Annotated in this window: 27 protein-coding genes; 17 read left to right on the top strand and 10 right to left on the bottom strand. The window is 44.0% G+C overall.

What is annotated here, in order from left to right; translation table 11 throughout:
* A partial coding sequence (locus RDO37_RS03035; RefSeq protein ID WP_308498056.1) for a hypothetical protein occupies positions 1-777 on the top strand: 777 nt, incomplete at its 5' end.
* 591 nt (positions 778-1,368) lie between these two features.
* Here the strand turns inward: RDO37_RS03035 and RDO37_RS03030 are convergent.
* On the bottom strand, positions 1,369-2,532 hold the full coding sequence (locus RDO37_RS03030; RefSeq protein ID WP_308498055.1) for an iron-containing alcohol dehydrogenase: 1,164 nt from the start codon (positions 2,530-2,532) through the stop codon (positions 1,369-1,371).
* Between the two features lie 1,357 nt (positions 2,533-3,889).
* Here RDO37_RS03030 and RDO37_RS03025 point away from each other — a divergent pair.
* The 5 genes from RDO37_RS03025 (at position 3,890) to RDO37_RS03005 (ending at position 12,661) form a co-directional block, all read left to right on the top strand.
* Positions 3,890-5,188 carry a dicarboxylate/amino acid:cation symporter gene (locus tag RDO37_RS03025; protein ID WP_308498054.1) on the top strand — a complete coding sequence of 433 codons (1,299 nt, stop codon included), beginning with the start codon at positions 3,890-3,892 and terminating at the stop codon, positions 5,186-5,188.
* 533 nt (positions 5,189-5,721) lie between these two features.
* Positions 5,722-6,900: an MFS transporter gene (locus tag RDO37_RS03020; RefSeq protein WP_273319590.1), complete on the top strand. Its 1,179-nt coding sequence runs from the start codon at positions 5,722-5,724 to the stop codon at positions 6,898-6,900.
* A 279-nt stretch (positions 6,901-7,179) separates the two neighbouring features.
* On the top strand, positions 7,180-9,945 hold the full coding sequence (locus tag RDO37_RS03015) for a DEAD/DEAH box helicase family protein (protein WP_308498053.1): 2,766 nt from the start codon (positions 7,180-7,182) through the stop codon (positions 9,943-9,945).
* A 3-nt stretch (positions 9,946-9,948) separates the two neighbouring features.
* Positions 9,949-11,376, top strand: coding sequence for an N-6 DNA methylase (locus RDO37_RS03010; RefSeq protein ID WP_308498052.1), 1,428 nt, complete (start codon positions 9,949-9,951; stop codon positions 11,374-11,376).
* Positions 11,366-12,661 carry a restriction endonuclease subunit S gene (locus RDO37_RS03005; RefSeq protein WP_308498051.1) on the top strand — a complete coding sequence of 432 codons (1,296 nt, stop codon included), beginning with the start codon at positions 11,366-11,368 and terminating at the stop codon, positions 12,659-12,661. The genes RDO37_RS03010 and RDO37_RS03005 overlap by 11 nt, the downstream gene beginning before the upstream one ends.
* Before the next feature lie 92 nt (positions 12,662-12,753).
* On the opposite strand, the gene RDO37_RS03000 is transcribed toward RDO37_RS03005, so the two are convergent.
* Positions 12,754-13,887, bottom strand: a complete 1,134-nt coding sequence (locus RDO37_RS03000; RefSeq protein WP_308498050.1) for a ParA family protein — start codon at positions 13,885-13,887, stop codon at positions 12,754-12,756.
* Between the two features lie 1,770 nt (positions 13,888-15,657).
* Between RDO37_RS03000 and RDO37_RS02995 the strand changes: the two genes are divergently transcribed.
* The 3 genes from RDO37_RS02995 to RDO37_RS02985 all read left to right on the top strand — a co-directional run bounded on the left by RDO37_RS02995 (position 15,658) and on the right by RDO37_RS02985 (position 23,235).
* A complete protein-coding gene (locus RDO37_RS02995; protein WP_308498049.1) occupies positions 15,658-19,794 on the top strand; it encodes an ATP-binding protein in 4,137 nt (1,378 codons plus the stop codon).
* A gap of 669 nt (positions 19,795-20,463) precedes the next feature.
* Complete coding sequence (locus RDO37_RS02990) at positions 20,464-20,814, top strand: Hpt domain-containing protein (protein ID WP_027940422.1); 351 nt, start codon at positions 20,464-20,466, stop codon at positions 20,812-20,814.
* Positions 20,815-22,131: 1,317 nt separating this feature from the next.
* On the top strand, positions 22,132-23,235 hold the full coding sequence (locus RDO37_RS02985) for an HD domain-containing phosphohydrolase (protein ID WP_052339103.1): 1,104 nt from the start codon (positions 22,132-22,134) through the stop codon (positions 23,233-23,235).
* Here RDO37_RS02985 and RDO37_RS02980 read toward each other — a convergent pair.
* The gene (locus tag RDO37_RS02980) at positions 23,189-23,707 is read right to left on the bottom strand and encodes a hypothetical protein (RefSeq protein WP_308498048.1); all 519 of its coding nucleotides are present in this window, start codon (positions 23,705-23,707) and stop codon (positions 23,189-23,191) included. The two genes, RDO37_RS02985 and RDO37_RS02980, sit on opposite strands and share 47 nt — an antisense overlap.
* A gap of 515 nt (positions 23,708-24,222) precedes the next feature.
* On the opposite strand from RDO37_RS02980, the gene RDO37_RS02975 reads away from it, so the two are divergent.
* Entirely contained in the window at positions 24,223-25,365 is a 1,143-nt protein-coding gene (locus tag RDO37_RS02975; RefSeq protein ID WP_308498047.1) for a polyamine ABC transporter substrate-binding protein, read from the top strand.
* Positions 25,366-26,348: 983 nt separating this feature from the next.
* A complete protein-coding gene (locus RDO37_RS02970) occupies positions 26,349-30,773 on the top strand; it encodes a hypothetical protein (RefSeq protein WP_308498046.1) in 4,425 nt (1,474 codons plus the stop codon).
* Positions 30,774-31,092: 319 nt separating this feature from the next.
* Here the strand turns inward: RDO37_RS02970 and RDO37_RS02965 are convergent, their stop codons facing one another.
* From RDO37_RS02965 to RDO37_RS02935, 7 genes are all read right to left on the bottom strand, one after another.
* Entirely contained in the window at positions 31,093-31,311 is a 219-nt protein-coding gene (locus RDO37_RS02965; protein WP_308498045.1) for a hypothetical protein, read from the bottom strand.
* Positions 31,312-31,653: 342 nt separating this feature from the next.
* Positions 31,654-32,982, bottom strand: a complete 1,329-nt coding sequence (locus tag RDO37_RS02960; RefSeq protein WP_027940425.1) for a hypothetical protein — start codon at positions 32,980-32,982, stop codon at positions 31,654-31,656.
* Between the two features lie 1,612 nt (positions 32,983-34,594).
* Positions 34,595-36,238, bottom strand: a complete 1,644-nt coding sequence (locus RDO37_RS02955) for an NAD(P)/FAD-dependent oxidoreductase (RefSeq protein WP_308498044.1) — start codon at positions 36,236-36,238, stop codon at positions 34,595-34,597.
* Between the two features lie 930 nt (positions 36,239-37,168).
* Entirely contained in the window at positions 37,169-41,965 is a 4,797-nt protein-coding gene (locus RDO37_RS02950) for a hypothetical protein (protein WP_308498043.1), read from the bottom strand.
* A gap of 17 nt (positions 41,966-41,982) precedes the next feature.
* Positions 41,983-43,140, bottom strand: coding sequence for a DNA polymerase III subunit gamma/tau (gene dnaX, locus RDO37_RS02945; RefSeq protein WP_308498042.1), 1,158 nt, complete (start codon positions 43,138-43,140; stop codon positions 41,983-41,985).
* 192 nt (positions 43,141-43,332) lie between these two features.
* Positions 43,333-43,905 (bottom strand): adenine phosphoribosyltransferase, encoded by a 573-nt coding sequence (gene apt, locus RDO37_RS02940; RefSeq protein WP_044122468.1) that lies wholly within the window; start codon positions 43,903-43,905, stop codon positions 43,333-43,335.
* Between the two features lie 533 nt (positions 43,906-44,438).
* Positions 44,439-46,325, bottom strand: a complete 1,887-nt coding sequence (locus RDO37_RS02935) for an autotransporter domain-containing protein (RefSeq protein ID WP_308498041.1) — start codon at positions 46,323-46,325, stop codon at positions 44,439-44,441.
* A gap of 989 nt (positions 46,326-47,314) precedes the next feature.
* Here RDO37_RS02935 and speA point away from each other — a divergent pair.
* The 6 genes from speA to RDO37_RS02905 all read left to right on the top strand — a co-directional run bounded on the left by speA (position 47,315) and on the right by RDO37_RS02905 (position 54,630).
* Entirely contained in the window at positions 47,315-49,195 is a 1,881-nt protein-coding gene (gene speA / locus RDO37_RS02930) for a biosynthetic arginine decarboxylase (protein ID WP_044122470.1), read from the top strand.
* Positions 49,195-50,163: an agmatinase gene (gene speB, locus RDO37_RS02925; RefSeq protein WP_273320346.1), complete on the top strand. Its 969-nt coding sequence runs from the start codon at positions 49,195-49,197 to the stop codon at positions 50,161-50,163. Before speA ends, speB begins: the two co-directional genes overlap by 1 nt.
* Positions 50,164-50,446: 283 nt before the next feature.
* The gene (locus RDO37_RS02920) at positions 50,447-51,136 is read left to right on the top strand and encodes an HAD family hydrolase (protein ID WP_027940430.1); all 690 of its coding nucleotides are present in this window, start codon (positions 50,447-50,449) and stop codon (positions 51,134-51,136) included.
* Positions 51,137-51,970: 834 nt separating this feature from the next.
* Positions 51,971-53,155, top strand: coding sequence for a porin (locus tag RDO37_RS02915; RefSeq protein WP_308498040.1), 1,185 nt, complete (start codon positions 51,971-51,973; stop codon positions 53,153-53,155).
* A gap of 55 nt (positions 53,156-53,210) precedes the next feature.
* Positions 53,211-53,999, top strand: a complete 789-nt coding sequence (locus RDO37_RS02910; protein WP_308498039.1) for a DUF2057 family protein — start codon at positions 53,211-53,213, stop codon at positions 53,997-53,999.
* Positions 54,000-54,507: 508 nt separating this feature from the next.
* Positions 54,508-54,630 carry a hypothetical protein gene (locus RDO37_RS02905; RefSeq protein ID WP_308498038.1) on the top strand — a complete coding sequence of 41 codons (123 nt, stop codon included), beginning with the start codon at positions 54,508-54,510 and terminating at the stop codon, positions 54,628-54,630.
* The last annotated feature ends 98 nt before the right edge of the window (positions 54,631-54,728 follow it).

Genomic DNA, 54,728 nt, shown 5'->3' with positions numbered 1-54,728 from the left:
CCTGAGCAACTGCACTCCAACGTAAGCTTGATAAAGACAAGATTACATAGCCTCTACATTGATCATAGTTGTATTAAGGAGCCAAGTTTAGACAACGCTGTAGCCATTTTGTTCCAAGGTGGATACTTAAGCATTAAAAAGGTTAAAGGCACCCAAGCATACTTAGGTTTAGCCAATCATGAAGTTGCTTATTCTTTAGCCACTTTCTTAATTGGCGAGCTCAGAAATGAGCGACCAGCACTTGCTGATATCAATCATAAGCTCTTTAGCCTGCTTAGTGAGAATGAAGAAGTATTTGAACGCCTGCATCAAGGTCCTCAGAGAATTGCAGATCTACTGAATCTCATCCTCAATTGCCTTGATGAAAAGCTCTTCCAAGAGTCAAATTACGATGACGTGCTTACCTCGGCTATAACCATGTCCCTGATATTTACTGGCTATGCAGAACAGCGTGACGTTCAATCCCTTTTTGGCCCAGCAGATTTAGTGATTTATAAGCAAGAGATTGGGGTCAAAGTACCTGACTTGTTAATTGAGTTTAAGCTAGCACGCTGCAGCGATGATGTCATCAAGAAGCTTGATGAAGGCTCTAAGCAAATGGTCGATCGCAAGTATGGCTTTAGCTTGCTTAACTCCGATCCGCACCGCTATTGCATTGTCATTAGCAATGCTCTTAAGCAAGTTGCAGCTGTCTCTAGGATTAACCGTGACGGCACTTATGTCCTTGAGTATCAACACCCTGATATCAATGCCAATGGTATAGCCCAGACAAAATAGCACTATACAGCCTGCTAAGACGCCGTTTGTCATACTATACATAAGTTATGGCGACGAAAGGCAAGCGTCTTTGGTATGTTGCGCACAGGCTTTCGCAATGACTATGGAGCATGTTTACTGTTTTTGGTCATGCTCAATTTCTAGGCAAAAGATCACTATGTTGCTGATAGCTGATAGATAGCTGAAAGTTGCATGATTGGTAAGGTGAGGGGATTTTTAGAGGGGAATTAGTAATGAGCATAGGCATAAGAATAAATTGCTCTTGCCTATGCTCATATGATCTTGCAAGCTTGTGTGCAAGATCTTAGATGGATTGCCCATCAGCAGCCCTCTTGGACTTAAGAGCCTAAGAGGGTAGCTATTATGCTAAATGATTGCTCATTTCTAAGCAGCTTATGATGCCAATCTCTTACGCTGCAAAGATCTGATGCTTTGCGTGATCTTGTATATTCTTAACAACAAGTGCTGATGGTGCAATAGTGCAGCACTCTAGTGAGTGCTCGAGCACTTAGTTAGATGCTGCGGCTCTTAGGTTTGAGCTTGGCAATTTCTTTGAGTGCTCGGCACTTGTTTAAGTGCATGGGCACTTGATTAGAGGGCGTTACGATAAATCTGCTTGATGTCCTCGAGGTACAGAGGGCGTGGGCACTTGTCGAAGCCAGGGTTAAAAGCTAAGGCATGCTCGGCCATCTCATCAATGTGCTTGTCATCGATATTGAGAGCAGATAAGTTGTTTGGAATACCAATAGAACTAAAGAATGCCTCAGTCTTATTGATAGCCTCATTAGCCATAGCATAGCGATCTTCTTGATCTTGCATGAAGAATACGGCCTTACCATAATGGCAGAAGCGCTCAACAGTATCGTCGTTAAGGGCATAGCGCATTAAGTGAGGAGTTAAGATCGCCAGACCAACACCATGGGTGATGTCGTAAATAGCAGAAAGCTCATGTTCCATAGCATGGCATGGCCATGGACGCTCGCCATTGCCTAAGGAGCAGATGCCATTGCAAGCTAAAGAAGAAGCCCACATCATCTGAGCACGGGCATCGTAGTCCTCTGGGTTTTCCATAAGCTTTGGAGCACAATCAATGATGGTACGTAAGATAGTCTCACAAATGCCATCAGAGATTAAGTTAGTCTCTAAACAGATGTACTGCTCAAAGATATGGGACATGATGTCAGCTGCGCCAGCTGCGATCTGATACTTAGGCACACTGAAGGTGTACTGAGGATCTAAGATAGAAACCTTTGGGAAGAGCGCATCGTGGCAGATAGCTAACTTCTCATTAGTCTCAAGATTTGAAATCACTGCACCAGCGTCATACTCAGAACCAGTAGCAGATAAAGTGAGCACAGTGATTAAAGGCAGAGCACCCTTAACCTTGCGCCAATCCAGAACCAGCTCCCAAGCATCACCCTCGTAGCAAGCACCAGCACAAATAGCCTTAGCACAGTCTAAAACAGAGCCACCGCCTACAGCTAACACGAGCTCAATACCGTGCTCTTTGCACTTAGCTACACCATCACGTACAGAGTCGATACGTGGATTTGGCTCAACACCTGCAACTTCGTAAATGGTGCAGTCACTTAAACGTGCTAATACGTCATCATACAGACCAGAGCGCTTAATGGAGTTGCCACCATATACGAGTAAGATCTTCTTACCGACAGCTACGACTTCATCGTGGAGCTTCTCAATCTGACCCTTGCCAAAATGAACCTTAGTTGGTGTGCAGTAAGTAAAGTTATACATAAAACCTCTTTGTTCCTAAACCTCAATTCAGCTCAAGGAGCAGCGTATCGCCACGCACGACAGACACATACAACTGCAGCACTACAACAGCCACTCAAAGCATGAGCGATGCAGTTCATAGCAAAGCTATCTAATGGAGCCAATCGCTATGCTGTACCGTGCTTTGCAATAATGCTACGTGCACTGAAGCTATGATCAACTAAGCTCAGCTCAGCAGTGTGCCGCTTACTTCATGGCAGTGCTTTCACGTGCAACCTTTTTGCTATGACAAGATCATAGCAAAACATACCTAGCCTAAGGACAGGATCGATTAACTATGCCCTTATGCTCAAATTTTCAGCTCAAAACATCACTATTCTTTGTGCACAATTTCATCATATGACTGCAAATATTTGCAAAATCGCTGCAAGCCTTTTGAAGGTGCCATTTATACGGGATAGAGCTTTACTCATCTTTGAAATAGATTGAAATCGTTGCATATGCCTAAAAGGCGCTTACATATGACAGGCTATGAACTTACAACATCAGTAGATCACAGCCATAAAAAGCTGTAGGCACATCCATTTCTCTAACTCATTTAGCCCATTAACTAAAGGGGCTAAGCATAGATGGCAATTAAGCAGATTACGTACTTAAGTGATGTAGCCTCACTATGATTTTCTTTGCTCTTCACTTAATTAATTTGACTAAGAGGGTACTTTTGGGGCGATTGTTCCGTTTTGGCCTCTCATGGCCTCGATGTGGTGCACTCATTTAATGTGAATGCGTGGAGCCGATATTTTTGCCATTGCAGATGAGTTGGCATGAGCGTTTATGGATAAAGGTTTGAGTAACTTTGATAAAAAGTGTCGGCTCAGTAGGAATTTGATCCAACTCACACTTGATTCGTTTATGATTGTGGCTATCATTAATCGTCCTCGCAAGTGCAGATCAGTTTCATTTGCAACTTGTCAGGACAATAGTCTGATGCCAGTTCAGTACGATGCAGCTGCACCGCTGAACAGCTAATGAGAGCTCATGACTAGATGAGCCTAGCCATCTTGAGTACTACTTAAGACTCTTTTTAGTACTGCTCAAATCGCTATCACTCTTAGCGGCATTGTTAGAGGCAGCGCTACTGCACTTGTAAGTTTACTGAAAACTGATGTATCACTCTGGCATGCAAAAGCTAAAAGCTTATGCAAAACCCAGTAGGCTGCAGCAGCACTTAAGCAAACACAAGCGCGTGAAGTAAAACGCTGTCAAAGGTTAATTCAAACAGGAGACGATATCCCTTCTTGAAGATCACGGGCCTAGTTGAAAGTAACTATTTACTGTCAGTTTCAGGCATGCTCTAAGAGAATATATCGGTTACTACATGTCAAAAGAAAACTTATCAAACGTTGATGCCATTCGTTCCAGCATGTCGCCGCAAGAGCAAAAGCGCCGCTTTGTTAACGCTGCTTTCTATGCTGTGTGTTTGATCGCAGGCATTGGCTTTGGTTTTCTGAACAACGAGTCTGTCAATCAGCTGATGGGCTTCATTGCCACTGTCTTCACTCGACTGTTCTCATTTATCGCAGTCCCAATCATTGCTTTAGCTTTAATCTCCACCTTAGCTAAGCTTGGTAAGGACAGCTCTTCTGGTCGTATCTTTAAGCACACCATCTTCTACACCTTAGCTACCACCATCGCTGCTGCTGTAGTGGGTGCTGCTTTATATGTCATCATTGCTCCTGGCAATGTACCTGCAGAGATCGCCGGTACCGCCACCGTTGGTGACATTAAGAATGTATCTTACTTAGACCACATCTTAAGCATTATTCCTAACAACATTCTGCAACCATTTGTTTCTGGTAACGTACTTTCAGTACTGATCATTGCTGCAGCTTTTGGTATGGCTTTAGCTTTAATGCCAGCAAATGCTCACCGCGATGGCCTGTTAAACACCATCTTAGGTCTGCAAGATGTTTTATTCATGCTCATCAAGTGGATCATTGCTATCCTGCCTATCGGTATCATGGGCTTTACTGCACAGCTCATCACCGAACTTGAGCATGGTGTAGCTTTAGGTTCTGTAGGCACTTACTTTGGTGTTGTAGTTGGCGCAAACTTAATTCAGGCATTCATTATCCTGCCTTTATTCTTAATGATGCGCGGCTTAAACCCATTCAAAGTAATCCGTGGCATGATGCCAGCCGTTGCAGTTGCTTTCTTCTCTAAGTCATCTGCCGGTACCCTGCCAGTTACCATGAACTCAGCTGAGAACAACCTCAATATTAATCCAAAGGTATCTCGCTTTGTACTGCCAATCTGCACCACCATCAATATGAATGGTTGCGCAGGCTTCATTCTCATCACCTCTTTATTCTTAATGCAGAATGCAGGTATTGAGATCACTACTGGCACCATCATCGCTTGGATCTTCATTGCTACCGTCGCTGCAGTTGGTAATGCTGGCGTGCCAATGGGCTGCTACTTCCTGACCATCTCCTTAATGTCATCCATGGGCGTTCCTGTATTACTCATGGGTATCATTCTCCCTGTTTACGCTGTTATCGACATGATCGAGACCGCTGTTAACGTATGGTCAGACTCAACTGTAGTTAACATGGTTAACAAAGACTTAGATGGCAAGTTAGACGAGGATGAGGCTAAGCACAGCGTTGCAGCCTAATTCCCAAACTTACCTAAGCTAAGAGCCACAACAGCCTCTTAGCTAATGCCAAAAAGGCGGTGTTTAACAACACCGCCTTTTGCATTTTTACAAAGCTACGCGCAGCACTATGCGTGTCCAACCTTTAGCAGCACTATGGAGTCTCCAGCCACTAGCAACACCAGAGCCTCTATAAGCACTTACAGCACCATGCGTTTCGATGCAATCGTCTACGCAAAGCAGCGATCACCTCTTTTCATTGCCAATCTTTCAAGGCCTATCTTTGCCAGACCGATCTTTGCAAGGTCAAAATTTGGGCAGGATTGAGTAGCTCTACTATGCCTTTGTTGTGAGACAATCGGCCACTATAGTACAATGCGCGCAACTTAATAGTCTTTCTTAGGTCTGTTTGTACTTACGTCTTTTTAGACCTGAAAGCGCCATAGTTATAGCTGAACATTGGTCGCTTATCATAAGAGTACTCTTTACTACACTAGCTACTCATGATCTTATGAGTAAGCCTAGCTTTTCCGTTTATCTCGAGGTTAGTCAGTATGCGTAAGATGTCAGTACGCCAGCAGGTGTACGTAGCTCGCATCGGTTATTTCCTATCAGGTTTTGCTGTAGCATGCTGGGCACCTCTGATCCCGATCTTGCAGCATAATCTGCAGCTCTCTACTGAAGCTGTGAGCGTCATGGTAGTAACCTTTGGTGTGGGTGCAGTCGTTGGCATGCTCTTAAGCGGCCCCATCATGCGCTACTTTGGCTTTAAGATTACCTACGCCTCGTGCTGTTTTTTAATCTCTACTACTATCTGTATTATCGCGTGGATGCCAAGTTACGAGATTGTACTTGGAGCTTTGGTGCTGTTTGGTATCTCGCTTGGCTGTATTGATGTGGCCATCAATGTCTTTGCGGCCTATCTTGAAAAGCGCTATCGCCTACTGCTCATGTCAGTGCTGTATGCCTACTACTCCATGGGCGAGGTAATTGGCGCGATCTTAATGATGTTCTTGCTCACTATCGCTATGTCTCCATCACTGGCGATCTTGATGCTCATCTCCATGATCTACATTGCTTCGGCTTACTACACTCCAGTTATCATCAACATTAAGTCTGAGAACAAGCAAGATAACCGCAGCTTTGTTATGCCTGTACAACCGGTGATCTCGCTTGCCTTAATCATTGCTTTTACTTACGTAGTTGGTGGAGCAATCTTAGACTGGTCTGGACTGTACCTAACCATGGAGGCAGGTATTCCGCTTAACTATGCAACTCTGGGCTACGGTATTGTTTCAGCCTGTATGCTGGTATTGCGTATTTGGTCACGGCCAATTATCAATGTCATTGGCACCTTCAACTTTGCTTTCTTTGGTGCCCTCATTATGATTGCAGGTTTAGTTGCAATGGTGCTATTTCCAAACATCATCGTCATTATCATTAGCTTCTTTGCTATTGGTATTGGCATGTCTAACATTAGCCCGCTCGTTACCTCAGCCACAGGTAAGCAAGATAAGATGCCTCTCGTACCTGCCATCTCATTTTTATCAGTGTGCGGCTACACAGGACTGTTATTAGGCCCTGCAGCCTTAGGCGGCATTGCCTCCTTCATTAGCCTTGGCGGCATTTTCCTCTTCCTTGCCGCTCTCACTGCAGTTAGCGCCGTCCTCATCTACACTGTCCGTCGTGAGCTCAATGCCATCGATCCACGCCTCAACAGCAACGTCGACTAACCACACTCCAGCCACTCCTGGCCATAACAGCTCTTGCTATCTAGCAAGAACTCTATGCTCAGCTGAAACTTATCAGCCTCAGCTACCACTCATTTTTGGGCAGAACCAAACCTCAAAATCTCTTATCTTTGAGCATGTACTATCACATATACCAGTAGCCATTGGTACTATGTTTGCGTATCTATGGCATAATAATCATATGTGTTTTGCTCAGTAGCAGCGCCCGCACACTTAGTTGGTTTTTCGGGGCTAGTAATCTTAAAGAAAGAGGAGTGCATCATGACAGATCTGAAACCTGAAGAGCGTGCTCGTCAATGGATTGATAGAAAGCTTAAAGATGCTGGCTGGGAAGTTATCAACCGCAATGACTTTGCGCCTAGCATGAATGCTGTTGCTATACGAGAGACTTTAATGTCAGGTGGACTTGAGGCTGACTATGTTTTGTTTCTTAATGGCAAAGCAGCTGCAGTTATTGAGGCAAAACGTGAAGAGATTTCGCTTGATAATCCACAACTAATTGCACAGGCTGAGAACTACACAACAAAGGCATTAGAATATATGCCACGGTGGAAAGATCCTATTCCATTTGTCTTCCTCTCCAATGGAAAAGAGATAGCTTTTAAAGATTGCCGTAAGACAGATGCCAAATACGAAAAACTTAATAGTTTTAAGCGTCCTTGGGATATAGCTAGATATCTTCGTCTTAATGAATTTGCTGGACTACCTTATCTTTCGAGAACAGATCTTCGTGCATGTCAGTATGAGGCTATTACAAATCTTGAAGCATCATTTAAAAATGGACAGCGTCGTGCTTTAATGGTTTTAGCCACTGGATCAGGCAAGACCTTTACTGCATGCATGATGATCTACCGTATGCTCGCTTTTACTCCAATGAGGCGTGTACTTTTCTTGGTAGACCGTACTAATCTTGGAAATGATGCTGCTACTGCATTAAAAACCTTTAAGCTCACCGAAAATAAGAATGCTATGGCTCAGATTTTTGGTATTGAGCAGCTGAACTCAAAGCTAATTAATGAGCTTAGCAAAGAGAAGCATACAACTCGCTCGTTAGTAGCTATAAGCACCATTCAGCGCCTTTATGCAGCGCTCTCAGGCAAAGACGATACATCTACTGAAAAGGATGAGGATACTCCTTTCTATCAAACAGAAGATGCTATCTTCTACGGCACTCCTGAACGGACTGTAGAACTACCAGAGACCCCATGTCTGCCGCCTGATTTCTTTGATCTTATTATCATTGATGAGTGCCATCGCTCTATCTATAGCAATTGGCAGAAAGTACTGACCTACTTTAAAACAGCTAGACTTGTAGGACTGACTGCTACACCAATTCCTGAAACTGTTGCTTTCTTTAATAACAATATAGTTGCTAACTATAGTTACGAAGACTCGGTAAAAGATAATGTTAATGTGGATTTCCGCATTTACCGCATTAAAACCCAATTAAGCGAAGAAGGCGGCGAAATCCAAGCTGGCGACACCATTATCTCCACCATTCGCGGCGAAGATAAATCAAAAGAACAAACAGCAATTTGCGATCGCGAATTTGAGAAAAACAAGCTAAATCGCAGTATTGTTGTTCCAGACCAGATTCGCAAGATACTACAAGAATACAAAGATGTGGTCTACACACAAATGTATCCTAATCGCGAACCTAACTATGACTATCTACCTAAGACTCTTATCTTTGCCGTCAATGAGGGACACGCTAAGGCCATCGTTGAGATCGCTAAAGAGGTGTTTGAGCGTAAAGCTGATGATGACAAGTTTGTACAAAGAATTACTTACTCTTGCGATGATACAAAGAAGCTAATTCAGCAATTCCGTTATGACGTCGATTTTCGTATTGCAGTTACTGTTACTTTAGTGGCTACAGGCACTGATGTACGTCCATTAGAAGTGCTCCTCTTCCTTAATGACATTCGTTCTGAAACTCTCTATGCGCAAATGAAAGGACGAGGATGTCGAGTAATTAAACCGTCAGAACTTAGAAGCGTAACTCCTAACGCCACTAGTAAAGAGCTGTTTTATATTATTGATGCTGTTGGCGTCACTGAGAGTGAAAAAGTAATGCCGAGCATAATAGTACCTGGTGATGACAAAATCCCAAACCAAACGCTAGCTCAGATACTTGAAAAGATGGCGATGAATAATCTATCTGATGATTTGTTTATCTTATTAGCCAATAAGCTCAGCGCAATCGGAGGAAGGGCCACCCCAGAAGATCTTGCTGACTATACAAATCTTTGTAAAATCAAACCGTCTGTCTGGGCACAAATTATCTTCGCGAGAATTGACAAAGGTGATTTGCCGCCATTTGTATCAAATTTAGAGGACAATACTGAACGATATAATGTTATTCGAGAACTTCTTGAGAATATACCAGCACGTCACAAGCTCATCGAAATGGCCCGTGGCTATATAAAAGAGCTACCAGATAAAACAGATACGGTTATATACTCAGGCTTCTCAACTGAGGAGGCCAAGTCGTACACCCAAGCTTTCAAAGAATATATACAAACTCATAAAGATGAGATTGAGGCGCTACGTCTCATTTACAATCACGATGTAGGCAAGCTCACTCGCGATCATATTGATGAGTTAAAAAGCAAGCTTGAATTATCTATCTCTGGCTTTACAATTGACCGCCTGTGGAATGACTATGCTTTATTAGACCAAGATAAAGTAAAACCACTAAAGAGCGATCAACAAGCCATTACTAACCTTATTCAACTAGTTAGATACGCATATAACATGATCTCTGAGCTATATCCGCTTACAGGTCTTTGCGCTAAGAGATTTGAGCTCTGGTGCGGACAAGCTCAGCGTGATGTATCAGATGAGCAAAAGGAGCTTTTTAGAAAAATTGCCTTGTATATATCTGTAAATGGCAGTAGTGATTTTAAAAAAATCATTAGTGTCATGCCTGATACAGCAGGTAGCCTATTACGTAACATAAAAGATAGAGCAAAGATCGAGCAAGAGCTCTCATCGCTCAACGAATTCATACTTAAGGTAGCCTAAACCATGTCCGATACTAAATTAACAGAAGCGTCCATCACTAAGAACGTTTGGCAATTAGCAGATATTATGGCAAGTGCCGGTGTGGGCTTTACTGACTACCTCACTCAGCTAACTTACTTGCTCTTTTTGAAGATGGATAGTGAGCGAGTTGAGTTCTTTTTAGAAGAATCCAACGTTCCTGAAGGCTACCGCTGGCCTGACCTTTTAAACGAAAAGGGTATGGATCTAATCAATCACTACGAGCAGACCTTAGATATCCTGAGTCGCGAAAACGGTATTGTAGGCACCATCTTTACTAAAGCTACCAATCGTATTGATAACGCAGTAAGCCTAGAAAAGCTCATTGCATTCATTAATGAGAATCAGTGGCTGCTAATGGATGGCGACGTTAAAGGCACCTTATACGAAAGCATCCTGCAAAAGAATGGTCAAGACAAGAAGAGTGGAGCTGGACAGTACTTTACACCGCGCCCTCTTATCGACGCCATTGTGGATGTGGTGAAGCCACAGATCACTGAGACAGTAACTGATCCGGCATGTGGTACTGGAGGCTTTTTACTCTCAGCCTTTGCGTACATGAAAGATCAGTCAAATGATGAAAAGAAGCTGAAATTCTTGCGAAATGAGGCACTACATGGATCTGACATTACACCATTAGTGGTGACTATGGGCTCAATGAACATGTACCTGCATGGCGTTGGTATCTCCGATAGCCCAATCAAGTGCGAAGACTCTCTTTTAAAAGAACCAGAGAACCTTAGTAAGGTGGTATTAGCCAATCCTCCGTTTGGCGCAAGACCAGCAGGTTCTATCGGTATTAAGAGACCTGACTTTATCACCGAGACTAAAAATAACCAGCTTAACTTTGTGCAGCACATTATGTCTCTATTAGAGCGCGGTGGACGTGCCGGTGTTGTTCTTCCTGACAACGTGCTGTTTGAACGTGAAGGTGCAGCTATTCGTGAGAAGCTATTAAAAGACTTTAACCTTCACACTATCTTACGTTTACCAACCGGCATCTTCTACGCTAATGGTGTTCAAACTAACGTGCTCTTCTTTACCAAAGGAGAGCCAACCAAGGAAGTTTGGTACTACGACTATCGTACTGATGTTAAGCACACTCTAGTTGCTAATCCGCTAACTCGCAAGCATTTAGATGACTTTGTAAAGTGCTACTGTGCAGATAACCTCTCCAATCGCACTGAGACATATGATAAAGACAACAATCCAAATGGCCGCTGGCGAAAGTACTCTGCTGAAGACCTCCTAGCTCGTGATCAGGTTAATTTGGACATCACTTGGATGAGCGAGGCCAAAAGCGAGGAAGAGACACTTTCAATGGAAGAAGTATTTACTCGCATGTCAGAAAAGGTAACCACCATACAAAATGCCTTTGCAAAACTGCAAAAGGAGCTTGGCAATGATCTTTAAACGTATGCGTGAGCAGATTCTAGACAAGGCAATTAGAGGCCAGCTAGTACCTCAACTCCAAGAAGAAGGTGTCGTTGACAAGATTGGTAACGCTCCATCTGAAGTACCTTTTGATATCCCTGGCTCATGGAAATGGATCAAGATATCGGACGTTGTCGATGTTCGTGATGGAACACATGACTCCCCCAAATATGTAGAGAACGGCGTGCCATTTGTTACAAGCAAAAACCTTAAAGACGGGACAATTGATTTCTCCACAGTCAAGTTCATAAGTCAAAAAGATCACGAATCTTTCATTCAGAGATCAAACGTAGAGCCAGGTGATATTCTTATGGCCATGATTGGTTCAATTGGTAACGCAGTTATGGTTCCAAATAACGTACCTGATTTCTCAATAAAGAACGTTGCATTGTTTAAACATAAAGAACACAAATTAATATCCTTTGACTTCCTTCTTGTACTATTAAAAAGTCTAGAAAGCATAATGAGCAGTCAATCATCAGGCAGTGTTCAAAAGTTTGTCCCTCTAAAATATCTTAGGAACATGGCTATCCCTCTACCACCCATTGCAGAGCAAAAGAGAATTGCAGCCAAGATTGAATCACTATTTGGCGAGATCGACCGTGCTGAAAAGGCATATGAAGAATTGCAGTCCTTAGCAAACGTACTAAGAGGCCAAATTCTTCAAAAGGCAATCCAAGGCAAGCTAGTTCCTCAGCTACCTGAAGACGGTGTAGTTGAGCAGATTGGCGAAGCTCCAGCCGAAGTGCCTTTTGAGATCCCTGATTCATGGAAGTGGGTTTCAGCTAGACACTGCTTTGAGTTAATATCGGGCCGTGATTTAACAAAAAATGATATTTCTGAACAGCTCACTAGTACCAGCAAAATACCTTATATCACTGGAGCCAGTCAGATTAAAAATGGTGAAATCATAATTAATCGATGGACTTCAAAACCTGTTGTATGTAGTGAACTTAATGATCTACTACTAACGTGTAAAGGAACTGTGGGAGAGACTGCCATAAACAAAATAGGAAATGTGCACATAGCTAGACAAATTATGGCATTAAGAGCACATAAACATGTAATTCTCGGCGAATATCTAACAATATACATTAATTGCATATCTAAGCAGTTAAGCAAAGAAGCCAAAAGTATGATCCCTGGAATCAGTCGTACAACTATTCTAAACAAATTTCTGCCAATACCTCCACTAGCAGAACAAAAGCGCATAGTTGCAAAGGTCGAGACTCTTCTAGAGCAAGTAGACTTGATGACCAAATAGCTTATTTTAGGCACGACATGGTTGTCCCAGCTTAGAGCTGGGGCGCTTAGTGGAGTACAGGCTTTTAGTGCAGCTTTGTGAATGGCTGCACTCTATTGTGGAAGGTTGTTATTGGCAACGGCTTCGGTGGCAGCAGCAACGTCTGCTGGTGGCGGTGCAGTTGGCGCATCGGTTGGGACGGCGCTAGCTGCCTCTTGTGGCGCTGCTATGGCTGCTTTTTGTGGACGGTTGCCAATTAAGCTGTTAGTGCGTGGCTCTGCATAATCAGGCAGGTCATCGTCGCTTAGGTAGTCATCCTCACTGTCTACTGCTGTTGACTGGTCATGAGCGGGCGCTTGGGCTTGATGGGCCTCTGTGGCCTGATTTGCATCGTGCTCTTGAGCAGCAGGGGCGGCTTGAGCGGAGTTTGCATCATTAGCATCTGCTTCTGCTGGTGCTTGGGTGAGGCGGTTTTGCTCCATGCGCTTGAGGATTTCGCCGGCAAGAGAAAGGTAAGCGCGGGAGCCTAGGCAGCTGCGGTCATATAAGATGACTGGGCGGCCCATGGATGGAGCCTCAGAGATGAGCGAGGTGTATGGGATGATGGTGTTGAAGAGCAAGGTGCCAAGATTGGACTTTAAGTCCTCGGAAATCTTCTTGGCAAGTGGTTCGCCTAAGCTATAGAGTGTTCTGACAATACCCATAAGACGCACATTACTCATGCCATCGGTCTTGAGCTTCTCAAAGAGACGCAGAAGTGAGCTTAAGCCATCTACCGCAAAGTAATCGCAAGTAGTTGGGATGATGAGATCATCAGAGGCACACAGGGCATTAATGGTGAGTAAATTGAGTGCTGGTGGGCAATCAATGATTATGAGGTCGTAGATAAGGCGTAAGGAGCTTAAAGCATTTCTGAGCCTAAACTCTTTACCCTCTTCATTGATGCAGGAGACGCAAAAGGCAGTTAAGTCATCATTAGCCGGAACTAAATCAAACTTAGCTAAGTTATACGGCTTGATGCATGGAACTAAGGATGCCTCACTCATCAGGGCATTGCCAGATGAGATAAGTCCTGTAGGACGCTTACGCAAAATCGATACAGTAGCAGAGCCCTGAGGATCGAGATCGATAAGCAAGACGCGACGACGCGTACCAGCAAAGGCACACGCAAGGTTAATCGCAGTGGAGGTTTTACCCACACCGCCCTTGTGATTGGCAACAGATAGAACTATACATTCTGAGCGCATATCTATGCCTTAGCGATAGCACTACATCGCAAGATTGAAACAAAAAGCCTAAAAGCATACTAAAGACTGCAAATCAGCTTGCACTGTGCATGTACTGCCAATACGGTTATGGCTACACATGCGCCTGTCTTTTAGTTATGTACTTTCAGGTTTAACCTACTTTAACGGACACACCAAGCATCATTGCCTGTTAGCTTATATTAACCATAAGAGCTGTTAAAAGCTACTAAGCTTGGCTTCCTTTTGAAATGTAAATCGTCTTTGCTACCAAAAGCTAGTGCCTCTTGAGGCCATAGCATGCAAGCTTGCATTGTGCTTTGGTAGTGAAAAAGACTTTAGCTATACGCATTAATACGCACAGCGAGCACCGTTATTAGTACAAGAGCTTGTACTTAGGAGCTAAGGTTCATTGTATTAGCAATTGTACAAAAGTTGAACTTACTTAACAGCTAATCTAGGAACCGCTCACAAAGTAATGCTTATGCCCGATTCATGCCACATGATGGTGCCATCCTTCTGACGCTTATCTTGAGCATGCAAAAACGCTTTATTTATCGCCTTTGCTCTGCACAACATTCGTCTTACTGCAGCTCAGATCAAGGAGCTGAGCCTGATTACTGATGTTGTATGTACTTGTGCCCAAATTCTGTCGTTGACGCTATGGTGAGGTGGTGCTTTTGGGTGCTCATTAGGCCTAGCTTTATGGAGAATCAGAGTAAGCGCTTGTGCCTTGTCGTAGGCTGAGCGTTTATAGCTATTAATCGATAGTTGGAGGGACTCTGCTTTAGTCGCCCATCGCCTGCGCTTTATTGTTTGGCAGTACTCTCTGGCTTGTTATTGTTTAGCAGTACTAGCTGGCTCTTTATTGTTTGGCTGAACATGGGTGACTATTTTAGGTTTTGCCGTGATGGTATGCCTGTGGTGGTCTGAACTTGAGGGTGGTTGCGTGCGGTTTTGTTTGATGGCAAGTGAAGTGCGGGTGAAGATAGTATGCTCAAAGACGATATTTGTCAGAAAAATCTGGGGTAGTTCTCAAATTTTGCAATCTAGATACAACCTTTTCACAATTGCAGCCTAGTTTATGTTCTTGCTGACGCTGCCTAATGATATAATTCAAGCTTTGTTAAGGTTTAGTCATCAACTCTCGATGTATCTTGGGATACGTCTCAACACAATCTTTGCAAAAGACATTTAGCTGCACTCATATGCTGTTTTTTTTTATCAAGAGGGCATAAGAGATACAAAGCAAATAGTTGCTCAGGTGCGCTTGTTATTCGTAATGTACACTCATTGGTACATTTGCCCTTTTGCTTGTATTACATCCTTTGCTCATAACATGCTTTTATGTGTAGCTACAGTCAGTTTGATGCACAGATTGTTACTTAGATAAAGTTCTTATTTGGTGTTATCCAGCGTTTAAATGGCCTTCTCATCGTTAAGAGTGTAGATGTGCATATGCAGCGATAGCTTAGTAGCCTCATGCGATAAGAGCTTGTGGGCTTGTCTGTGGGCTTTTGGCTTGAAGAGCTTATGGGGCAAGGCCTTGGGCTTTAAGTGTTAAGAGCTTGTGAGGCATGGCTTGGGGCTTTTGGCGTTAAGAGCTTGTGGGCTTGGCTGTTGGCTTAAGGCGTTGAACTTATCTAAGTAAATTTAGGTAGGCAGTGTAGAGCTGGCTCTTAGCTGCTATCCATTGGCAGATGGCGGCACTTTTGTTGTTTGCATCTGCACTATGGCGTTGACGAAAGATTCTTTGTTTGGGCAGGTACTACCATGTTCAATTTCCAATCTCGATCCGAAGCATATTCTTTATTTCGCAGTCGTACCCGCAAAGCAAAGAAGATCTTTTTGTCTTATGGCACCATTTTATTCTTCGTCTTCTCTATCTTCTTAGTGGCATCTTTATACATGATGCGCGAGAACATCATTGCTAGCTCTAACTCTGCTGGTAATGAAACTGCGCAGCGTTTAGATGTAGCCTTAAAGTACGAGTTTGTTAAAGAAAAGCAGTTTATCGAATTTATTGCCCACTATGCAGATGTCTTCTTAAAAAGCCACCGTTCTGATGCTGATGGCGGTAAACGTGCCTTTGAGCTGTGGCTTAAGAAAACCAAAGATGAGTTGCAAGAAAGACAGCGTGACTTCATTATCGATATCTACTCCTCTATCAACGGCCAAATCGTTGCCCCAACCTATTGGGATGGCGATCCTTTCTTAATTCCTGAGGCCCGTCCATGGTATCAAGAGGCCATGAAGGCAGAAATTGGTCACGCCACCGTGCTTGATCCATATGTCGATATCTTTACTAACACTGTTATCACCACTATTGCAGCACGCATTGGCAATACCAAGGACGTTATTGCCATCGACTTATATTTAGAAAAGTCAGCTCAGGCCCACTCCTTTGCCAATATGGTGCCGGAGAACTTTAGCTTCTATTTAGTCGATTCAGCCGGCACTGTGATCCTCTACTATGACGATGATGCTTCTGACTATTTTGCTGTGCAGGATTTTGTCTATAGTTTCTTTGACAGTCATGTAAAAAATCATGCTGAGGAAAACCACGAGCCTATCATCGATCCTACGGGAGCTAAACGTAACGTCTTTACCTCGTTTAACCCGATCACGGGCTGGTATACCATCACAACGAGCTTGTACTCGGACGTGCTCTTTAGTTATCACACCATCTCAAACCTCTTCTTACTTTTAGTAGTGGTATTTATCATTATTGAAGTATGGATGGTATGGCGCGAGTATCACCTCTCCTCACAAATTGAGACCTCAAATGAGGCCCTCAAGGTATTAGGCAACTCTTATCAAATCATCTTGCGTGTTAACTTCAAGATGGGTACTTTCACGACCTTGAAAGCACCTGATCAAATGCGTCTGCGCTTAGTTACACGCAATAGCTATGATGATCTCTTATCTGCCCTGTCAGATATGGTGCTCCCAGAGAGTTGGAATAATTTTTACAAGACTTTCTCCATAAACCACTTACGTAACTTAGCCTCACTGTCCATTCGCGACTTTGGTCATGACTATCAGCTTAAGCTTGATAATGACGATCGCTACAAGTGGTTCAATGCCCGTATTCTCTTTGACGAGTCTTTAGATCTCGATGAGTCAATCTTGTGCTTTAAGCTCATTGATGAAGAAAAGATCACCGAGATTGAAGAGCACAAGCTCTTAGCTGACGCTTTAGAGAACGCCAAGCAAAACGAAGAGTCAAAGAACGTCTTCTTTGCCAACATGTCTCACGACATGCGTACACCTTTAAACGGCATCATCGGCTTATGTCAGATTGGTATCAATCATATGAATATGAACGATACCGACTCCTTACCTGATATCTTCCGCAAGATGACTACAGCCTCTAAGCAGCTGTTAGCATTAGTGGATGACATTCTTGAGGTGGCTCGTCCTCAAATGGAGAACCGCCAAAACCTCGAGCCTTTTGACATTATCAAGGCTGTTGAGGAAAACATTGATGTATTCAAGGTCAATGCTGCTCAGCAAGGCAAGGTAGTTAATCTTAGTTTCGATATTAAGCACAATGTAGTTATTGGTGATGCGGCAAAGCTCCGTCAGATCTTAAATAACTTAGTCTCTAACTCACTTAAGTACTCAAACAAGGGCTGCGTGGTCAACGTATCGATTCGCGAAGTGCTGCATCTGCACAAGCCATCCTTCATGATCGAAGTGTCAGATACCGGTATCGGCATGGATCGTAAGTTCCTCTCTAAGCTCTTTGATGCCTACTCTCGTGAGCACCGTCTTAACTCTGTACAGGGCACTGGCCTTGGTATGTCCATTGTTAAGAACGTAGTGACCATCATGGGTGGTGACATTAAGGTTAAGTCTGCAGTGGATGTAGGTACTACCTTTACCATCAACATTCCATTCCGCCTTGCTGATGACGATACTGCAAATAAGATTCGTCAAATTGCTAGCAGTGGTGCGGCTGACTTTAGCAATGGCGTTAATGCAGCATTAGAGCAAGCTGCCCTGCTACCTAGCGTTAACCAGAGTGATAACGCACCAACAGAGCAGCACAGCGAGATAAGCACTAATGAACAAGCCACTGCTGAAGCTAATAGTGCTGATAACACTGCCCGTAATAGCACTGATGCGGCAGCTAACTTCAAGCTTGAAGGTCTGCATATTCTCGTGGTTGAAGATAATGAGCTCAACATGGAGATTGCCTGCGACATTCTGCAGATGAAGGGTGTTAAGGTAAGTTGCGCCTGGGATGGTACTGAGGCTGTTAAGGTCTTCAAAGAAGCCGATGAGTACACCTTTGATGCCATCTTAATGGATATGCGCATGCCAAATATGAATGGCTGCGAGGCATCAGCTGCTATTCGTGCTTTAGGACGAGCTGACTCTCTGACCGTACCAATCATTGCATGTACCGCTAATGCCTTTACCGAGGATATTACTGCTACTCAAAACGCTGGTATGAATGCCCACGTCTCCAAGCCTTTAGACTTTACTGTCTTAGAGCGTGTACTGCAAAAGCTCGTAGCTACACGTAGAGATCTTGATGTTATGCAGGCCCTGCGTGCTCCTGCAGGAAGCACCGCCAACACTGCAGATGAAACAAGCCACAGCCAAGATAGCTCTACTAGCATTGCCGCTGCAGCACCTGAGCTTAATAAAGCTCAAGAGAGTGTTGAGGTAGCTAGCGCCCCTGCGAGTGTAGCTAGTGTAGATCATGAATTAGATACTGATCTTGCTAATAGCCATACAGCTGACGAGAGCTCTGTTGTAGCTGCTGTAGATGTCAGCAAGAGCGTAAGTGCTACTGATGCTGATTACAAGAGCTCAGCGATGGCAAATGTTGCAGGTAATGCTGCAGGCAATGCAGCGGACAATGTAGCTGTTGCTGCTCATGCTGATGCCGCAGATCTAGCAAATGATAGCGACGCTCACGAAGACACAAGTGACAAGGCTGATAATGTAAGCGAGACAGTAACATCCCACGAGCATCAGCTTACTGATGCTAGCGCTGCTGATAGTGCTGCAAATCAGGATGATAATAGCAAGAGTGCTGCTAAGAGCGATGAGCTTGATACTAGTGCTGATACGGCTCAGAGTGCAGCTGTTGCTAATGTAGATACTAACAGTGCTGCTCCTAACGAGGCATCTTTAGAACAAGCTCAGAGCGCTAAAAACGAGCAAGACTCAGAATGTAGCATTGTTAAGACACTCTCAGAGCAACAAGTGCATCAGGAAAGCGATGAGAAGTCTCAGGCTACTAGTGCTGATACCGTTCTGGTTAATGAGGCTATTAAGAAACTTGCTGACCTAGATAGCATCAACCGAAGCGCTACAGTAAATGCTATGAAAGATGCCAAGAGCATGACACATGATGTTGCTAGCAATGGTGAGATTCTTAACAAGAATGAAGCATTAGTTAGAGCACAATCTAACGAACCTATTTTAGATGCTACTCATCGTAGCCATGACCTCGATGATAAAGTTAAGAAGTCGGTCTCAAATGCTAAGTACTATGAGATTGAGATCAAGGCATCCAATGAAGATGCAACGCCAAGCTTAATCCCTGTGGATAAGCTCTCAAGCTCCTTTAAGATTAATAAGCCTGAGATTAATAAGCCTGATACTAATGACTCTAAGTCCAATCAGCTCAGCAGCGATCACGACTCAGCGCAGCACAATACCTTTATTAATCTCTTAAAGTTTAAAAAGGCAAGCGCAAAGCCAGAGTCGCAGCCACAAGAAGTTGACAAGAAAGACATATCACAGGCTGTTAACTACAGCCAAGATGAGCACATGGTGCCTGAGAGAAAAGCTCCTCCACCTAAGATTGCTCACGAAAAGTCTTCTAAGACCACCGTAAGTCTGCGCTCTCAGCTAACTAGAAACGACGATAACGACGACTTTAGCTAATAGGCTAGATATTGCAACCTGCACGAGTAAATTACGCTCGTGCAAGATCTATCCAAGGCGCTAACTTGCATCTATCACAGCTTGTAAGCTCATGGCAGTGACCTTGCATTTGATGGCATATGATAAATAAGGCTTTTGCCTACTGTTTATGCTCGATGCTTGTTGCTAGCTAAACTGTGCTTGCTAGCTATTCTTAGCTTTATGGCTAAGCTTAGCTTGCTTGATAACAATAGCTTGTTAGGCTTGCACAAGAGCTTTAAGGCTTCTTAGCTTCATACTCACAAGTGCTTTGTGAGCTTGCCACATTGGCTCTCTTGCTAACTTGGCCCTGCTTGCCTCCTTAGCTCTGCGTACGGTTGTGTGAGTAGGCTTGGGTCTAGAAAAGCCCATGCAGCCTAGGCTATTAAGATTTATCCGCATGCTAAGGTGAGGCTATGTATTTTAGGCGTAGACTATATAGTGCGCTTGATGCATTGAGCACAGTGCTCGATGCTTAAATAGATTTTTTGCTCGCTACGAGATATCTAAAAGAGCAGGGTGTTTAAGTGCTTTACGCTAGGCGTGTGCACTGCCTATGCTTTAGCTACAAGAGAAGTTATTTTCATTTATGAGCAAGTCGTTGCTTAATTCGCAACATTGCTCCTACTCAAGTTTGACGAAGGTTTAAAAATGAATTTACAAGAACTCGGTACTGTTGTCGACATCGATGTTAAGGGCTCACTCGAGCGTTTTTCTAACTTTGAGCCAATGTACATCAAGTACCTTAAGAGATTCTTAACTGAGCCAACCTACGCTGCTTTAAAAGAAGCTATCGCAGCTCAGGACTTTAAAGGCATCGAGACTCAGGCCCACACCCTTAAGGGCATTTGTGGCAACTTAGGCTTTACCACCTTATTCGACATGTTCAATAAGGTAGTTCAGGCTGTACGCGCTGGCGACAATGACTTAGCCTTAAAGCTGTGCGCTGAAGCCGAGCCAGAGGTACAAAAGGTCTGTGACGCTATCGCTCAGCTCGACTAATCTTTGTCCAGAGCTAAGACCAACGTCTAACTACAGCATGCTTATTCAAACTAACAGCTCTCTATGTAGCACTCACGGGCACTAGCTTTAAAAGCTAGTGTTTTACAGCTAGTTGTGTGCAAGATACACAATGCATGTCTGTGCTGTGTACTAGAGAGCTCCTTTGTTCTTAGAGGCATTGCTTAAGCGCCAGAAGCACTTTAGTTTGTTGAGTGCTAGATGTGGCTATTCAAGCAACTAGAAAGCTTGATGCGACTTAATGTTATCTAAGGGCAATGCTTTTTCTTATGCTCAATTACTTTGCACATGCTTAGCTAATAACAGCGGCTATGCTTAGAAGTTAACTCCATTGGCTTATAGCTAAAGATCTGGTTTAGCTCCTTAAGTACTGACATCCTTGATGTTTGCAAGAGTCTTAAGAGGGGCTAAAAATCATCATAGATATGCCGTTTTTGTCATATCTTGTCATACAAGCTCGATGTGTGCCTAGATCTCACTTTAAACATTTATTGCACAGACAAAATTTCAGGTAAAAAGCCCCTGCTTCACTTAAAGCTATCATGTCAAATTGTGGTTTTTACTCAAAGAGGTCTTGCTAGATCTAAGGTGTAATTGTACTTGCGCCAAGATAATTGCCATATTTTATGAGCTATCAGACAATCTCAAGTGCGCTTAAAAATGGAGTTTTTCTCTATCTTAAGCTACAAAAGTGAAAGCCAATCCGTCATTATTTATCATTAGGTGTTTTTCTAACCTTATGAAATAGCTTACAATAGCTATAGCAAGACAAGCCTCTACAATGAGGCGCATTGGCCACAGCAAGCTGATGTTTATGCCAAAGCATAAGAAGATAAGGTTTCACAACCAGCATTTTCTTAGGAAAACGCACATACTTTTGATGTATCTAGAGTAAATTAAGTTAGCTGCTCATTTAGCAGATAGTTACGCGCTAAAGGCTCAATACTTTTCAAAACTTGCTCTAGTTGTGGCCTATGTCATTTATGCATTGTTGTTTATTGCTATACAATAGCTTCTAGATGTTTATATGTAGATGCATAAGCTAACAATAGTGGCCCTTGCACAGATTTCTTTAATGCAGTAGCTTCTTTGCCAAAACTAAACAGCTCTTAGCTTTATGACAGGCAAAGTTATGTTGCTGCAAATTATGACAGAGTATAAGTAAACATTCATATGGGCATATGAGCACATGCTTGTAGACACACGCTCATATGAATCAACAACCTAAATCACTAAGTTCTTGCCTGCTAAATAAGCTTAGCAAAGTACTTAGTGACTTTTAGATCTTTCGGAGGTTTGATGGACATTCAAGATCAGAACACTATTCTTATCGTGGATGACATCGAGATGAATCGAGAGATTCTCGATTGCATTTTCAACAAGGATTTCAAGACCCCGCAGTTTGACAATGGTCTAGATGCATTCTTATACACGAAAGATCACGCCGATGAGATCGTGGCAGTACTGCTCGATATCACTATGCCTGTTATGGATGGTTACGGCTATCTTGAGAAGATCCGTGAGCACAATCTGTTAAATGGCGTGCCTATCTTCCTCATTACTGCAGAAGATCGCGATCAACAGTTAGCCGCTTTTGAATACCAGATTTCTGACATTATTGAGAAGCCATTCACCCCTGCTTTCTTATTAAAGCGTGTAACTTCTCAAATTGAGTTATTTAAGATTCATCGCTCCTTAGAGTACAAGAATCTTCTGCAAGAGCGTGAGATTGCCCGTAAGAACAAAGAGTTCTCCGAGCTTAACGTTAAGGTTATCTCTACGCTGGCTTTATCCATTGAGTTCCGTTCTGGTGAAACTGGTAAGCACGTTCTCTCCATCCGTAATATCTCTTATGCGCTGCTGCACAAGCTGCGTGAGATTAAGTTTGGTGAGTGCGCCTTCTTAAGCGATGAGGATATTAACAATATCGCTTACGCCTCCATCTTGCATGACATCGGTAAGATTGCTATTCCAGATGCCATCTTAAATAAGCCTGGTCGTCTCACTCCTGAAGAGTTTGACATCATCAAGACCCACACTGTACGCGGTGCTGAGCTTATTAAGAAGATTGGTATTAACACCTCTAGCGTGCTTAAGTATGCATACGACATCTGTCTGCATCACCATGAGCGTTATGATGGCCGTGGCTATCCTGAGGGCCTTAAGGGCGATGAGCTGAGCATTTGGTCTCAGGTAGTGGGCCTTGCTGACGTATACGATGCTTTAACTCAAGAGCGTTGCTATAAGAAAGCCTTTAGCCATGAGACAGCCATTGAGATGATTTGTTCTAATCAGTGCGGTGTCTTCAATCCAGCTCTGATTGACGTGTTCAAGAACATCATCGATGAAATCGTAGCTAACGATCTTCACCAAGAGATCCCAGCTTTAGCCATCTCAGACTAAAAAAAGCACAAAGCACATACAAATTACCTAAACGCCGTACCACAAAAAGTACGACCCGCACGCAGCCTGCACCAAGCTTAGAGCTCATCAAGCCACTGCAGGCTGTTTTGTTTTTAAAAGTACCCACTTGCAACCACCTCAGCCCTTGCAAGCGATAACACCAACCAAGCCCTATCCAAGCGCCCGCACATCCAAGCCATTCATCCTCTGCCAAAACTAAAATGGCCATTGCCGCAGCGGCCACCACTGCCTTTTGCCAAATTGAAATGACTATTGCTACATCGGACACCACTGTCTTTGCCAAAACTAAAATGGCCATTGCCACATCGGACACCACTGCCTTTTTACTCAAAAAGAAATGGCCATTGCCACATCGGACACCACTGCCTTTTGCCAAAATTAAAATGACAATTGCTACAGTTGCCACCACTGCATTTTTAGCAAAAGAAATGGCCATTAATACAGTGGCCACTGCTGCCTTTTGCCAAAATTTAAATGGCTATTGTTACTGCAGACAACAATATGTGGGGATCACAAGCCTCTATCCATCATTAGAAAAAGCGGTATAGCTTTTGACAAACTATAGATGATCTTAATTAAGGCGAAGACTAGCTTAGACACAGTGACACCTTAGAGCTTTGTGCCTAATTCTTTGGTGCTCAATATGGTTCATATGTGGTCATTTTCGATGCACGGTGTGCGCTCTTGATGGGTGATACTTGTTAATTGAGTGCACGCATCAAATATTGTGGCTTATACACCTCATCGCTGTTACAATGGCGCTGACTTTTTCAGGCTCATTGTTCTTGTACATTTCTGTCTGACTAGAGTCGCTTTTCTTTGCAGTGGGAGACGTTTTGCCTAAACTCTATTGGTTTTGAGTTGCGACGGAAATTGAGTGTAATACTCTTGGCTTAATTAAGCTTATCTGTTTGCGGCAATGCGTCAAACCATATTTTCTTAAAACCACATTTGGGGGAAACGGTAGTGCGTTTCAAACAAATTGCTGCCTGCTGCAGCGGCATCCTTTGCGCAGCTATGCTGAGCACTTCTGCTCAAGCCGATGAGGCCAATAAGGTCAACATCTGGAACTGGAGTGACTATATTGCTGAAGATACTGTAAGTAACTTCGAGAAAGACTCAGGTCTTAAGAGCAATTACGTCATGTTTGACTCAAACGAACTGGTTGAAGCCCGTATGCTCTCTGGCAATACCGGTTTTGATGCCATCATGATGACCTCATACTATGTTCCTCGTCTTGCCGCGGCCGGTGCCCTGGAAAAACTCGACAAGAGCCTGCTGACTAACTACAAAGGTTTAGATCCAAAGCGTATGGAGCTCTTAGCTAAGCTCGATGAGGGCAATACATATGCTATTCCATACACTGAGATTTCTCTTGGTATTGGCTACAACACCAAGAAGATTAAGGAAATCTTCGGTGAGGACTTTAAGGTAGATAGCTGGGATGTGCTCTTTAAGCCAGAAAACTCCGCTAAGCTCAAGCAATGCGGTATTGCTGTTTTAGACTCTCCTGTAGAGGTAATCTCTACTGTACAGCACTATCTGAAGAAAGATCCAAAAGGTCAAAGACGCAGTGACTATGCTGAGGCTCAAGAGCTTTTAACTAATCTTGCTAAGAACGTAGCCTACTTCCACTCAAGCCGCTACATCAATGACTTAGCCTCTGGCGATATCTGCATGGCTATCGGCTATTCAGGTGATATCCTTCAAGCTAAGGATAGAGCTGCAGCTGCTAAGCGTGACTATACCATTGAGTACGTATTCCCTAAGGAAGGCTCTTTATTATGGTTCGACTGCTGGGTAGTACCTAAGGGCGCTCCACAGCTTGCTAACGGCCACAAGTGGATTGACTACCTCATGCGTCCTGATGTTGCAGCTTCAGTTTCTAATGAGATTCGCTACATCCTGCCTGTAACTAAGGCTATGGATAATCTTGATGAAGCACTCAAGTCCAATCCATCAGTAAATCTTTCTGAAGAGACTTTAAAGACAGCTTACTTCCCTGAGGCACCAACTGCACGTCAAAGCAAGGTGCACAATCAGGTATGGAATGCCATGAAGCTCAATTCTACTAAGGATTCAGAAGAAGAAGGCACTGGCTGGGAATAGTTAAGCCCAACCTAATGCATCAAACTGTATAGCCACATAAGCAAGGCTATACACGCACAAGGCCTTGTAAGTAGCCCCAAACTACTTCTACAAGGCCTTTTGTTTATCCGACCCAAGCACATACTCTCTTGCCAAGGCACTGCGCCCAAGCCATTTAAGACTCGCAGCCTAAGTCTCTACAAACGCCCTCTTAAGCAAGCATACAGCGCCCGCACGCTTAGCAAGCAAAGTAAGCAAGGCAAACGCATCATATACGCCAGAACGCCAGCAACAAAGGCTTTGCTTAACAAGCATCGCTAACCTCCTCCACCTGTATAAGCAAAAGACTATATAGCACTCATTGACCGTCTTAAGGCAAGCATTACCAGCGTTTTCTGAGCACAGTAAAGATACTCAACAAACTTTACACAATAGCTAATTAATAATCACCAAATCCAGCACAATATATATTACATAAAAGTCGATAAATTTGATATATATGCTGAGCATCAAGCCTTACGTATACTAAGTTAATACATCGTGGAAGTGTGTAAAAACAAATTTACTTTGATTGAACTTTACCCAAAGTTTCTATCAAATCTATTGTCTTAGCTTCTATTGTTTAGTTCTAAACGAACTAGAACTGCTTGATTAGCTGGTCAGGTTAGAACCGAGCTTTATGTGTGTTGTGGCCCCATCCGCAACTTATATCATCACCCATTCTTGTAACTAACTATCTTTTTGATCTTTAGTCCATAAGCATTCAATGCCATGGAAAGATTGAGTGTGCTCTGAAATTAGCTTTGTTCTACTCAATTAAAATTACGCATGCCTGCGCCAAATCCTACAAATCGGCCAATAGATGCTTAGCCAATGTCACGATAGAACCATTTATTCGATTTGCCCATGCACTGCCAACGCTTAAGCAAGCGCTCCTCAATACAGTGACATGTAAAAGATAAGCAAATCGTACCCGTGTTATTCGTTAAAAATCTTTGCAAAGAATGAAGCAAACTAACAACGCCATTAAGTTCTTAATGGCTCAATACCGCGCGATCTTCAAGAACGCCAATATCGCTATGGTAGCCGCCATGGCCGCTGCCGCTTTAGCTGCAGGTCAGGCTCAGGCTGCTGAAAATGCTACTTACTGGACTAGCCTTGCATCTGGTTCAACATTAAATGCCGCTAAAGATATTGAAGACAACGGTGATAAGAAAGCCAATGACTTTGATTTAACTATCACTAAAGGCGGTTCATTAACTCTTGGTGGTAATGGCACAGGCGTTGCCAACTACGGTTTAAACGGTGGCAAAAAAGGCTATTTAAATATTGATGGCGGTGAGCTTGTCATTGGTAAAGGCAAGCAAAATGCTGCTACCGTTAAGGTTACCGAAGTCAATGTTAAGAATGGTACTGCTCACGTTGGTGGCGCTACCGCCGGCGCATCTTCATTAACTGCAGATACTATAGCTATTGGCACCAAGCCAGCATCAAGCGAGACTCCTGATGCATCAGCAAAAGCCGCTGCAGCTGCAACCGCTACCTTTACTATTGGCCAAAGCGGCGCTCTTGTTTCTAGTGGCGATCTGACTGTATACGACAAAGGTGAGATTCAGTTCTTACAGGCAGCTACTACAGAACACTCAAAAGTAAGCGCAACCAAAGGCATTACTTTGAATGGCGGTACCATTTCTGTAGTTGATCAAGGCAATGGTACTGTAGAAAGCGCCATTACCTCAAACGGCGGCACTATCAATGTAGGCACAGACGGTAAGAATGCAACTTCTCTTACTGTTAAAGCAAACGTTGCTTTTTCTGGTGATGGCGGCGCTTTAAATATTGCTCAGAAAGGTAAGCTTAGTGTAACTCATGCTACAGAGGATGTTTCCTTAGACCTCGGTAAAGCCACTGTATCTAACGCAGGCACCATCGATTTTGGCACAGTAGCCTCTAAAAAGACAGCTACCTTAAAGTTAAGTACTGAGCAGTTTGATAAGGTATTTGCAGGCAAAGTAGAAGCAACTGGCGCTGCCGCTGACTCAACTCTTGCTTTAGATATTCAAGGCTCTGGCGATATTAGCTTAGATAAGCTCATCAAGCCTGCTGATGGTCTTGTAGATAATACCAAGCTTGAGATCAAGACTAGTGGCGGCTACAGCATTAAAGCGGCTAGTGCACATGCTACTTTTACCGGTGAAAAAATTGCTGCAGGTAAGGTAGACCTTAGTGTAGGCTCCTTAACCGCTGGAAACGGTAAAGACTTTACTATTGCTGGCGGCAAAGTTGGTGTAGGCTCTCTCTTAACTGTTTCTGGCTCAAAAGCTCTTACCGTTAACGGTGGTGGTGAGTTAAACCTTGATGGTAAAGGCTCTGTTGATTCAACTAAGATTACTCTTGGCGAGTCAGGCAAGTCTGCGGGTACCTTAAACGTTAAGGGTGGCGATTGGTCTGTTAAGTCCTTAGAGCTGGTATCCGGTGGTAAGGCATTAGTATCTGGTGGCTCTACTCTGACCGTTACTGGCGACCTTGTAACTGCTGACAATGCTTTAATTCAGGTTCAGAATGCCTCTACTTTAGACACCACTGGTGCAAGCAAGCTTACTCTCAAGTCAGGCTCAACCACTAAGCAGACTCTTGACATTGCAGGCGGTTCTACCCTTAAGGTTAATCAGAAAGACTTCTTCAAGGTTAAGGACGATAACACTGTTGAGCTCGTAACTGCTGACTCAAAGGGCAGTGGTTCAGTTGTAGACAAGCAGTCTATTAAGACCGACGCTACTTCAAGCGTTGAGTTCAAGGTTGAAAAAGGCTTCAAGCTCAACGAAAAGCAGTTAGAGTCATTATTAGGCCAGTTTACCTCTGGTGATGCAGGCTTAAAGGGCTTTGTAAGCTTCGGCAATAACTTTAAGCTTGAAGGCCTTGGCGAGACTATTGAGCTTGATAATGTTAAGGAGAATGCTGACGTTTACGATGGTATTGCTGCTACCAGCAAAAATGGCACTATCAGCAAGAACGTCATGATCGGCTCTCTTAAAGTCACCACCGATGACGGTAAGGTAGAGGTTGCAGCCAATAAGAGCGCTGTTCTTTACAAGGCCGATGCTAGCGGCAATCTCGTATCCAATAACAAGGGAACCGCTGACGTATCTTTAGGCGACGGCTCAACCCTTACTCTTGCTGGTAATGGTAAGGCTGGCGCTATCGAAGCTGGCACAGCAAACAAGGGCTCCATCGCATTTGGTCACGCAAAGGCTTCAGGCACTGTAGAGGCCAAGTCTATTGGTGCTAAGAATGCTGTAGCCTCTGTTAAGGTTGATGCAGGTAATGTTGTTCTGACTGCCGCTCCTGGTGTTGATAATGCTCCTGTTATGCTTCAGACTCAGTCCCTGTCTTTAGCTAAGGGCACCTCATTAACTGCTAAGGATCAAGACGTAGTTATCTCTGCAGACGCAGCTACTGGTGCTGCTGATCTGTCAGGTAACTTAACCGCTAAGTCTCTGACCTTAAACTCTAAGTCCAGCACTAATACTTCATTCCAGATTGCTGATGAGGCTGTAGTTAAGGTTGATACTTTAACTATGGATAAGAGCGGCTCTCTGTTTGTTGGTCAGAACACAGACACTGCCAAGTCATCTGCTACTTTAGAAGTAAAGACCCTTAAGTTAGATGGGGGCACCTTAGTAGTTGATCCTGATATGCAGCAGAAAGCTGCTATTGCTGCAGTTAAGTCATTCTCTCAGTCAGACACAAATGGCGATGCTCTTGTTGACGGTAAGATTGCTGTTGGTATGAACTCTGCTGTTGGTATTGGCTACGAAAGCCGTGCTGCTGTAGAGGCTTTCTTAACTGAGTCAGGCCTGATGTCAGAAGGTAAGTTCTTAAATGGCGCTAATGACGTTAAGGGTGCTTTAGTTCTTAACCAGGCAATTAAGGTAACTACTGGTAACGGTATTCTGATCGACACTTCTAAGAAAGATGCCGCACTACAAGCTGCCGTATCCGGCGATAAGCTCATCATGGCCAGCAATGCAGCTTTAATCATTGATGATGGTGTATTTGCTCGTGGTGCTGACGGTCAGCTCACTGGTACTGCAATTACCATTGCCGAGGGTGCTGCAGACTTTGTTGATGTAGATGGTACTTCCAAGGTTGTATTTGCTGGTGACTTTGATGCTGCCGATACAGGCGTTAAAGTATTTGCAGGCAAGAACGGTAGTGCAACAGTTAAGGGCGAAGTTAACTTCGTAAGTGCTAATGGTATCTTAAGCGGTAAGATTGGCACTGATGGTACTGTAAAAAGCATTACTCCAGATACTACCAAGTTAGCTGGCATGTTCACCACTGTCTCAGAGCCAGTTCGTCAGCTCTTAAAGGATCGTATTGTTGACGCTAAGAAGTTTGACAAGTCTCAGCTTGGTGCTCAGTTCTTAAGTTCTGTAACAAATGATCGCACTGACCTTTCTGGTGTTAAGGCTGACGCTGCAGCTCATGCTGCAACCTATGCTGGCGCTCAGCAGGCTGCTGTTGCCTCTGTAACCACCATGGCTGATGCTATGTTTGGTCGTGTTGGTGCAGTTGGTGTTGAGGCTGCCTCTATCGCTGCTACCGGTTCACAGGCTAACGGCGGTGTATGGTTAACCCCAATGTACAAGTCTGTTGATGCTGATGGCTTCAATGCTCAGGGTGCATCATACGGTTCAGAAGTTGACTTAGCTGGTGTTGCTTTCGGTACCGATACTGTAAACGGCAACATGCGCTTCGGTGCTGTATTTAACATCGGTTCTGGTGATGCAGACGGCAAGGGCAACGGTAACGGCTTAAAGGACGAGTTTGATTACTACGGCCTTGGCATTTACTCAGCTATGGGCTTTGGCAACTTTGCTTTAGTTGGTGACGCTTCCTTAACCGTAATTTCACACGACGTTAAGGGCTTCGACCTCCATGGCAAGGCTGACACCAAGGCTGTAACCATGGGCTTAACTGGCCAGTACACCTTTGCTACCCCAGCTGTTGACGTAACCCCACACTTAGGTGCTCGTTTCGTTCGTCTGGACACCGAGTCATACGACCTGAACTCAGCTAAAGGCACTATCGCTACTACTGACTTTGACGTTCAGAACGTATTCTCCGTACCAGTTGGCGTAACCTTATCTAAGGCTTTTGTTGCTGGCGGCTGGTCATTAGCTCCTAACGCTGATCTGACCGTAACCTTCAACTCTGGTGACACCGAGGCTAAGTCCACTACCACCTTCACTGGTGCTCGTGCTATTGACCTCAACTCCGAGGTTCTTGACGAAGTTACCTACGGTGTAACCTTAGGCTTAGGCGCTCAGTACGGTGCATTTGGTACCTCATTTGGCATCAACTACACTGGTTCTGAGAACACCGATGCATTCGGCGTAAACGCTCAGTGCCGTTACATGTTCTAATTTGAACATCTGCAATAACTCTATTTAAAGATCACGCCAAGGCATCTTAGGCTGAAAAATTTGGCGTGATCTTAATAAGCGACCATGACTGATGTGAGGGATAGAGCATCAATTGTGGTCGCTTTTTTAATGCCTTTTCCTATCCCAAGGCCTACTCTTAACCATCTTCACTTTCTTAGGCTATTTCTAGCCATCTCTTATTCGACCAACCTATTCTTCTGTACTTCCCTTTCTTGCTTTTGATACGTGCCGCTATTGATGGTGTGTCTGGCATTGCGAACCATTCATGTCTTGTTTGTGCTTTAGGCATGTTCATTCATTAGTGCTTATCTGCAGCGATACTTTGCGCATAGATTGCTTCATATTCTTCTGATTTTGACTTGCTGCGGGGACTCATGGCCTTTTTTTTTGGGGTGTCGTGGCTTTTGAGCCATTGCTCGTGCTTAGTGGCTTTGTTGATGTCTCGTGTGCGGGCGCTGATAATGACAATCTTTAGAAGATGACCAATAAGTTTCATCAGCTGGAGAAACTTTGCCACAGAGCCATGGACGTAGCCCTTGATATTGAGATCTTGCCTTCTATGATGCGGGCTGTGAGATCAGCGCTTATAACTCATACCTGAGTTTGCGTAAGTCTATGCAATGAGTTCAATGCAAATTGCTGCAGTTGGTGCCACTAATCGTCACTTGTAGCGGTTGTGGCCTTGATAGGCAGAATTGCACGGATGATTGGGAATGCTTGTTTAGGCCGGCAAGAAGTCGGCCTAGAGAAATGTAGATGCGTTGAGCTGTGGCTTTGGCGTTGGCCTTTTTCTTGGCTTTTGCGTTGGCTTTGAGTATTGCGTGCGTGGCCGGGGCTCGAAGCTTGTTTGCTTTTACTATTAGCGGAGGATCTTCATGGTCATCATGTAGTCCATGGCTTTAATGGCGGCTTGCTCGTGTAAGTAGACAAGACGCAGGTCATTAAGCTTGTACTTCTGGGCTACACCACGAATGTTACGGAAGTTAATGTACTCAAGAGCATCACCTAAAATGATGAGGTCTTGGAGCACACGTAAGTAACGGCAACGTGGCTTGATGAGATCTTGAGTGATTCTAAAGACCTTATCTGGACGATGAACAACCATAGCATCGAGGCCATGGAAGATCACGAACTCAAAGATCATATCGCGGCAAGGAGTAAAGTAAGGATACAGCTTGCACACTGACTCAATGAAGATAGCCTTAGTTAGCAGGCGCTTGAAGTAGTCAGGCAAAAGATCACCGTTTAAGTTTGTAGCACGGTTATAAAGATCGTACTGCAGTGAGGCTACAACTAAAGAAATCAGATTACGCGCACCATGACCGCCAAAGTGCTTAACGATATCTTCCATCGACTTAAATGAGAAGAATACGCTCTTATCAATACTCTTAGCCAATACGTTAATGGACTGCCACATCTTGAATGAGGAGCGCAGTAACATATTGATTTGCTCAATATTTGGCTTAGGAGCGCACATAAAGCTCATTAAAAGACACAGCTGACGCTGTTCTAAGAAGAGCTCTTTAGTAGAGGCGTTGTAAGGTGGCTTAATTAAGCAAGGTGGCAGTGGGTTATACATACCACTACCGGTGACAATAGAGGCACCTAAGGAGAATGCTACACGCATTTCCTTTTGGCTTTGAATGTTGGATACGAGCATCTTCAGACGAGGCTGAATCTGCTTAAGACTTTGCACTGCAATAATATCTTTAGCGATATTTGGTGAGTGCATGTCGAGCACAACGTAATCAAAGCGAGGGATATGTTCAAGCCACTTCTCACGAATGAGAGTCTCTAAGTCTGTCGCAAATGACATACCGAAGTTACTCATTTCGCGCATCTGTTGAACAAGGCTAGGAGTTACTGGCTGATTCGACGGCAGACGCACCAACATACGTGAGTAGTTGATGTCATGGCGGAAATCCATGAAGGTCGAGGTGAACTGAACATTGATAGCTACACCAGCTTTTGGACCTACGTACTTATCAAGTTGTGATTGCACGAGGTAACGGCCTAACACCTCAGCTGTGTGTTCAGGGGTGATACGTGTCTTTCGGTCGTTAGTAACAAAGGAGAGCTCGTAATAAAAAGCCTGACTTTGAGAGTTCCAATACGGAACTGTACTCATCAGCATGCTAGTTATCGGCTGCTGCTTCGCTTGGCCTTGAGCTTCGTTGGTATCAGACACCGCTAACTCTCCTGGATTGGGACTCACATACAACTGCCAAAACGATCTTAGGAATCGTTTGGTAGCGTGTATACAAGACTCTTATGAGCCATGCACACATACCTAAGCATTTGCTTAGGGATATCTGAAGATTTAAAAAGCACTTAAGCTAAGTGCTTTTTAAGTGCCATCTTCAGTGTTGGTATGCATCTACATCCCAACTCCGTACTACGAATAGTTAAGCCTTAAAAGGTCTATAACTATTCCCCGAATCAACACATAGCAAATTCTTTATAACGCGACATAGCAGAGCATAGCTGTATGTGCTTAAGTAAATCTGCAGTGATGAGTGTTTTCAGAGCTTTTCTGAAAACTTTTGTAATCATTTAACAGCTTCAACATATCAGTAGCCTTACGCTATCTTTTGTTGAGTGTTAGCTACATTTTACACCGCTAACTAACAATAATGCATAAAGACCACTAAAAGTGAGACAAACAACAGTAAAGATTAACCTAAATGCTCTGTCTAATTAGATGGACATCAACTTTAATATCTAGAAAGTTGAGGACACAAAATGCATCTACGTACAGCTTGAAGACAAGTTACACATGATTACAGCTATAGAGTATAGCAAAGAAAAATCTTAAATGTGAAAAATCCCCAAGGTAATGCATGTGTGTATCTAGGTTCTAAACAGACATTGTCATACACATCATAACAATACGCTGCGGTTATGTATGCTAATGACAAAGAATTAATCTATATCGTGCAAAAAATCACACACTTTGCTTTTGCACAGCAAGAATGCAAAATCGCACTAAGTTAATACCTAAAACTGCAGTTAATCCACCGCCATAAACGGCAATTAGCAAGCACTAGCTCTCAAACTAGCTGTACATATGCTCATATCAACGCAAAGCCATCATTGCACTAGATAAAAGGGCATAATTGCCAACTTGCTTAGGCAACAAGATGATATGAAACTAAGTACTAATGCAAGCTGCATTAGCTTTATGCTAAAGCTGTTCTAATGCTGTGCCTTTCATGGCTGCATCTTATCTGACAGCTCTATCACTAGAGCCAGAGCCTTTGCTACATGCTATTGTCAGCTTGGTAGTGCTTTAGTGTTTGTTTAAGCATGTTTCCATGCAATTTTGAATGTGCAATATCTAAGCCATCAGCTAAACATAATGCTTTGACACTAGAGGCACTGAATAAACTATGAGCCCCCTAACATCGCATAGATACTTATAATTAGAGCTCTTCTCACTTGGCATACAGAGCATTTTAGTTCTCAATTTAGCCGTGCATAAACATTCATTATTCTTGATGTTGTATTACAACTTTGTCTAGATATAGAGTCTCATAAGAGTCTTTTAGGCTGGCTGTTTCAGCAATTGCCCGCTACTTATTGCAGCTCTTTGCAGCTGCATTTTGCCAAATACCCCACTCCACCGCCGCTCAGAACTGACTATGCATAGTGCTGCCTTAAGGGACCTCAACTAAGCGTCATGCATTTGCAGTGCTAGCCCCCAAATAGACAAAAGGCGCAGTACCCATCATTAGATACTGCGCCTTTAAGGCCTTGCTGTCTCAGAGCATGCATGGCCTAAACATTATTTTGGACTGGCATTAAGCCTTGTCAGCGGCCTTTGGCTCGGCTGCGGCAGGCTCTGCAGCGGCTGGATCGGCAGCCTTTGGCTCTGCTACTGGCTCGGCTCTCTCGGTTGCGGTACTCTTAGCCTCGTCGTTAGTTGAGGTATTTGCGCTTTGAGCAGCTGCCTTTTCCATGCTGAGGTTGTTTATGGCATCTAAACGTGCTGCAGCCTTGGCAAGAGCATTACGTGCTAACTCCTCGGCTACGGAATCGCCATCATCTTCTGCTTCGGCTGAGGTCTTGGTTCTATTTGCGTAGATACGGGCTGCATCCATGGCAATTTCTTCAGATCGCTCACCCCAGTGACGCATGGAGATGTCGTAATTACGTTGCAGAATAACCTTAGGATGCTTAACTGCAATGATGGTACGGTTGGACTTATCGTAAGTGAAGTATGACCATGCCCAATCAACTAAGGTTGCAATCTTGTTACGTACACCGAGGATGGACATGAGGTGAACCCACATCCAAATCATCCAAGCAATAAAGCCAGTGAGCTTTAAGCCGAAGATGTCAGCAACAGCCTTATTACGGCCGATGGTTGCCATTGAGCCTAAGTCTTTGTAAACAAAAGGCTGCTTCTCTTCATTACGCAGCTCGCGAACAAAGTTGGCAGCTAAGGTACGGCCTTGCTGAATAGCAGCCTGAGCCATCTGAGGGTGACCGTTTGGATACTCCTCAGTACGCATTAAAGCGATATCGCCTAAAGCGAAGATATTGTCGTAACCTTGTACCTTGCTAAACTCGTCAACAATTAAACGATTGCCTGGACCATAGTTTTCCTCAGCAATACCCTTAATACGACGGCCAGTAACACCACATACCCAAATAATGGACTGTGACTTAAAGGAACGACCATCACGCAGCTTAACTTCGTGATCTTGGTAATCGGTTACCTTAGCATTGAGCTGAACATCAACACCCATGCTAGTTAAGTACTTTAATGAGGTGGCAGATGCCTTCTCACTCATGGCAGGCAAAAGACGCTTACCGCCTTGAATTAAGTGAATCTTAAATAATGAGGTGTCCAGATCTGGATAGTCACGTGGCAGTACGTGCTGACGCATTTCAGCTAAAGCACCGGCAACTTCTACACCGGTTGGACCGCCGCCTACGATGATGACGTTTAACAGCTCAGCACGCTCTTGCTCTGAGGCGCAAGTATTGGCACGCTCGAATGTGTTTAACAGTGCGTTTCTTAAACCTAAAGACTCGGCAATGGTCTTCATTGGCATAGATTCTTCTTGAATCTTAGTGTTGCCAAAGTAGTTAGTGGTAGTACCAGTAGCAATAACTAAATAGTCGTAGTCAAGCTTGCCAATAGAGGTCTGGATATAACGCTCTTCAGGGAAAACTTCACGCAGTTCACACATGCGGTAGTAAACATTCTTGCTTCCAGCAAACATCTTACGGAAAGGGAAGGCAATAGAGCTTACCTGAAGACCAGAAGTAGCAATCTGATAAATGAGCGGAGGGAACTGATGGAAGTTATTCTGATCGATCAGAACCACCTGATAGTCTGGGTACTTGGCCAGGCTGGTACATAACTTAAGACCACCAAAACCACCGCCAACTACGACAATGCGTCGTTTCTCAGCATCAGGGATGTTAAAGCTCATCTTTTTCCTCTTTTGCAAATGCTACTCAAGCCTACTTAACTAAAGTTAAACCGTGAAACTAAACCATGCGTCTATTGATGATTTAGCTTAAAGGCCTATGTGACCTTTAAGATCAATTGGTCTTACTTGCATGTAGTGCTTGTAATCTGACAGATCCAAATTTCAATACGCACTAGTGTACTCAACTAAAGATAGGCTTAACACAGCAATAGCAAATATCTATCAAGTACTAGCGTACAAATAATCTTTTTAACCACTACGTGGCTCAAACCCCATGTACCGATGAGTGTGCAGCAACCGACAAGCTTAGAAGCAATCAAGAAAATATAACTAAGAACTTGTACACAGCAAATACAAAAAAGATGGCAGGGTATTACTTAGGCCATACAGTGTTATGGTTGCATGCAGCTTGGTATTAGGCAATGCATCATACATAAGGCAAAGGCCGCTCATTTGCCGACAAAAGCTATGCTTTAGCTCTTTAGCTTGAGGCATTTAGCAGCACTTAATTAGCAATCTTGCATGGCTAAGGATCACGCATTATCTTTAATTAAAGATGGCAATTCCTTAACCGCCTTATTGAAGCGCTGAATTATACGCCCATCATAGTGTTTGCAAAACAATAAACTTTCATGAAAGCTGCTTTAATCCTTAAGATCAATAGCTTTACATGCATGATCACAAGCAAACTAATTTTGCACTCCTTGTATGACAAGCTTAAGTAAGAGCCACTATTCTGTAAAAAAAGCCTCAAAAAAATAAGGCTAAAGGTATCGCTACCATTAGCCTCATCTCATGATCTTTACTTAGCAAAAAATACTTTGCTCAAGTCTGCTTGAGCCACGATATGCACTTTTGCCCCCGTTGCTACTGCATGACTTAGAACATGCTTTTATTGCGGTACATAAGTGAGCATAAGCTAAAGCTTAACTACTTAGCAGCAAGCTGACTTTCATTTGGCTCGCTGACATACAGCTCAATGGAAGCATTGGCGATATCCTCGCCGATCATACGCATGAGCTTGCTTAAACCATCAAGCTTAGTCAGATTTTGTCTTTCTTTTGCGATAGCTTCCTGCAGCGCAAAACGAGCCTCAATGATTGGAGCACCACGAGGTATTTGTGGCTCGGTTACCACATCAAGTGCAATGGCATGACCAAGCTCGCTCTCAAAGCGTTTACGGGCATCATCCCAGAAGTTGTGGGCAATATATCCCCAGTCTGACTTCTCATCTAAAACTAAGAACCAATGATTCTCATCATTTGGATCAATACGTCTTTCAGCGCCAGTTAAGATGGAGAAGTATGGGCCACCCTCAGGATAGACCTTCTTTAAGAAGGCATACCAAGGATCCTTTGACTCTAAAGTCTCTAAGAAATCATCTTCGACCATGAGTCTCTTGCCTGGCATCTTAAAGGCAGGTGCCTTAGTAGGAACTGCAGGCAGATTACTGCCTACCACCTCAGTTTGAGTAAGTGCAGCACCATATGAGTCTAAAGCAGCTTCGGCTGCATCAAACATTGGCCCCATATCCATGGATGCGCCACCACCATCTACACCAAAGGTAGCATCATCAAAGTAATCATCATCTGAGCCCATGTTGCTAGCAGCAGCAACTGCAGCCATGTTAATGGAGGCACTAGACTCATAGAAGTCATCATCAGCGGCAATATAATCAGGACGCTGACCAAAGTCGTAATTGTCCTGATGCCCCTGATTGAAATTGCCATTACCTTGCTGTGAACCACTGCCATAGCCTTGGCCCTGCCCCTGTACCTGACCTTGGCCCTGACCTTGTCCCATCTGTCCCTGGCTTTGGTTATAGTTTTGACCATTACCAAAGTTTTGACCATTACCATGCCCCATCTGACCTTGCATTGGAGGCATGCCTTTTGGGCCACTTACAAACTGATTGCCTTGAGGTGCATGACCATTGCCAAAGTTTTGTCCATTGCCTGGAGCCATCTGACCTTGCATCTGGCCAGGCACCTGGGTAGACATCTGACCTTGCATCTGGCTGTTCATTTGGCCAGGCATTTGGGCAGGAGCCTGGTTTGGCATTTGGGCAGGAGCCTCGCTTGGCATTGGCGGCTGCTGCACTGGGGCTACGTTAGTTTGCTGGGCAGGAGCATGGCTTTGCTCTTGGTTTGGAGCTTGTCCTTGAGGTGCGGATGGTTCAACTTTCTTTGGTAAGGTGCTCTCAAGTGCACTATTAGAGCGAGCTAATAAGCGCAAGAGATCAATGTGTGGCTTGGTGTAGTCTTGACCCTGAGCCTTGAGTGCTTCGATACGCTCTGAGCAAGCCTTAGCCATGTCGTGATCAAATTGCATGAGGTTTCTTTCATCGGCCTCACACGCACTTAAGTACTGCTCTACAGTGCCATTTTCTTGAGCAAAGTCGTGCTTTTCGCCGAAGAAAGGATTGATCTCACCATTAAAGATTCGTGCTTTACGGCCACTATGGGCTTTATCACTATCTAAAAGGAAGTTGCTATCACTTAATTGCATGAGAGCAGTCTTTGGCGGACGATTGAGCTTAATATCCGTACCATTAACATTGATAACTGTTACGGAGGCAAGATTGTCCCATGGGGATGGTTGATTACCGCCGCTAAGTTCAATTTCTCTTTCGACCTTATCGCCAAAAGAGTTAAGCAGATCTAAAGCTGACGCTGCTTGCTTTTGCTCTAATGCCTTTCGCTCATCCTCGCTACGGGCTGACTTGATAGCTGCAGTAGCTTTTTCAAAGTCAGAAGCCGCTGCCTGCATCTTCTTTTGGCTGTCTTGAGCCTTGGCATCATTGCTAAGATCGTTGGTAGTTAAAGCTGTAGCATTGACATTGAGAGTGCCAGCATGACCTTGATCTGAGGCAATAACAGCACCGCCTTCAACAGCGCCTTCAGCCTCATTAGCTAAAGACATGGCCATCTTGTCTAAAGATGCAATGCTGCCATTATTTGCTGATGCAGCAGCACTAGCTGTGCTTACATTGCTAAGGCCTAGGCCATTATCAACAGCATTTGCAGTATTTGATAAAACAGCACCGCCTAAAGCTTTATCTCCCACGGCTTTGCTATTGCCATGGGTATCAGTACTAGTAACAGCGCCAGATAAGTTGTTAGTGAAGATATGAGCATGCTCATTTACTACAGGGCCATTATCCTGCTTTGACAGATCTGCAGCCTGAGGTAGCGCATCAGAGCCTTTTAGCTTTCTAAAGCGCTTCATCTCCTCTTCAGTTAAGTCCCAAGGTGGCAGATCTTCATCATTGATGAGACTATCTGTGGCTGCACCACCTCTAAGTGCAGTGCCATCTTGAGCTGCATTAGCTGCACTATCATCAGCTGTGAGTGCCCCGCTGAGCAATGCGCCAACATTGGCATCTTGCTTATCATTTAAAGTCAGATCATCACTAGCTTTTTTACTATCTTCCTTGCCAGAAAGGATCTGAGCAGCTGGTGTGAGATCACCATGGTTTGGAATAAAGTCAGTGCCCATGATGTCATCGATGCTTAGATCATCACCATGGCCCTCAACCTCAGCAAGAGATGAGACCATAGCTGCTAAAGAGTTATTAGCCTGCTTAGATAAGGCAACACCCTCAGTACCTGCTGCTAAAGATAAACTTGCTTGAGCTGAAGCATCATTTACCTTTTTAACTTCATCGCCACCATCGTTTGAAGCGCCATCAAGCACTGCCGTGCTATCGGCACTTGCCTGCACAGCCACATCTGTTGCTTGCTCTGCACTTTGCGCTGCTGCGTTAGTAGATGCCTGATCAGCAGCGTTAGCGTTAGTAGATACTTGCTCAGCACTTTGAGCTGTATTTGGATCAGATGCGCTAGCAGCGCCCTGCTCTGCTGCTTGGGATTCTACAGACGGTAATCTATCAAGAGGACTTGGAGTGTGGCCCTGATTAGTTGTAGTGCTTGCGTTTGCGTTTGCAGCATCGCTTTGATTTTGAGCAGACGCGTTAGCACTATCAGCCACATTAGATGAGCCCATGGTGGCAAATGGCGATGCGGCTGCAGCTGCCACATTTGTATCTGTAGCACTGCTAGTAGCTGCAGGGGTACCGTTTGCATCGGCAGGATTAGCTGCTGCGTTGGTGGATGCGGCATTAGCATCAGTTGAGCTCAGCTGTGGTGGAGCTGGAGGAGCTTCAAAGCTACCGCCTGGAGCAATCGAGCTATCGTTGTTGCTAAGCGAGATCGATGATACTAATTGAGCGCCTAAATGACGTGGATCATTTACATCATAGCCATGCGCATCTTGCTGGATAAAAGCAAAGTCCTCAACTGCATCATCAGTATTTGGCGCAGTGCTTTGCTCAGTTGAGGCAGATGCTGTAGATGACTCTGTACCTTGAGGTAGTGAGAGCTTATCCATGAGCATTTGCATGATGGATGGGCTTGGCTTTGCGCTGTCATTAAGCTTGAGTGCATCATCATTAGCTGCAGCAGAATCAACAGGCACACCACTAGCCTTACTTTGCTGGAAGCTTTGAATACCAGCAATGACATTATTTAAAGCATTGAGCTCATACTTGGTGTCGTGTTGATTACCTTTATGGCTATCTGCAGAAATCTCTGCCTCTTTAGCAACTAAGAATCTTAAGTAATCTCGAACGCGTGGGACTAAGGAGGTGAACAAGGCGCGATCAGATCGAATTGCTGACCACTCAGACTCAGGATCAAAGGTCGGAATCTGACTAGCAAGCTGCTCAGATAAGAGACTAGATCTGCCTTGCTTGCGGATCTCGTCCATGGTGTTATCAGAGCTTGAGAATGCATAGCGCTCATCAGTGGACACCTTCTTGCGTCCATCAAAGGTACCAAGCTGAGTATGACCATCGGCCATGCCGTTAGATGCAACAGCAGATGCACTAGCTGCGCTGCTTTGTACGGCTTGGCTTGCATCCATACCACTAGAGGCTTGTGCAGATTGAGTTAAGTTTGATGCGCTGTCAGCTCCATTTAAAGCAGCTTGATTTTGCTGTTTAGTACTTTGCTCTAGAGCAAGAGCGGCTCTTTGACCTGAAGTTGGCAGAGTAAAGCCTTCACGCATACCGCCATCTGGTCCTTTGCCCTCAAAGGTATTCTCTTTTGGATAGGCAAAATCAGTGTTTGGAGTATGGCTATTGTCCTGTGAGGCAGTGTTTAGGCTAGCAGGCAAAGATGCACGCATGGAAGCAAGCTTCTGCTGCTCTTGTAAGGTACGCTGCTGTACCTTTAACAGATGCTCTTTGGCCTCAGAAACTTGCTTTTTAGATGCAGAAAGCTTCTGGGCTAAAGCCATAATCTCAGCTAACTGAGCATCGTTAAGACCTAACTCTGAGCACAGTGAGTTAACACAATTTTGTACCGCACTATCACCAAACTCTACAGCCTCAAGTAAGCGCTTGATATCGCCATCGCCAAGGCCACGTAATAAAGGCACAAATGGTACTGGCGCTGCAGATGCCGAAGCTTGTGCAGTGCCACTAGTGGCTACATTGGATGCAGCCTCAGCTTTGATGGCTGCAGCTTGATTTTTAAGCTGATTGAGCGCACCGCTAATATCAGTCTTCTTGGTGCGTGAGTAGAGATTTGCAAGCTCAGATAAAGGATCAGATAAGGCAGGATCTGAGTTTTGAATAGACGCAACTGCACTAGCGCCACCTGCTGATGAGGTAGTTGAGGCGCTTGTTGTGTTGAAGCCTTCTGGATAAATCTTGGCAACAAGCAAAGAGAGCTTGTCAGTCTTTACGCTGTTTGACTCGCCTCTAAAGAGTTTTTTTTTTCAGGTGTAAAGGCAAGCAGGCGTAATAAGGTCATCTCAAATGCAGAACGACCATCGGCTGCATACTGATACTCTTGTACACCCTCAAGTACGATTTGATAGTACAGCTGAATCTGCTCAGGACGCATGCGGGAGGCGTAAGTACGCAGCATTGAGGTACCAAAAGAGAATACCTCAAGCTTAGTGTCGCCAATGAGCTGGAATAAAGCTAAATCGTGGAAAGCGATCACCAGCTCATCAAGCAGGCTCTTGTAGTTTGGAGCCTTGGAGCGAATGCTTTCGAGCAGAGTAGCAAATGCAGTTGGAGTTTGAGCGTTTGGATCAGACTTTACTGATAAGAGCTCAAAGATTTCCTGAATTAAAGCATCACCGACAGTGCCTAACATGGACTGTACGGACTGGCTAGTTAATGAACCATTACCAAGAGCAATGGCTTGATCGCATAAAGATAAAGCATCACGCATCGAGCCACGGGCTGCACGAGCCAGGGCAGTTAAAGCCTCTGCTTCATATGTAATGCTCTCTTTAGTACAGATCTTAGTGAGCTGTCCAATAATCTCATCTGTGTTCAAAGAACGCAGACGGAACTGCAGACAACGTGAGAGTACTGTTGTTGGGATCTTATGCGGATCAGTGGTAGCTAAGATGAATTTGACGTATGCAGGAGGCTCTTCAAGAGTCTTTAACAGTGCGTTAAAGCTTGAAGTGGTGAGCATGTGCACTTCGTCGATGATGTAGATCTTATAGCGACCATTGATAGGAGGGTAATGAGTATTTTCAAGGAGCTGACGGGTGTCATCTACCTTAGTCTGAGAGGCAGCATCGATTTCGATTACATCAGGGAAGTTGCCCTCAGTAATGCCTTCACACGCGTCGCATTTACCACATGGATGAGAGCCTACACCCTCACGGCATTGCAAAGCCTTAGCAAAGATACGCGCAATGGTGGTCTTACCGATACCGCGAGTACCAGTAAGTAAATAGGCATGGTGAGTGCGTCCAGCATCGATAGAATGAGAGACAGCTTTTAGAACGTGCTCCTGACCGACCACATCCTCAAACACCTGAGGACGATACTTACGGGCTAAAGCAAGATACTCACCGCCAAGGTCGATAGCCATAATGATTCCTTAAACTGTCTTATCAAAGACGCAATCAATGATGAAAACGGGCCATACGGCCCATCTTTGCACACTAGCGATCTAGTTGCCTTTCAAAAAAGAAAAGCCCCTTTCGCTTAGCGATGTGTCGATAATTCATGGACAAGCTTAAAAAGCTAAGAGTTAACAGCTTATCCAACTTGATGCTCTAGCCTAGTGACCTGGGAAGTCCATCAGGCTTACGCAATCAACACCGCATTCTTGTTTGATCTTATCATAGCCACCTAAATCGACCAAATTGATAACGAATGCAGCCTTAACTACTTCAGCACCACACTTTTGAGCTAATTTGCAAGTGGCAATCATAGTACCGCCTGTAGCTAACAGATCGTCGATGCATAAAACACGGTCGCCCTTGTTTACAGAGTTAGTGTGGATATGCAGCTCATCGGTACCATACTCAAGAGCATACTCTTCTTTAATAGTCTCGCGAGGTAACTTGCCCTTCTTGCGTACCATAACAAAACCAGCGCCTAAACGCTCAGCTAAAGGTGCACCGAAGACAAAGCCACGAGCCTCAGAGGAGAGCACTTTGTCAATCTTCTGATCTTTGAAGATTTCATAGAACATGTCAGTGACCATTTTGAAGGCCTTACCGTTCTCACATAAGGTGGTAATGTCACGGAATAAGATACCCTTAATTGGGTAGTCCTGAATGCTAGTAATAGTAGACTTTAAAAACTCGACCTTGTTGTCGTAATCTGCAATAGTCTCAGACAAGTTCATGAAATTCACCAAAATCAATAATACCAATCAGATCTCTTGTAACCACAATGCATGCTAAAAAAGCACAACTATCAACTCAAGGCCAAGGCTCATGCAAAGCATGGCTAGCCCTTAAAAAGACAAAGGCTCATGCAAAACAGGCTAGACCTTAAAAAGGCAAAAGCTTTGCAAAGCCATATCCTCAAGAACATCAAAACAGTGCTTTATCCATAGCAGTACTTGTAGTTAGAGCAAGAAAGCAGCGGCGCATATTATACCCTTTACTTACGCTTTCTTTACGACCATAGATCACATCGCTGCAAAATCCGATATAAATCAGTAACTCATGCTTTGCAAACTAACATAATCTTTTTGTACTGAGCATATATATAATGTAGAAGGCCTTGGTGATGGGCTACTATGAGTTTGTTAACTACCTTCTTATGCTCAAGACGTAAAAAAGCCCCGCATAAGCGAGGCTTTATAATAATGCTTCTTTGAGTTTAGGATGGTTGCGCTCATTGAAGCCTTTAGCGCATAAGAAAACGTCGTGCTTACAGTCTTACCTTGGCCTCAAGGTTAGCTCTGAAATCACCTGCAGTATCTGCCTGAGTCTTAATGCCAATATTGATCTTCTTTAAGATCTCAACATCAGCGCCTAAAGATGCAGTGAAGAAGCCGCCATCGCGAGCTGAGTAGAGCTCACCGATATCAGAGTAAGTACGGTCTACAGAGAAGGTGTGATACTCTTCTTTCCAATCATCACTATCTGCAAGATCGAATGCGTACTTAACATCTGAGTTGAAAGATAAGTTTGCAAAATCGCTCAGCGCAATTGGCTTGCTATCCCAAGCTGCCTTCACATACAGCTCATGAGACTGCATGGAGTTACTCTTAAAGGTTGCGTTGTTAGCACCCTGCTGACCAAACTCGTCAGTACCCTCACCGCCCTTCTCACGGAAACCGTCGTGCTTGAAGAAGGTATTAACCATACCGCCAGCAAGCTCTAAAGAGCCGAACTCATCTAATGACAGCTCTTTGTATAACTCGTTGGTCAGAGAAATTGATGAGCTATCAAACTCTGCTGTTTTACCTAAGCCCTCGGCACGATTACGCTCAACCTTGTTATCAGACAGGATGAAGTTTACACCAGAGCGCCAACCAAAGAGATCGGCCTTAAAGTCAATGCTATAGCCACCAACAATACTATTGACGTCATTTTCTGAGCCATTAGCATAGTCAATTGAAGAGTTCATGTAGCCAAACATCAGATTGCCAGTGCCATTATCGAACAGAGAATGCTCAAAACCAGCTAGGAAAGCAAAATCGTATGAGTCGTATTCGCTAACTGAGTTGTTATCCTCGTTAAGTCCCTTGCGATTGCTAGCAAAGAAGCCACCCTTGAATGGGCCTGAGCTGCCTACGATCTCTGCGCCTGCTGTGTCATTGCCAAAGCTACCGGACATGTAGTTACTTTCAGATGCAAATTTGCTCTGCATGTAGTTAAGAGTATTGGCACGATCACGGATCTGGGTGTTTAATGAGGCATAGTCACGATGCTTCCAATCTACAGCCTTCAAAGCGATCTCATAGCCAGTTACAGCTTCGTATAAGACGTAAATATTGTTATCGTCTGCAGTAATTGACGAGTAGCCTAATCCGCTGCCATTAGCAATTTGTAACTTGACACCAGTATTAGAAGCTAAAACAGGATTTTCACGACCATCAACGACGTATGATACAAGGTATACATCTTCATTTAAGCTGTAGCTGCTTGACTCGCACTGTGAGACATTTTCAGGAATGAAGCTTTCATCAACCTGAGTCCACTTACGAGTAGTCTCATCGTACGAGAATGCTACTCGCTTCTTCTTATTCTTATCAGGGTTTAAACCACTTTCATCTTTAACGGCAATATGAATCTTACCTTTGTGGTAGAAAACATTGCTCTCAGATGTATTGATGGTCTTGTCAGTACCATCTAACTTCTTATCTACACTGTCGATAAGCATGGCTGAGGCAGTCCAAGTATCACCACCATCCTCTGAAACCATGAAGCCTGAAGTTGAAATGGTTGTATTATTGCCAGTATCTTTTTCATGAGCCCACGCCTGAATAGGTACGTAGATCTTGCCCTTGTAGGTCATGCCACCGCCAGGGCCTTGGAAAACAATAGAGAACTTTTTATTGGCAGAGTTTGCGTTCACCTGTTTGAGCAAACTGTCGTGAATATCTTTAGATTCCCAAGTCTTACCGCCATCTTTTGAGCGGTACATAATAAAAGATGTGTGCTGAGCATTAGTAATTTCATTATCCACCATGTTGTTTTTATCGCTAGCGATATTGCCAGTAAACAGATGGACATTATTACGTAGTGCAAACATTAACGCAGTGCCAGTTTTCTCATCGTAGACGAGTGCTGGGTCGCTAGAAAGAGACATATAGTCGCTCTCGCCCGCATTTGGATCGGCATTGTGAATCTGAATATCAGACCAAGTTAAACCACCATCAAATGAGATTTTTGTAACAACCTTGGTCTTATAAAGTCCTGGGTCGTCTTTGCTGCCTGCAACGATATCAGCCCAACCTTGATATCTAGCATCGGATGCAGCAATCAGGACGCCACCACCTGCAGCAATGGCTGGAATACGGAAGCCGTTCTTATTTGTCAGCTCTTTCTCTTTAAAAATTGTGACGCCTTTCCCATTATATAAATCTTGGGGATTGAAAACGTCAAAAGAGTGTGCTAGGGGGGGTCAGGCAAAATGCGGCTGCGAAAGTAGCAATGTATGACTTCTTCATAGGTTCCTACTTATGTGTCAAACGGAAAAAAACATTAGGGATAGGATGGAAAAATTTTTCACATTTCGTAAAAATCGTAACATATTTTTTTATTCGCATCATATGAATGAACTACTGACACCACAATGTTATTTAAGCATTGAGATGTAGATCACTTTAGTTAGTTTTTATACTTGTTAATTGACAACAAAAGTCATCACACATAATTACGTACAGTTTATATACCTAATATGATAAATCTTGCGATATCTGATTAATCGTAAAATTGCTTAAATATTAGGTTTGCCCAAAAAGATTCTTGTTATGGGGCGGTAAGTTTGGCACAATCGGACAATCACTTATTAACAGTGATGGGATTTATAGCTTGATGCGACAGAGACTAGCTTTTTGTCTACTTATGGCTATGAAGTTTCGTGTACCGGGCACACATCAATAGCCACCAACTTAAGACCAAGCACATCACCTTGTAGATTGACTCTAAGAGCAATTAAGCGTGACTCATGTGTAAAACAGTGTGAGTGCTGTTGTTTAGCTGATGCTGGCATTTTTTTATGAGACCGTGTCTTGTCTTGGCTTAATTCTGGTTGACTGATAATTTGAGTGTGCGACTGACTACGGATGTTTGCTGATGAACGCCTATAACGTTAACTGGTGGGGAAATGGCTACTTTGATGTAAATGACAAAGGCCATATCGAGGTTTGCCCTGATCCTGATATTCCTGAGGCACGTGTTGATTTAGCTGAATTAGTAGCTTCACGTGAAAAGAGCGGTCAAAGACTCCCTGCTCTCTTTTGCTTCCCACAAATTTTGCCACACCGCGTACGTTCGATTAACAAAGCTTTTAAGAACGCTCGTGAGAACTATGGCTACCAAGGTGACTACTTCTTAGTTTTCCCAATTAAGGTCAATCAGCATCGTCGCGTTATTGAGTCTTTAACTCAAAGCGGTGAGCCATTAGGTCTTGAGGCAGGTTCTAAAGCTGAGCTCATGGTAGTACTTGCTCATGCAGGACGTACCCGCTCTGTCATCGTATGTAATGGCTATAAAGACCGTGAGTACATCCGTATGGCACTCAATGGTGAAAAGATGGGCCATAAGGTCTATATCGTCATTGAAAAGCTCTCTGAGCTGCAGTTAGCTCTTGAGGAGGCAGAGCGTCTTAAAGTATCACCTCGTTTAGGTGTACGTGCTCGCCTAGCCTCTCAAGGCTCAGGCAAGTGGCAAGCCTCAGGTGGCGAAAAGTCAAAGTTTGGTCTTTCAGCTACTCAGGTACTCGACTTGGTAGAGCAGCTTAAGGCCCAAGACAAGCTCGATTCACTACAGCTCATTCACTTCCACTTAGGCTCACAGATGTCTAACATCCGTGACATTGCCAACGGTGTACGTGAGTCTGCACGTTTTTACGTTGAGTTAGCTAAGCTTGGTGCCAAGATTCAGTGCTTTGACGTGGGTGGTGGCTTAGGCGTTGATTATGAAGGTACTCGTTCACAATCCGACGGCTCAGTTAACTATGGCCTCGGTGAGTACGCCAATAACATCATTTGGGCCATTGGCGATGCCTGTAAAGAGAATAATCTGCCTCATCCAACTGTTATTACTGAGTCAGGTCGTGCGATTACTGCCTACCACACTGTTTTAGTCTCTAACGTCATTGGTGTTGAGCGTGTTGCTGACATTCGTCACGTTCACGAGCCTGCTCCTGACGCTCCTCGTCCACTCAAGTCCATGTGGAATACTTGGACTTTAATGCATGAGCCTGAGCAGCATCGTTCCTTACGTGAGTGGCTACATGACAGTCAGCTTGATCTTGGCGATGTCCACCACGGCTTTATCACTGGTGATTACACTCTGCAAGATCGTGCCTATGCCGAGCAGATGTATTTAAGCATTTGCTATGAGCTCAAAAAGATGCTCGATCCGCTCAATAAGTCTCATCGCATCCTCATTGATGAGCTTGAAGAGCGTATGGCAGATAAGCTCTACGTAAACTTCTCATTATTCCAATCTCTGCCTGATGCTTGGGGTATTGATCAGCTCTTCCCTGTCATGCCACTTGAGTTCTTAAATGAACCAATGACCAGAAGAGCCGTATTGCTTGATATCACCTGTGACTCAGATGGTGCTATCGATCACTACATGGACGGTGATGACGTGGCTACTACCATGCCATTCCCTGAGTATGATAGTGATAACCCTCCATATATCGGCTTCTTCATGGTGGGCGCTTACCAAGAGATTTTAGGCAATATGCACAACCTCTTTGGCGACACCGAAGCTGTAGACGTATATGTTTATGAGGACGGCAAGGTAAGACTGCGTCTTAGCGATGAGGGCGATACTGTTGCAGATATGCTGCAGTATGTTCAGCTTGACCCATCAAAGCTTTTAAATGAGTTTACTCGTGAAGTACGCGATAGCGGCTTAGAAGAGCACTTACAACGTCAGCTGATTGATGACTTTAAAACTGGCCTGTACGGTTATACATACTTAGAAGAGGATCAGATCTAATGAGCGCCTGTGTTGTTAACAACCCAAATAAGCTGTGCGGCTTTCAGACCTTAAACCAAGTTGAAGACACTTCTTTAGTGGCTAATGCTTTTGGCTTTTTACGCACTCCTTTAGTGTTCAATCCTTACGATATGCCTGCTGATGTAGCAATCACTGGCGTACCTTTTGATATTGCCACTTCAGGCCGTTCTGGTTCCCGTTTTGGACCTCAAGCTATCCGCAATATCTCCACTCAGCTTGATTGGGAACACTGCCGTTACCCATGGGACTTCTGCTTAAAAGACAAGCTTAAGATCATGGACTGTGGTGACCTCGTTTATTCCTTTGGTGATGCTAAGTCTATGGCTGCAGCTTTAGAGGCTCACACCTTAAAGCTCTTAGAGTCAGGCAAGACCTGCCTTACCTTTGGTGGTGACCACTTCATCACCCTGCCACTGTTACGCGCTCACTACAAGCATTTCTGCAAGAACGGTGAGAAGCTGAGCCTGCTGCACTTTGATGCACACTCAGACACTTACTCAAATGGCTCTGATGCTGACCATGGCACCATGTTCTACCATGCTCCAATGGAAGGCCTCATTGATCCAAACCGCTCTGTACAGCTTGGCATTCGTACTGAGTACGACAAGTCCTTAGGCTTTAACGTAATCCATGGCGCTATGGCCAATGACTTAAGCGTTGATGAGATCGTCGCTTCAATTGAAAAGACTGTTGGTGACAACAAAGTCTACCTCACCTTCGATATTGACTGCTTAGATCCAGCATATGCTCCAGGTACCGGCACTCCAGTTTGCGGCGGTCTTTCTACCGATAAGATCTTAAAGATCATTCGTAAGCTCACCAAGCTCAATATCGTTGGCTATGACGTAGTTGAGGTTGCTCCTGTTTACGACCATGCTGAAATCACTGCTTTAGCTGCAGCTACCTTAGCAACCGACATGCTTTACCTGCATGCATCCAAGCGCTAGTACTAGCAACGCAAGCTAACACTAGCCTTTGAAAAGCCGTTCTCTAAACATTAGAGGGCGGCTTTGTTGTTTTTAGCCTAGCCATTTTGTACACTTGCATGCGCTTTTTAGGCTAAAGGATAACTACCTTAGAGCCTATCAAGCACTAAGCGCCAACAAGTCATTACAACAGCCTGAGCAAGGAGTTAGCTCAGTGCAGTAACTTGCCTAAAAGCAAGTTAGTTTGGCAAGTTATAGCGCCTCAATTGAGTAAGCATTGCACACTGAACAGAGATCAAAATAGATGAAGCACCATATTCCATGCATTCAGCCAAAAGCTGTTATCTTTGACCTTGATGGTACCCTCTTAGATACTGCTCCAGACATCATCGCCGCTTGCAATGCCACTTTAGAGCACTACGGTTTTGACCATATCGACGAAGAGTTAGCACGCTCTAAGATCACCGCTGGTATGCGTGAGTTGTTACGCCTTGCCATCCCACAAGACAAGCAAGATCAGAACATGATTGAAGGTGAAATGCGTGATTACTTTGCCAAGTACTACACCGATAACATCAATGTGTTCACCAAGCCATTTGAGGGCATGGAGCAGCTGTTAACAGATCTTGAAAAGGCCGGCATTAAAGTGGCCATTGTGACCAACAAGTACTTTGATATGGCACAAAAGGTTCTTTCAAAGTACAGCTTCTACCAAAACTTATCTCTAATCTTAGGCTGCGATAGCGTAAGCAACTACAAACCTCATCCAGAGCCAATTTTACATACCTTAGAGCATCTGAATATTGGCCCATACGATGCTGTTTATGTAGGCGATCACTTAAACGACATCATGGCCGCAAACCGTGCCAAAGTGCACTCTGCAGTAGCCATGTGGGGCTATGGTCCTAAAGAGTGTGGTAATCCAAACGAATGGCACGCCCACTTCATCCTCAACAGCGTAGATGAGCTCCGTCAGCTCTGCCTTAAGGACTAGAAGTAGTCATCATCCATAGCATTACTGCTAAATGGCCGTCTAAGTAGCCATCTACAGTAATCAAACAAATCTCTTCATGCGGTAGCCTTGAGCGTGATATACCGCATCTTTAGCCTCGTCAGCTTAAGAAGCGATGAGGCTCTATTTCCGCCTTAATTACTTTGTTAGTGCTGTCTTTTGCACGAGATGATTAGCACTATTAAGTAGCAAATAAGCACGACTTTGCATCATTATCTTTACATATTTGGCAAATTTGCCAATAACTAGACTAAATATTTTGCCAATGAGACACATATTTAGTCTCTAATAGTCTATAGTGCTATGCAACTGCATATTATTGCGACAATAAGACTTACTCAAGTAAGCCAATCTAGCGATCGTCATTTTGTTCCTTAGCCTCAAAAGGCTTATGGGCAAAACACGTGCTTGCTAAGTTAAATCTTGTCTATTTTATGCCGCAATGTTCTGCTTTTAGTTTTCCAGATAACACTGTCAAAAAGCCACATTTAGAGCTTAGGTTTAGAAAAGCAACTATAAGTTAGTGCTCATCAAGCATCGTTTAAACGCTCTATCAGCACACATCATTTCTTATGGCTGTGCCATTAGTACATGGAAGAAAACTGATATCAACAGTCAAACTGACTTGACATCAAGATTGAAAGTGCTAGCTTAAGGCGATTTATTAGCCTTCTTTTGCTCAAAGTGAGTGCTATATCTCACATTTTTTCTTGAACTTTGCGTATTGTTGCTTGTCCTTTGGTCTGATGCTCCTAAGTAGTGTAGGCAGCCTCATTGTGTTAGTACCGTGTCCTGTAGCTCGTTCAGGGTTAATTTATGAGAAGTTATAGTATGCGTAGTAAAGCATTTTCACCTGCTGCTCAAAAGCTAGCAGGCATCTCATGCGCATCATTAGTGGCAGTTTCCACTCTATCCTTGCCTAGTGCATACTCTGCTCAGGTCTACAACAAAGATGGTGTTAGCTTTGATATCTTTGGTTCTATTCAAGCAGCCTATGTTGATAGCGACACGTACAAAGACATTGCTCATCAAGAAAACGATAGCAATAGCATCTACGCCTCAGGTGAATTAGGCATCTCTGGACGCTCAAACATTACTCACGGTCTCGATGGCATTATGATGGCAATGTGGGAAGCTACCTCCAATGCAGATGGTTCTTCTCCAGGCGATCTTGCCTATACTCGCTACATGTATGCAGGCCTTGATGCATATCAGTACGGCACATTGCTTTTAGGTAAAGCTGATAATGCTTACTACTCAGTTGCTGGCGTTACTGATATTTTCAACGTGATGGAGGGTCATGCCTCAGATTACTATCTGCTTGGTGATCAAAAGCCTGCCTCAATCATGTACTCACTTCGTGCTTTAAGCTGGGACTTAAAGCTCTCCTACATGATGACTACCCATGAGCTTGGTGATACCCCACTGCGTGCTCAACATGGTATGGCTGCATCTTTATCCACTAAGTTTGGAAAAAACGTTACTTTTGCCTACGGTATCGACTACTACCATTTTGATTTTGGTGGCGATCCAACTAACTCTGAAAAGTTTTTTGCCCATATGCTTAGCGCTGATAGCAGAACTTATGAGGATGCTCTTAAAAAGTCACAAGCACAGCATGTAGGCTCTAAAACAGAATACGGCGCATCTTTATCTTACGGTGTTTTAGGCAGCGGTCTTTACGCAGCCTTATACGCTGGCGCTACTAAATACGCTTATATGAATCACCATATCTACACTGTAGATACTGCACTCAACTATGCTTTTGAGAACGGTCTGAGCCTCTCTTTAGGCTACGGCCTTAAGCACTATGACGGTATTGATATCGTCTCTGAATTGGGTGTTGGTGTGGCTTACAAATTTACACCTGCATTTACTGTCTTTGCAGAAGGTCAGTTTGATCTAGACGGTGAAGCAATCAAGTTCTACGGCCTCGATATGACTAAGAATCTTGGCTTAAATGAGAACAAATTTGCGTTCGGTGCTGAAATTTATTTCTGATTGAGCTAATATTTGCATTGTATTAGGTCATTCTTTACTTCAAGAGAATTTAATCATGTCCAAATTAGGTGCTTTACTGAAGGCTAGTGCTATTGCAGGCGCTTTAGCGCTCACTACTAATGCGATGGCAGCTTCATTCACTGTCCCTGTCAACTACTCTATCAAGCTTGTTGACGGTCAGGACTCTGATTACGACTACAACCGCTTCAACAGAACCCTTAACTTATCTGAAGGCCGTCACCAGATCGTTTTACTGTTTGAAGGCAACTTCGGTAATGCACGAAGCGCTCGTATGTTCCAGGCAGCTAATCCTATCGTGGTAGAGATTCCTAATATGCCTGCTGATGCAGAGTACTCATTCACTTACGACTACCCTCGTGATGAGAATGAGGCAGACGTATACACCAGATCTCAGAAGATTAACCTGATTGACTCTAAGAGCAAGGCACCTTTAAACGCAGAGCAGGCCTCTTACTACATCCTGACCTCCACTTCTGGTTTTGCTATCTTACGTGACTATCGTGAGGACTTAGCTTCTATCAATCGTTTATACGCTCCATCTAATGTATTAGATCAGATGCGTAGCAATTCTCCTCGCGTAGGCGTTACTAACAATGGTGTGCAGACCGTTCAGGCTCGTGCTGGTAACTTTAACCAGGCTCCTGCTGCTACTGCCATGACTGCAAGTGCTGCAGTTGCTGCTCCTGCCGCTGTTTCTAACCAGGCTCCAACTGTACAGGCTGGCGATGCAAACATGGCTACCTACAATCAGTTAGTCAACCTCTACAATCAGGCTGACGACGCTACCAAGCTCAAGTTCTTCAAGTACATCATGTCCAACTAAGACATAATTACCAAGACAAGCTATATACTGATATCAAGTATCTGCAAGATCGCAGTGTCACCCCATTGATATCCAACAAGCCCGCTTCGCGGGCTTTGTTGTTTCTAACGCCCTCAAATCTCAAGATCACCGCCGCTAATAGCCACCCACCTCACTTTAAAACTCAACGTCAAAAGCGCTTTTCCAAGAGTCCTAAACCAGCAGGATCACCAAAATTATGGCTGTTATGTTATATAAATCCACCAATTGACAAACAAGCTATCAAGCCAAATTTAAAAGATCACAACATCCTTTCCCTGTGCCGCAATACAAACATCATATATAAGCCATTTTATAAAAAGATAAATCCACGACTTATAAACGCTCCACAATTGTCATATTTAACGATAATAATTTCCGTTAACTAAGGTAGTACATAGGCTCAACGCCTACAAAAGATTATTTGCCGTCTATGGATCAAAAGCTTTTTAGGATCTCACTTTGACGACAAACATCAGGAGATAAGATCATGGCAGTATATGTAAACACCAATTACAGCGCCCTCCAAGGACAAAGATACCTTTCTAACGTCAATAATAGTCTGACTACTACATACCAAAGATTATCAAGTGGTATTAAACTAGTCAACTAATCTTTGCATATTAAATCATCGGCCTTTAAATATGCCGTTGATTGACTGCCAGTTTTTTAACTTTAATAATTTATACCTCTTTTTTCACTACAGTTGAT

The organism is uncultured Anaerobiospirillum sp. (genome assembly GCF_902485895.1).
Classification (GTDB): Bacteria; Pseudomonadota; Gammaproteobacteria; order Enterobacterales; family Succinivibrionaceae; genus Anaerobiospirillum; species Anaerobiospirillum succiniciproducens.
Note: the sequence above shows the minus strand (reverse complement) of the source record. Positions and strands in the feature narration are given on the sequence as shown.

Coding starts and splice junctions, on each gene's coding strand:
- RDO37_RS03030 (WP_308498055.1), bottom strand. CDS start 2,532: ATGTATAACTTTACTTACTGCACACCAACTAAGGTTCATTTTGGCAAG.
- RDO37_RS03025 (WP_308498054.1), top strand. CDS start 3,890: ATGTCAAAAGAAAACTTATCAAACGTTGATGCCATTCGTTCCAGCATG.
- RDO37_RS03020 (WP_273319590.1), top strand. CDS start 5,722: ATGCGTAAGATGTCAGTACGCCAGCAGGTGTACGTAGCTCGCATCGGT.
- RDO37_RS03015 (WP_308498053.1), top strand. CDS start 7,180: ATGACAGATCTGAAACCTGAAGAGCGTGCTCGTCAATGGATTGATAGA.
- RDO37_RS03010 (WP_308498052.1), top strand. CDS start 9,949: ATGTCCGATACTAAATTAACAGAAGCGTCCATCACTAAGAACGTTTGG.
- RDO37_RS03005 (WP_308498051.1), top strand. CDS start 11,366: ATGATCTTTAAACGTATGCGTGAGCAGATTCTAGACAAGGCAATTAGA.
- RDO37_RS03000 (WP_308498050.1), bottom strand. CDS start 13,887: ATGCGCTCAGAATGTATAGTTCTATCTGTTGCCAATCACAAGGGCGGT.
- RDO37_RS02995 (WP_308498049.1), top strand. CDS start 15,658: ATGTTCAATTTCCAATCTCGATCCGAAGCATATTCTTTATTTCGCAGT.
- RDO37_RS02990 (WP_027940422.1), top strand. CDS start 20,464: ATGAATTTACAAGAACTCGGTACTGTTGTCGACATCGATGTTAAGGGC.
- RDO37_RS02985 (WP_052339103.1), top strand. CDS start 22,132: ATGGACATTCAAGATCAGAACACTATTCTTATCGTGGATGACATCGAG.
- RDO37_RS02970 (WP_308498046.1), top strand. CDS start 26,349: ATGAAGCAAACTAACAACGCCATTAAGTTCTTAATGGCTCAATACCGC.
- RDO37_RS02955 (WP_308498044.1), bottom strand. CDS start 36,238: ATGAGCTTTAACATCCCTGATGCTGAGAAACGACGCATTGTCGTAGTT.
- dnaX (WP_308498042.1), bottom strand. CDS start 43,140: ATGGCTATCGACCTTGGCGGTGAGTATCTTGCTTTAGCCCGTAAGTAT.
- apt (WP_044122468.1), bottom strand. CDS start 43,905: ATGAACTTGTCTGAGACTATTGCAGATTACGACAACAAGGTCGAGTTT.
- RDO37_RS02935 (WP_308498041.1), bottom strand. CDS start 46,325: ATGTCTCTTTCTAGCGACCCAGCACTCGTCTACGATGAGAAAACTGGC.
- speA (WP_044122470.1), top strand. CDS start 47,315: ATGAACGCCTATAACGTTAACTGGTGGGGAAATGGCTACTTTGATGTA.
- speB (WP_273320346.1), top strand. CDS start 49,195: ATGAGCGCCTGTGTTGTTAACAACCCAAATAAGCTGTGCGGCTTTCAG.
- RDO37_RS02920 (WP_027940430.1), top strand. CDS start 50,447: ATGAAGCACCATATTCCATGCATTCAGCCAAAAGCTGTTATCTTTGAC.
- RDO37_RS02915 (WP_308498040.1), top strand. CDS start 51,971: ATGAGAAGTTATAGTATGCGTAGTAAAGCATTTTCACCTGCTGCTCAA.
- RDO37_RS02910 (WP_308498039.1), top strand. CDS start 53,211: ATGTCCAAATTAGGTGCTTTACTGAAGGCTAGTGCTATTGCAGGCGCT.
- RDO37_RS02905 (WP_308498038.1), top strand. CDS start 54,508: ATGGCAGTATATGTAAACACCAATTACAGCGCCCTCCAAGGACAAAGA.